Raw genomic sequence first — 47,089 nt, 5'->3', positions numbered from 1 at the left:
GGGGGGTTGGGTGTTATGTAGGCCGCGGGGGGGGGGGGGGGGGGGCAGGGGGCCGGCGGGGAGTTTCCCGGGCCACCCCAGTCGCGCTTGTCGGGGGGGGGGGCCCCCGCCCCGCCCGCCCCCCCTCGCTCCGTATGCTGGCCTTTCGCGGCCGCGCGAGTGTCAGCTGCTCGAATCACAAGTCGCCTTGCTCTACAGCCGCTTGCTTCACATCTGCTCGATCTACAGCCGCTCGAAGTCGCCCGCGAGCGCCGAGGCGATCCGCAGGTGGGATGCCGCCTCGTCGTGCCGGGCCTGCCGCTCGAGCGTGCGGCCCAGCATCAGCCGGGCGTAGTGCTCCACGGGGTCCCGTTCGACGAGCACACGCAACTCGGCCTCCGCGCGGCGCAGTTGGGCCGAGTGGTAGTACGCGCGGGCCAGCAGCAGCCGGGGGCCGGTCTGCTCCGGCACCTCCTCGACCAGTGGGCCGAGGACGCGCGCGGCGGCGGCGTAGTCCTTGGCGTCGAAGAACATCCGCGCGCGCTCCCAGCGCTCGGCGGGTGTTCCGTGGTCGTAGTACGTCGTGTCCACTGATGACCTCCTTCGACGGCCCACAACCCCCACTGGCTGTTGAATATTCCACTACTTCATGTCGGTCGGCTCTTTCATGGCGGCCAGCTCCGCGTTGGCCCGCTCGGTGACGAGGTTCAGTACGCGACCGGCGGCCGCCAGATCCTCGGCGGGGATGCCGGCGTAGATCCGGGCGGTTATGGGCGCGGTCTCGGCGGCGGACCTGGTGAACGCGTCCCGTCCGGCGTCCGTGATCCTCAGCCGGGACGGCTGCTCCGCGTCCGCCTCCACCAGCTTCGCGGAGACCAACTCCTCGACGACGCCCCGTATCTCGGCCTCCTCGACCTTGAGGGAGTCGACGGCCTGGTCGACGAGCCGGTCACGGTCGAGGGGTTCGTCGACGACGGCGACGAGCCGGAGGGTCACCGACTGCTGGAACGTCAGGCCATAGCCGGTCAGCACCCTCTCCAGGATCGCGCGACCGGCGTAGTGGGCGAGGCCGATGACCCGGCCGTTGAGGGTGGGCGTGGTGGGCGCGGTGGGTGCGGTGGTGGTCATGACTGCTCCTTCTCGTGTGCGGTGGATGGGTCCGTGGACGTCCTCGCGAGGGGGTCGAGCGGTACGTCGAGCAGGGCGGTCAGGTCGCGGGTGAACTCCTGGGTGCGGGTGCCGTCGAGACCGCCGAGCGGTTCCAACAGCTGTCGCAGCAGCCCTTGGACGACCTCGATCGCGCGCTGGGCGACCTCGCGTCCCTGTTCGGTGAGCGCCAGCTGTACGGCGCGGGGGTCGCGGGGGTCACGGGTGCGTTCGAGGAGCCCGGCGGTCTCCAGGGCGCGGGCCAGCTTGGAGACGTAGAGGGCCTCCAGGCCGGTGTGGTCGGCGAGCTGCCGCTGACTGGGCCGCAGGCCGGCCCGGTGCATGCCGTACAGCGACCCCATCAGCGCGTACTGCGCGTGGGTCAGCCCCAGGGGGGCCACCGCGCGGTCGACGGCGACCCGCCACTTCATGGACAGGCGCCAGACGAGAAAACCGGGCGTCGCGCCTTCGTAAGCCGAACTCATGCACATAATGTACATGGCTACTATATCCATGGCTACTGTTTTCGCGGGGCGGAGGGGCGGAGGAGCGGAGGGGGCAGGTGGGGGAGGGACTGACGGCGGGAGGCGGACGGGTCTAGGTTGTGGGGCATGAGCAATCTTGATCGCGAGGCGGTGCCCACGGTGTGCGGCGGCCGGGGCTTCGTGGTGGCCGAACCGGTGCGTGAACTCCTCAGCCCCCGCCGGGTGAAGCTCGGCGAGTCCACCGAGGTGCGGCGTCTACTGCCCAACCTGGGCCGCCGCATGGTGGGGGCGTGGGCCTTCGTCGATCACTACGGCCCTGACGACATCGCGGACGAGCCCGGCATGCAGGTGCCGCCGCACCCGCACATGGGTCTGCAGACGGTGAGTTGGCTGCACGAGGGCGAGGTGCTGCACCGCGACTCCACGGGCAGCCTCCAGACGATCCGCCCGCGCGAACTGGGCCTGATGACCTCGGGCCGGGCCATCAGCCACTCGGAGGAGAGCCCGAAGACGCACGCCCGTTTCCTGCACGGAGCCCAGCTGTGGGTGGCTCTGCCGGACAGCCACCGGCACACCGAACCGCGCTTCGAGCACCACGCCGAACTGCCCGTCGTCACGGCCGCCGGCCTGAGCGCGACGCTGATCCTCGGCTCCCTGGACGGCGCGACGTCGCCCGGCACGACCTTCACACCGATCGTCGGCGCCGACCTGACCCTGGCCCGCGGCGCCGACGTACGCCTCCCCCTCGACCGTGACTTCGAGTACGCCGTCCTCTCCATGTCCGGCGAGGCCCACGTCGACGGCGTCCCCGTCCTCCCCGGCTCGATGCTCTACCTCGGCTGCGGCCGTACGGAACTCCCCCTCCGCGCCGACTCGGACGCCTCCCTCATGCTCCTGGGCGGCGAACCCTTCGAGGAGGAGCTGATCATGTTCTGGAACTGGATCGGACGGTCGCAGGAGGAGATCGTGCAGGCGCGTCGGGACTGGATGGAAGGCTCCCGGTTCGGGGAGGTGAAGGGGTACGACGGGGCGCCACTGCCCGCACCGGAACTGCCGCCGGTGCCGTTGAAGCCGCGGGGAAGGGTGCGCTGACCTGCGGGAACGCGTCAGCGTCGGTGGCCACAGGCGGAAGGCGGCCGGGTAAGTCCCACTGTCTTCCACCTGCTTGCCGGGAGGCGTCCAAACAACCGGCTGAGTCAGGCCGGTGCGGTTGGCGATTCCACGGTGTGGCTGTCTGTGGGCAGCTGTGGCAGGACTCTTGCTGACCTAATGCTGACTTTGCTGACGCCCCGTCATGCTCGGGTGAGGGGCTCTTCTCCCAGCTTCGGGGCTTGCGGAGGCGTTTGCAGGTCCGGTGGCGTCCGGACCGATGCTGACCTGGCTGGCGGTCGAGTCAGGTGTTGCGGAGGGACGGCGTCGCTCACTCTGCCGCCTTGTTGAGGTTCCACAAGATTCCGTTGGCGCCGCTGTCTCTCGGCAGCGCCGCTTGCGTCCGATCCGAGGGTGCTGCGCCGGAGAGTGACTAGCAATTTCTTCGTCTGCTGGTGGTACATGGCTCGCGCCCGCTTTGACCGGCGAGATTGATGACAATCGATGTGAGCGGCGGGAGGCCGGCCCGGGAATGGTCCGGATCTTTGTTCGGGGCTGGCTGGCAGTGCCGAACCCTGCAACGACGTAGGCGGGGACGCCGGCGGTTGCGTTGCTGCTCGGGCCGAGCGTGGTCGGGTCCGCCGGACCCTGGTCCGCATCCGTCGCCGCGACGACGCCCGTCACTTCCGGTCAGTTTTCCGATCGTTCGTCATTGCGCGCTGTCACCTGTGATGATGTGGATCAGGGGAGCGACCGGTGAGGTCATGAGGTTCGGGGGATCGATGAGCAGCACGACGTCCGCGCTGATACGGCTGAAGTCCGCGCAGAAGAGCGCGAAGGGCGTATCGCTGTATTCGCGGTTCGTGAACCGGCCCGCAGGCCGGTACCTCGCCGCCGGGGCGTACCGGCTGGGACTGACGCCCAATCACGTCACCATGATCAGTGCGGTGTTCAGCTTCGCGGCGGTCGCTGCGGCGGCGGTCGCCGCGCCCACCTGGGCTGCGGGCCTCATGGTGTGGCTCGGACTGGCGGTCGGTTTCGCCTTCGACTCCGCGGACGGCCAGCTCGCCCGGCTGCGCGGCGGCGGCAGCGCGGCGGGTGAATGGCTCGACCATGTGGTCGACTGCGCCAAGATCACCGCACTGCACACCGCCGTGCTGATCTCCTTCTACCGGCACCCCGGTCATTTCGGGACCGTGGCCGACGGCTGGCTGCTGGTGCCGCTCGGCTTCCAACTCGCCGCCGTCGTCACGTTCTTCGGTGGGCTGCTCACCGAGCAGCTCAAGCCCAAGGCGGCCGGGGGCGAGCGTGCCGCGCCCTCCACGGCACGCGCCGTGGCCCTCCTCCCCGTCGACCACGGGGTGTTCTGCCTGGTCTTCCTGTTGCTCGGCGGCGGCAGCGCATTCCGGTGGGCCTACACCGTCCTTGCCGTCGCCGCCGCGCTCTTCCTCGTCGCCTTCCTCACCAAGTGGTTCCGGGAGCTGTCCGCAGTTCGTCGGTGAACCGCGTCCCGTCGAGGGCGTCGATGGCACGTCGCAGCTGGGTGCTCGAGGTGTGCACGGTGTACGGGAAGTAGACGACGTCCACACCCACCGTGGCGAAGTCCCGCTCCAGTCGCTCCCCCTTCGGCGTGTCGCGCCAGTCATCTCCCTTGAACAGCACGTCGAAGCGGACCTGCTTCCACGTTTCCAGCTTGTCCGGCACGGTCTCGACGAACGCGGCGTCCACGTACCGGATGCTGCGGACGATCTCCAGTCGCTCGACCAGCGGGATCATCGGCCGCCTGGCCTTGGCCCGTTCGGCCATCTCGTCCGAGACCACACCCGCCACCAGGTAGTCGCACTGGGCACGCGCGTGGCGCAGGATGTTCAGGTGCCCGATGTGGAAGAGATCGTAGGCGCCCGGTGCGTAGCCCACGCGATACGGCTTGCTCGATGGCAACAGATGCCCCCCTTGATCGATGGTGTCCCCCATGCACACCCCTTTGTGGGTGATGTGCGGACTTTGACGATAGCGTTCATGCTCGGTGCCCGGAGGGTGAACAATGTGGGTGCGTTCAGGTTCACTTCCGACCAGTGCGGGGGACCGGGGGGGTCCCGTTGGACGTGGACACACAGGGGAGGCCGCAGAGGCGGCCGGGGGGAAGGTTTTCGTCGCGTGACACATACCCACGATGAACGTCTCGATCGGGGCGGGAGCGGGACTGCCTTCACGACCGGCTCCGTCTCGACGCAGCGCACCACCGAGCCTGACGTCACCGCGCTCACCGGCCCTGAGGGCGAAGTCGCCGCGTCCGGACGCCGGTTGCTCCTGGTGTCCACCAACTACGCGCCCGAGCAAACCGGTATCGGCCCGTACGCCACCGGCATCGCCGAGCACTGGGCGAGCCGCGGCCATGACACCCACGTCCTCGCAGGGCTCCCGCACTACCCGTCCTGGCGCCTCGACCCCGCCTACCGCAGGGTGTGGCGCGCCACCGAGCAGCGTGCCGGGGTCACCGTGCACCGCCGACGGCACAGCGTCCCACCGCACCAGAGCGCCCTGCGCAGAGCCCTGTTCGAGAGTTCGATCCTCGCTCACGGTCTCGTCGCGCCACCCCGCACCGGCCGCGTCGACGCCGTGTTCGCCCAACTGCCCAGCCTCGCCGGGGGAGTGCTCGGCGCCCGTATCGCCGCCCGGCACCACGCCCCGTACGTGCCGGTCGTGCAGGACCTCATGGGCGCCGCCGCCGCGCAGTCCGGCATCCGGGGCGGCGGCCGTGCCGCCGAGCTGGCCGAGCGTGCGGAGTCGTGGGTGCTGCGGCGAGCCACGCTCGTCGGTGTCATCCACGAGACGTTCGTCGAGCGGGTGCAGGCCATGGGCGTGGATCCCGGACGCATCCGCGTGGTCCCCAACTGGTCGCACATACAGGCTCCTTCGGCACGCCGTGCGGACACTCGTGAGCGCCTCGGCTGGCGGCCGGAGCAGACCGTGGTCCTGCACTCCGGCAACATGGGCCTCAAGCAGGGGCTGGACGTGCTGGTGGAGGCGGCCCGCCGCGATCCGGCCACCCGGATCGTCCTGATGGGCGACGGCAACCAGCGCGAGCACCTGGCCCGGAGTGCCGAGGGACTGCCCAACCTGGAGATCCTGCCTCCCGTGGCCGACACCGACTTCCCCGACGTGCTGGCCGCGGCCGACGTGCTCGCCGTGACCCAGCGCGCCTCCGTCCTCGACATGAGCGTCCCCTCCAAGCTCACCTCATACTTCGCGGCCGGCCGCCCGGTCGTCGCCTCCGTCGCCACCGAGGGCGGGACGGCCCGCGAAGTGCTGCGCTCCGGTGCCGGAATGCTTGTCGAACCGGAGAATCCCGATCAGTTCTTGTCGGCGGTGCGTAGACTTGCGGAAGATCCAGTGAAGGCAGATGAGTTGGGTGCGGCGGGGCCGCGCCATGTGACTGCTCATCTGTCGCGGGAGGCGGGTCTCGCACGGATGGACGCGCTGGTCGAAGAGGCTTTGGGGGGACTTGGCAGGTGAACGACACACACGTCACGGTCCGGGGGGAGGACGAGCCGGAGCAGTTGCGCGAGCAGTTCCGCCAACTGCTGCGCTACCGGTGGCTGATCGGCGGGGGTGTTGTCGTCGGACTGCTGGGCGGCGCCTGGCTCGGCATCACCGGCGCCGACAGCTACGCCGCCACGACGGACATCGTGCTGCGCGCCCCCACCACCGACCCGTTCGCGCCGACCCTCTCCAGCGACAAGGCGCTCAACATGGGGTCCGAGCGGCAGACGGCGCTCAGCCGCAAGGTCGCCGAAGACGCCGCGAAGCGCCTCGGGATGGGCGCGGACGAGGTCGACCAGCTGCAGAGCGGGCTCCAGGTCACCAACCCGCCGCAGACCCTGGTGCTGCACTTCACGTACAACGCCTCCGACCCGAAGGACGCGGCGAGCCGCGCCAACGCCCTCACGCGGTCCTACATCGACCTGCGCAAGGAGCAGTGGCAGTCCATCCGGGGGTCGATGCTCAAGAGCCTGCAGGACCAACTCGACCCCGTCGCCAAGCAGAACGACGAACTTTCCAAGCAGCTCAAGGCACTGCCCGACGGCTCCGCCGCGGACTCCGCCTACGCGGTGCAGGCCAACCTGCTCAACCGCATCACCGATCTCCGCGGCAAGATCACCAGTCTGAAGGCGCTCGACATGACGCCCGGCAACGTGATCCGCAACGCCACCGTCCCCGCCTCGTCCGACGGGCCGGGCCTGCCGCTCTCGCTCGGCCTGGGCGGCCTCGTCGGCGTCGGCCTCGGCCTGCTCGGCGCCTGGGTGCGCCTGGTCTTCGACCCCGCGCCGCGCTCGGCCGGTGACGTGGCCCGTGCGGTGCGCGGTCCCGTCCTCGGCGTGCTGCCGCGTGGCTCGGCGGGGGCCCTGGTAGTCGGCCGCACCGACTCCCTGGCGGCGGAGGAATACCGCTCGATCGCCTTCCGGCTCGCCTACGACGAGAGGTTCGCCGACAGGCGCCGTCTGCTCGTCGTAGCCCCGCGTGGCTCCATGGCGTCGAGCGTGGCCGTCGCGGTCAACCTCGCCGCCTCCTTCGCCGAGACCGGCAAGAACGTGCTGCTCGTCGAGGCCGACCTGCGTAAACCGTCCCTGTCCGAACGGCTCGACGTGTCCGCCGTCTCCCGGCCCCGCTGGAGCCGCACCGGTGAACATGCCGAGGGCGAGTGGCCCGCTCACGGCCAACTCGTGGTCGACGCGGGCGAGTCCGGGGTCTTCAATCTCGTCCCCGGCGAGCGAGTGCGCAACGTCGCGCGTGCCCTGACCTCCGCCCGGACCACCCGGCTGATCGCCGAGGCCGACGATCCCGATGCCACCGTCGTGGTCGTCGCCCCGCCTGTCCTCGCCTACGCCGACGCCCTCGCCCTCGTGGACCGCGTCGACGGGGTGCTCATCGTGTGTGACCCGCGCACTGTGCACCGCGCCGACCTCGTCCGCATCCGCGAGCTGATCGTCGGTGCGGGCGGCACCGTGCTCGGTGCGGTGACGCACACCAAGTCGCGCCGGGGCACATCGGCCCTTGCCGCCCGTCGCGACAACCGGCGCCTCGAGCACGGGAGTTCGGCTGCACGCCCCGCTCCGTCCAGCGCCCACCCCGAGCCCGAGCGACACCTCGACGGCGACGGCAGTGACACGGTGGCACTGCGCACCGTCCACTCGGGGGACAGGTGACCGCCGAGGAGAAGCAGCCGCAGACGTCCGACCCGCCGCGCGCATCCCGGCGTTCGACGGCCGCGCTCGCCTCCGTGCTGGATCAGGCGGCGTCCAGCCTCACCAACATCGCCGTGCTGGTGATCGCAGCCCGCGTCTCCACCGTGCACGGGTTCGCCACCTTCTCGATGGTCTACCTGACCTTCACGGTACTGCTCGGCCTCAACATGGCGTACGTGGGCCAGGCCGTCGTCCTCACCCGGGACGACACCCCGCCCACCAGGGCCGCCTGCCGGTCCTCGGTCTCCTTCACCGCTCTGGCCGCCACCGCCGTCGGGGCCCTGCTCGCCGCCGTCGGTGCGGTCACTGCCGCCGCCACCGGTGGCTGGGCCGGGCCGGGCGGAGCCTTCCTCGCCCTGGGGCTCGTCCTGCCGCTGGTGCTGGTGCAGGACGGTCTGCGGTACGCGTTCTCCACCCTGCGGCGCCCCGGCCTGGCGCTGGCCGCCGACAGCCTGCGCCTGGTGTGCGTGGTGCCCGCGCTGCTGTTCCAGCCCTGGCACACCGCGCCGGGACTGCTCGTGGCCGTCTGGGGAGTGTCGGCCGTGCCGGCGCTGCTGCTCGGCCTGCGCCTGCTGTGGCCCCATGTCCGTGGCACCCGGGCCGACCTGCGGCCCTATGTGCGCCGGGGCCACCTCGGACAGCGCTTCGTGGTGGAGTTCGCCGTGGGCAACGCCTCCAGCCAGCTCGCCGTGCTGGGACTCGGGCTGTTCGCCGCCCCGCTGGCGGTCGGAGCGCTGCGCGGGGCCACCACGCTCTTCGGCCCGCTCAACGTCCTGTTCAACTCGGTCAACGCGTTCGGGCCGCCGTTGCTGGGCCGTCTGAGAGGCCGCCGGGCCACCGCCCGCGCCGCCGCCGTGCTCGGCCTCGTGCTCTGTGCCGTCGGCCTCGCCTGGGGACTGGTGCTCTACGCCCTGCCTGACGACGTGGGACGCCAACTCCTCGGCGCCACTTGGCAGTCGGCTTCCGCACTGCTGCCCGCCTCGGGTGCCCAGTACGCGGTGATGGGCCTCGGCACCTGCGCGCTCGTGACCCTGCGCGTGCTCAGCCCGCGCGGCACCCTGTCAGTGCAGGTCGTGTTCTCGCTGCTCTCGGTCGTCCTCATGCTCGGCGGATACCTGCTGAGCGGGTCGGCACTGGGCGCCGCCTGGGGACTGGCCGCGGGTTCCGCGCTGAAGGCGGTGGCGGCCTGGACCCGCGTCACCCGCCTGCGCGTTAAGGAGCGGTCCACGGCCGCGCCCGTCCCGGCGGTCCCCTCGGGCTGAGCGCCTGCGGGACCGGCCCGACGGCGCCCGTTCAGCGCAGCCCGGCCGCCCGGTCCTGCCGGAACGTGGTGATCAGCGCGATGCAGCACGCCGCGATCGCCACGCGCCCCGACGCCTGCAGCAGCGGCCCCCTCAGCAGGATGAAGGAGTACCCGGCGACCAGGGGCACGACCAGCGCGATCAGGCTGCCCGGCGGGGCCCGGCGCACCGCCCGGCGCGCATAGCGGCGGTCCACCCGCGCCGCCGCGTACCCCAGCACCCCGAACCCCGCCGTCATGCCGACCGGCCCGAAGTCGATCCACAGCTCGGCCCACACCGGCGACGAGAGATTGGTGTTGGTCGCCCCCATCCACTGGCCGACCACCACGCCGGTGTCCATCGGCTTGCCCGGCCACACCGACCGGGGCACTGCGAACAGCACCGAGCCCGCCAGCTGCCGGCCGTAGGTGTGGCCGCGCCCCGACCGAACGTAGGTGATGGTGTTGGCGAACATGCCGGTCTGGTCGTAGTCCTTGAGGGCCAGTGGCTCCAGGGGCGAAGTGGTCTGGACGGGACGGTAGTTCGCGTCGTCATAGCGGAAGCGGTCCGCGAACGGGAACACGACCAGTGCCACTATCACGCCCAGACTCAGCGCGATCCGGTACAGCGCGGCGCTCACCGGGAAGACGGTGAACAACAGGGAGAAGAGGACGGTGAGGAACCAGAAACGCGGGTTGGAGATCGGATTGTTGACCACCGCGTTGAGCGCGGTCAGAGCCAGCCACACGGCGATGATCACCACGGAGCGGCGGGCCCTCCGAGAGGTCACCAGCCACCGCGTGTACACCAGCCAGGCGATGAGCGCGGGTACGGTGCCGAAGCCGCGCACGATGGCCTGCCCCGCCTGCGAGTCCGCCTGGGAGAGTCCCGCCTCCTCGACGCTGCTGATGATCTCCTGGCGGCTGGTGAAGAAGACCGCGGGGCCGCCCAGCTTGACCACGAGGAGCGCCGAGCCGACGAAGGCGACCACGGTCAGCAGGTACAGGCGGCGGCGGTGCACCAGTGCCGGGCGCAGTGTGTCGTCCCGCTCCCGGCCCGGCCGCTGACGGGCCAGCAGACAACCGATGTCGAAGGCGACGCAGCCGATCAAAACGAGCGAGATCGCTTCGGTCAGATCGCTGCGTGCCCCCACCACCGGGGTCGGCGTGCGGCCGAGCACGGTCTGGGCGAGCGGCGCCACCCCCATCGCCATGTAGACGAACAGCCAGAACGATCCGGTGAGCAGCTTGCGGCGGCTGGTGAGGATCATCGCCGACAGCCGGACGCCCGCGTACATCGTCAGCGCCAACTGCATCCACAGCGCCGAGTCGCGCAGGCCCGTGCCCCGCTGGACCGACACCAGCAGCGGCAGGAACACCGAGAATCCGAGCACCAGCGGGACCGACAGCGCGCGGGAGAGCAGTGTGCGCGGCGAGAAGGGCGGAGGCGCGGCGAGGTTCTGGGACCTCGGCTCCGGCGCTGTCGTCGCGTCCGGCTTCGTCTGCTGCGTCATGGCGCCCCCGCCCCCGAAGAAAGATCCCCGCCGCAGTCTACTGAGCTCGGGCCTGCGGTGAACGCTCAGCTACTAGAGTGGAACGAAGGGGCGTCTGGGGAGGCGCCGTTGGGGGGATGGATCGATGCGTGATCTCCCGGCCTTCACACTGGCCGGATATGACAAGGGGCGGGGGATACTCGTCCAGGCCCTCTGGTTCGCGGTGATGAACACCGTCTTCATGGCATGGTTCACCCCGGCCCGGGTCAGGGTGGCCCTGCTGCGAGCCTTCGGCGCCGAGATCGGAACCGGCGTGCTCGTCCGCCATCGGGTGCGGGTGCTGTGGCCGTGGAAGCTGACAGTCGGCGACCACACCTGGATCGGCGAGGGGGCGTGGATCCTCAACCTGGAGCCGGTCACCCTCGGCGCCCACGTGTGCGTGTCGCAGGAAGCCATGTTGTGCACCGGCAGCCACGACCACCGCGCCGCCGACTTCCGCTACCGCAACGCGCCGATCACTGTGGACGACGGCGCATGGGTTGCCACCCGCGCCACCGTCCTTGCCGGAGTGAAGGTCGGCCGCTGCGCCGTCGTCGGCGCCGGGGCGGTCCTCCACAAGGACCTGCCCGAACTGACTCTGCACACCGCCGACAACCGGCGCCGACCCGTCGAGGAGCCGGCGTGAGAGTGCTGCACGCGGTCACCCTGCACAGCACCACCCACGCCTTCGGCGGCCCCGTCCGGGTCGCCCTCAACCTCTGCCAGGGCCTGCGGGAACGCGGACACGACGCCCGTCTCACCGCCCTGGCCGACGGCTTCGAGCGGCCGCTGCCCGAGGAGGTGGAGGGCGTGCCCGCCCATCTCCATCAGGCGTGCAGGGTCCTGCCGTTGGGGTTCAGCGGCCTGACCTCCCCGCCGCTCCTCGCCGGCGCCCGCCGCCTCGTGCGGGGGGCCGACGTGGTCCATGTGCATCTCGCGCGTGACCTGGTGACGCTGCCGGTGGCGCTGGCCGCGTTGCGCGGCGGGCGGCCCCTGGTCCTCCAGACGCACGGCATGGTCGACCCGAGCGAACGGCTGTCGGCCCGGCTCCTCGACGCGGTCGCGGTGCGCCGGGTGCTGCGCGGCGCCGCCGCCGTACTGCATCTCACCACCCGTGAACTCCGGGACCTGCACGCCGTGGTGGGCGGGGCGGGCCTCGACCGTGCCGTCCGCCTGGTCAACGGCGTTCCCGCGCAGCCCGAGGGGCCCGAACCGCAGGGGCCGCCGCGCATCCTGTACGCGGCCCGGCTGCAGGCCCGTAAGCGCCCCGTCGACCTGGTGGACGCCGCGCCCGCGATCCTGGCCCGGCACCCCGAGGCGACCTTCGTCGTGGCCGGCCCGGACGAGGGTGAACTCGCCGCCGTTCGACGGCGGATCGACGAGCTGGGACTCGGGGGAAAGGTGAGCTGCCCGGGGCCGCTCGACGGGACGCGCATGGCCGACGAACTGCGCCGGGCGCACGTCTACGTGCTGCCGTCGGTGGACGAACCGTTTCCGATGTCGGTCCTGGAGGCGATGGCCGTGGGCACCCCGGTCGTGGTGACCGACTCCAACGGCCTGGCCCGTGACGTGGACCGGGCCGGAGCCGGGCGGGTGGTGACCGGATCGGACGGCATCGCCCCAGCGGTGCTCGACCTCCTGGAGCCGTTCGTGCGCCGGTCCGCATCGGCGGCGGCCCGCAAGCTCACCGCCGAGACGTTCGCCATGGACGCGGTCCTGGGCACACTGCTCGACGTGTACGAGCGGGTCTACGCGGGAAGCCAGGCGTAGCAGCCCGACGAGACGAACGTACGGGTCCCGGCCGGAATCTTCGCGGTCACCTTCTTGTGGCTGCCCGGTCCGGGGCCCGACGCCAGTACCTTGTCGCCCGCGCCCAGGGCCTTCCAGGTGCAGCCCACGGCGATGGTCAGCGACCGGTAGGTGCCCGCCTTCGGATTCTTGCGCGTTCCGTCGGCGAAGCCGGTCGCGGCGGTGTCCAGCAAGGGCTTCTGCTTCGGGCACAGCTGCTCGATCGCGTCGTCGGCGTTCGGCACCTCCCCGGCGATGAGCGCGCCGACCGCGGCGTCCTTGTCGTGGGCGGCGGTGCGCTCGATGCGCTGGCACGCCTCCTGGCCGGCCTGGAGGACGGCCGCAGGATCCATGTTCTGCGGCACGCGGCCGTGCAGGTACTCCTTCTCCTTGGCGGTGAAGGAACCGGTCACCGGGGTGAGCTTCGCGTCGGGCAGGACCGGGCCCTTGGAGGGCGTCGACGAACCCTCGGGGGCGGGGCTCGCCTGGTCGTCGGGTACGGCGGCGGCCTGGTCTTCGGAGACGTGCTGCGTGGGCTTCGCCTTCGCCTCCGACCCGCCGCCCGAGCTGCAGCCGGTGAGCGCGAGGAGCGTGGTGAGAGCGCCGACGGCGGCACCGTTCCAGAGAGTGCGAAGAGTACGAGTGTGCATGGTGGCTCCTGCGGCCCCAGCGGGCCTGGGTATGGAGGCGGGGCCCACACACAGGTGCGGCCCCGAGCGGGGTGTGTGGGGCGCCGGGCCGAGGCCGGGCGCCCCGCACACGGGACGCGCTGAGAGTTACGGCGCCCCGAAGGTCAGCACCAGCTGCGGAGTGTTCTCCGCGGTCGACGCCTCACCGGACCACAGCCACAGCGCGTCCGTCCCGGTGCTCGTGAGCGCCAGGTCGTAGCTGCCTCCCAGGGCCGGGGAGAGCGCCGAGGCGTCGAGCGTCGCCGAATAGACCGTCGAGAGGTCGGTGGCCCCGCTCAGGGTGCCCACCACGGTCGTGGACACGGCGGGCCTGGAGGCGTAGGTGGTTCCCGCCTCCGTCCAGCTTTCGGTGACCGGCCGCACGGAGATGTCGTCCGTGCTGCCCGCGCTGCTCAACGTGGTCGTCTTCACCGCGAGCCGCGCGCTCTTGAGCACCGTCCCGGCCGGCGCCGACGGCAGATCGAAGCGCAGATACGTCTCGTACGCGGAGCTGCCGCGCACCGCCAGCGAGGTGGAGGTGCCGTAGTTGGTGCCCGTGGCACCGGCGTTGACGTACGTGTCGTCCGACGCCCGGACGGTCTGCACGCTGTCAGCCGGGGCCGAGGCCAGAGTGTGGTGGCTCTGCACCTGGGACGCACTGAGCACCGACGGGTAGATCGCGGTCTCGTCGATCTGCCCGGCGAAGTAGTTGCTGGTGGGCCGGTTCGGCCAGCCGTTGAGGTTGTCGCCGCCGACGTGCCAGTAGCCGCTGTAGCTCTGGCTGTTGGTCTCGGCGAGCGTGCCGACCTGGTTGCCGTCCACGTACAGCCGCATCCCGGAGGAACCCTGCGTGGCGACGACGTGGTGCCAGGCGCCGTCGTTGTAGCCGGCCGGCGAGGTGATGGTGCGGGCCGTGCCTGCCCACACGCCGAAGACCAGCCGGCCGTCGTTGCGCATGTAGACGTGCTTGTCGTAACTGCCGCTGGGCTGCGTGGTGTTGTTGCCGAACCCGACGACCTTGCCGCCCCGGGTGGTCGTCGTCTTGAACCATGTCTCGATCGAGTACTGGCTCGGCACCGTGGTGCGCTTGTCGCTGTGGACGATCTGGTCGCTGCCGTCGAAGCCGATGGCGGTGGACGGACCGGTCACGGCGGCCGGAGTCTGGCGCAGCGAGGGCCCGTTGAGGTGGATGCCGCTCTGGTCGCCGGGCGAGGTGTCGCCGACGAACGGAGCGACGGACTCGTCGTAGCGCCAGTACAGGCTCGCGCCGTCGTCGAGCACCTTGGCCGGATACTTCTGGGCGGAGGTCGGCACCGTCACCGTGGCCGTGGCGGACAGCGCGGAGGCGTTGCCCGCCCCGTCGGTGGCCGTCACCCGGTAGCTGTAGGTCGAGCCGGGTGTGACGTCGGTGTCGGTGAACGACAGCTGCGGACGTGACCACAGCAGCGAGTCGCCGTCCACGGTGTACACCGGCGTGGAGCCGCCGTTGCGGTACACCTTGTACGTCAGCGTGCTGTCGTCCAGGTCGATGCTGGAGCGCCAGCGCACCTGCGCCTCGGTCGGTTTCACCGACTCGGCGCCGACCTGCGGGACACCGGGAGCGCCGGTGTCGGGCGAGGCCGCGAAGCGGGTGAGGCCCTGGCCGGGTGCGCCGTTGACGGTGGTGAACTCGCCGCCGACCCACATGTACTTGTTGTCGGACGTCTCCGAGACGGTCATCGTGCGCGGGCCGATGCCTTCGCCGAGACCGTCGTTGGTGTCCGGGAACCAGCCCAGCTTGTTGGTGCCGGTGGTCGGCTGCGCGAGCAGGTGGTAGCGGCGTCCGTCGGGGAACTCGCCGACGCTGGAGCAGTCGTGCGCGTGCGAGGCGCTGTAGAGCACGTCCTGGTAGGACTTGACGGCCTGGGTGGCGCCCAGGCAGGTGTCGCGCCAGCGCTGGTTGAGCGTGGACAGGTCGAGCGCGATGCGGCCGTCGAAGACGCCGCCGCCGGTGCCCTCGTTGCCGGTGTAGAAGCCGGTGGCGTCGGTGTCGAGCCCCTTGACCACCGAGTTGTTCGGTATGAATCCCGGGTAGGTGCGGACGTTGTCGCCCGTGGTGGCGTCGACGACGGCCAGGGCGTGCGAGTTGGAGCCGTTGACGGTGAAGAAGTCACCGCCGAGGATCACGTTCTGGCCGTCCGGGGTGACCGCGACGGCCCGGCCGGGCTCGTCGACGTCGGCCTGGAACGGCTTGACCGCGCCGCTGGTGGCGTCCACCGCCGCGTACCGCGCGTGCGAGCTGCCGCCGACCGAGGTGAAGTCGCCGCCCAGATAAACGGTGTCGTCGGTGACCGCCAGCGCCCGCACGGTGGCCGAGACGCTGGGGTGGAAGTTCGCCTTGGGCGTGCACGTGGCGATGTCGATGGCGGCGAGGCTGCTGACCTGCGTGCCGTTGACCGCGCCGAAGTAACCGCCCGCGTACAGCGTCTTCTTGTCCGGAGAGACGGCGAGCGCTCGTACGGTCGCGGTGCCGCTTCCGACGGTGAAGGAGAGGCTGCAGGACGTGGGAGCGCCGGTCGCCGCGTTCAGCGCGGCGAAGTTCACCGCGTTCTGCGCGGTGCCGCTTCCTCCCGCGGGCGGGCGCACCTGCGAGAAGGTGCCGCCCGCGAAGACCGTGCCGCCTGCCTCCGCCAGGGCCCACACGATGCCGTTGGTCTGCCAGGTCGGCAGGTCGTCGGCGGTGAAGGCGACCGGCGCGGTGAGCGCGGCGGCCGGTTGCGGCAGGGCCACCAGGCCCAGGCCCGCAGCGGTGGACAGGGCCAGGGCCGCGCTGAGGACTCTGGATCTGTGTCTGGATCTTTGCATGTAACCCCCCAGGCTTCTGGGCCCGGTCGCGGGCCCGCTGCCTTGACGAGCCCGCCGGGGTTCCCCGGATCCGAACGGGCCGTGTGAACTGTTTGCTCGCGAACCATACGAGTGCATGACACGTCTTGGAACGCATTTGACTCATCTGGTAGGAAATTTCAACGTGTTAACGGTGATCCCATGACACCCGGCGTCCGCGCCCGGCACACGCGTCCGCCTTTCCGCACGTGACGGGGAGTCAGCGGTCGATGCGTACGACGGCGCCCGCGAGTTCCTTCTCCACCTGCAGCACATCGGCGTCGACCATGATCCGCGCGAGCTCCTCCACCAGGACGGAGGGCCGCCAGCCCAGCCTCGCGTGCGCCTTGGACGCGTCACCGATCAGTGCGTCGACCTCGCTGGGACGCTCGTACTTGGGGTCGTAGCGCACGTGCTCGGTCCAGTCGAGGCCGGCGTGGGCGAACGCGGTCTCCAGGAACTGCCGCACGGTGGCCGGGACTCCGGTGGCCACCACGTAGTCCGTCGGCTCGTCGTGCTGGAGCATCCGCCACATCGCCTCGACGTACTCGGGCGCGTACCCCCAGTCGCGGACCGCGTCGAGGTTGCCGAGGTAGAGACGGTCCTGGAGGCCGGCCTTGATCCGGGCGACGGCACGGGTGATCTTGCGGGTCACGAAGGTCTCGCCTCGGCGTGGGGACTCGTGGTTGAACAAGATGCCGTTGACTGCGAACATCCCGTACGCCTCGCGGTAGTTGACGGTGGTCCAGTACGCGAAGACCTTCGCGGCGCCGTACGGGCTGCGCGGGTGGAAGGGGGTGTCCTCGTTCTGCGGGGGCGGCGTGGAACCGAACATCTCCGAGGACGACGCCTGGTAGATACGGGTCTCCACCCCGCTCGCCCGGATGGCCTCCAGCAGCCGCAGCGTGCTCAGGCCGGTCACGTCGCCGGTGTAGAGCGGCGCGTCGAAGGAGACCCGGACGTGGGACTGGGCGCCCAGGTTGTACACCTCGTCCGGCTGTATGTCGCGCAGCAGGTTCACCAGCGCCACACCGTCGGAGAGGTCGGCGTGATGCAGTACGAGGCGGCGCTCGGCCTCCTGGGGGCCCTGGTAGATGTGGTCGATCCGCTCGGTGTTGAAGCTGGACGACCGCCGCACCAGGCCGTGCACCAGGTATCCCTTGGAGAGCAGAAGCTCCGCCAGGTACGAGCCGTCCTGCCCGGTCACGCCGGTGATCAGCGCGGTTTTGGTCATGCGGTGTTCCCCTCCCTGCCGGACCCCTCCCGAGGGCGGATCCGGTCCGTGCGCCCGCCGTATACGGGTCGAATGTCATGAACTACAGGAAATTTCGGCAGAGTTACTGATCCGGGCGCACTGATCACGCGGCTCCTGGCATGATCCGGCTCATGACCGCATCGCTGCTGCCCGAACGTGCCCGTGTCTTCGTCGCCGGCCACCGCGGCCTGGTGGGCTCCGCCGTGGCCCGCCGGCTCGCCGCCGACGGACACGAGGTGCTCACCCGTACCCGCGCCGAACTGGACCTGCGTGACGCCGCGCGCACTGCGGCCGAACTCGCCACCCTGCGTCCCGACGCGGTGGTTCTCGCTGCCGCGAAGGTCGGCGGGATCATGGCCAACAGCACTCAGCCGGTGCAGTTCCTGGAGGAGAACCTTCAGATCCAGCTGAGCGTCATAGCCGGAGCCCATGCCGCCGGTGTGGGCCGCCTGCTCTTCCTGGGATCGTCGTGCATCTACCCCAAGCACGCCCCCCAGCCGATCAGCGAGGACGCGCTGCTGACCGGACCTCTGGAGCCCACCAACGAGGCGTACGCCCTCGCGAAGATCGCGGGCATCGTCCAGGTGCAGTCCTACCGGCGCCAGTACGGTGCGTCGTACATCAGCGCCATGCCGACCAATCTCTACGGGCCCGGCGACAACTTCGACCTGGAGACGTCGCACGTTCTGCCCGCCCTGATCCGCCGCTTCCACGAGGCCGCGGCCGAGGGACGCGAGGAGGTCGTTCTGTGGGGCAGCGGCACTCCGCGCCGGGAGTTCCTGCACGTGGACGACCTCGCCGCCGCCTGCGCCGTACTCCTGCGCTCCTATGACGGCGACGAGCCGGTCAACGTCGGCTGCGGCAGCGACCTCACCATCCGTGAACTGGCCGCGACGGTCGCCGAGGTCACCGGTTTCACCGGCCGGATCGCCTGGGACACGACCCGGCCCGACGGCACCCCGCGCAAGCTGCTCGACATCTCCCGGCTCGCGAAGCTCGGCTGGAAGCCGGCGATCCCGCTGCGCGACGGCATCGCCGCCACCTACGCCCACTGGCGCGGAGGCCTCGACGGCTGACCGGCCCCGTACGTGCAGGGGCCTCGGCGGCGTGCAGCGCGCGCCGGGGCTCTGTGCGGTCACGGGCGGCGCTCTCAGTATGCCCCGCGGCCGTCGACGACGGCGCGGAACGTGCGGGCCATGACGTCCACATCACTGGTGAACGACCAGTTGTCGACATAGCTGAGATCGAGTTGGACGCTCTCGTCCCAGGACAGGTCGGAGCGTCCGCTGATCTGCCACAGCCCGGTCATCCCCGGCCGTACGGACAGCCGTCGCCACTCGACGGGCGTGTAGTGCGCCACCTCGTCGGCGAGCGGCGGCCGCGGACCTACCAGGGACATGTCCCCCTTGAGGACGTTGACCAGCTGCGGAAGTTCGTCGAGTGAGGTGCGGCGCAGCCAATGGCCGACCCGGGTGACCCGGGGATCGCGGCGCATCTTGAACATCAGGCCGTCGTTCTCGTTCTCCTGGGCCAGCGCCGCCTTCTGGCGGTCGGCGCCCACCCGCATGGTGCGGAACTTCCACATCACGAAGGGACGCCCGGCCCGGCCGATGCGCTCGTGGAGATAGAGCACCGGCCCCGGTGAGGACAGTTTCACGGCGGCCGCGACCACCAGCAGCAGCGGTGCCAGCCCGAGCAGGCCCAGCAGCGCTGTGCTGCGGTCCAGGACCTCCTTGAGCAGCGGCTGCATACCCTCCCGCACCGGCGGGGCAACGCGCAGCAGCGACATCCCGCCGGCGGATCCGGTCTCCAGGCGCTTGACGGACACCTCCACCAGGCCGGGCGCGAGGAACAGCTCGATGCCGGCGTCGTGCAGGCCCCAGGAGAGGCGGCGCAGCCGCTCCCCGGAGAGCGCGGCACCCGGGACGACCAGCACCAGATCGGCGCCGAGCCGGTGCACCGCGTTGATGACCAGGTTGGCGTCCTCCGCCGGGGACTCCGGCGTGACGGCGGCGAGCCGCTCCCCGCTCCGGATCCCCGAGGCGAACGGGCCCTGTCCCACGGGGACGGCGCCCACCGCCACGTACGGGTGGTCGGTGCGGGAGGCGAGGTGCGCGGTGACGTCGTCCGCCGCGGTGGGCTCGCTCACCACCAGGACCTTGATCACCGCCTGCGCGTTGCGGCGCACCGCCGCGAGATGACGGTGCACCGCCTTGCGGCACACCAGCGTCAGCAACAGGGCTGGCAGCAGCGCCGCCAGGCACAGCAGCGCGCGCAGCCGCACCTCCGCCGCGGTGTGCACCGCCGCGAGCACTCCCAGCAGGATGAACCAGTCGTGGAGCACCGGCAGCGTGCCCCGGCTCTCACCGATGACCCGGGCCGCGTAGCGCGAGCGGAACAGCTGGACCCCCGCCCAGGCGAGCCCCGCGGCGATGCCGCTCGGCACCGCCCACGGCTGGTCCGTGACGTAGAGCATCAACGTCACCGGCACCCCGGCGCCGACCAGGTCGGTGATCAGCGACGCGGGTAGATACCACCGGGACTTGCGTCCCATCCACAGTGAGGAGCGCGCCTGTGAGCGCGCCTTGCGTGATCTCTCGGATTCAGCGGCCTGAACATCCCACATGTACCCCCCCAGGCACGTTCTGCGGTACGACTTGCCGGATGTCACGAACTCTCATTCGTCGAACATGCGGCGCGATGGTGAACAGTACGGCAAACTTGTGCACTCATGGGGGCGTTAACGTGAACTTCACCGAGAAGTGCCAAGTCGTACGAAATCCCGCGCCGGGCCCGCTGATTGATGCCACGGTGTCATGGTCTGACGGAAAGTCGTACGAACATCGAACGTGCTGGCTACAGTGTGCGCCCGGTGCGGAAGGGGCCGCGCCGCGGTGACATGGGGGTGCGTGGTGGGGGACAAGAACACGGCCGAGGCCGAAACGACGGGCCGGGAGGAGGGGGCGGACAGAGACGGTTCCGTGGTACCCGACCCGGTTGGCGGTGTCCACGATGCCTCAACCGAAGTTTCACAAAAGGGGATTGACGACTCCGGAACCACGCGGACACAGTCCCGGCGTATCAACAGCCGCGCGCGTCGGGTGCTCCTCGGGGCGCTCGTACTGCTCGCCGTGGGCCTGCTCATGGTGGGCGGGGTCGCCTGGTGGGCTGTCGACCACTACACCGGGAAGGTCGACCGCATCTCCGGCGTCTTCCCGACGAAGGTCCCCGCGGCGGCGCAGCCGGCACCCTCCGACGGCGGGCAGACCTTCCTCCTCGTTGGCGTCGACAGCCGCTCCGACCTGCCGACCACGGGCCGCGACGCCAAGGCCCCCGAGTGGAAGTACGGGGCCCAGCGCAGCGACACGATGATGCTGGTCCACCTCCCGGCCGACCATTCCGGCGTGTACGTCGTCTCGTTGCCCCGTGACGCGTGGGTGAACATCCCCGGACACGGCAAGGCCAAGCTCAACGCCGCCTTCTCCTGGGGCGGACCGCCGCTGCTCATCGACACCGTGCAGCGGCTGACCAAGGTGCGCGTCGACCACCTCGCCGTCATCGACTGGGACGGCTTCAAGAAGCTCACCGACTCCTTGGGCGGGGTGAACCTCGTTGTGGACGGCACCAGCCGCCACATGAACGGCACACAGGCCCTGACCTACGTGCGTGAGCGGCGTCACCTCGCCCGCGGTGATCTCGACCGGACGCACCGTCAGCAGTACTTCCTCCGGACGATACTGGCGAAGGTCATGCGTCCTTCGACCTTCACCAACCCCGTCAAGGCCGCCAAGGTGCTGGACGACCTCACCGCCGCGGTCAGCGTCGACGACCGGCTCGGCGACGGCGACCTGCGTGACCTGCTGTGGGACAACAAGAAGGTGCGCCCCGGGAACATGGTGTTCATGAACGCTCCCACCAAGGGAACCGACACGATCTCCGGCCAGTCCGTGGTGCTTCTCGACTCCGCCGCCGGCGCCCAGTTGTGGCGGTCCATGCGCGAGGACAACCTCGACAGCTACCTGCAGTCGCACGACGTCGACCGGCTCGGCGCCACAACTCCCTGACGGCCGGCGCGGATCGCCGGAATCACCCGACCGGTGACGATTGGCCGGACAACGGGCCGCACGGGCGCTAGAGTTCGCAACGGCGGCCCACAGGCGTCCGCGGAGGACACCCATGACGGATCACCCCGCTCGCGCACCGCACCAGCACCGGAGGCCGTCGGGCCGACGGCGGCGCGCCGCACTCGGCGCGCTGTTCGGCCTGCTGCTGATCGGACTGATCGCCGGCACCGGGCTCGCCTTCGACCGGGAGAACACCCCGTTCCCGTCCAGCGCCGAGCGGGCGAACACCACGGCGCTCCCCTTCGACCTGCCGTCCGCCGACGTGCTGCGCGACAGCCCGCACATGGTCTTCGCGCATTACTTCCCGCCGTACCCGCTCTCCCTCGACAACCAGCCCGCCGAGCACGACTACTACGCCCGCAACTACCTCACCCCACAGGGCGAACAGGGCAAGCACGCGGCCTACGGCGGACTGCTGCGCGACCGGCCGCTGCCCGTGTCGCCGTCCAGCGGTGACTGGCAACTGGCCAACCTGGAAAGGGAGGTGAGGACTGCCAGCGACGCCGGGCTCGACGGATTCACCGTCGACATCCTCTCCCTGACCGGCACCAACCGTCAGCGCGTCGACATGCTGCTGCGCGCGGCGCAGCGCGTCGACCCGGGCTTCCGGATCGTGCTCATGCCGGACATGACGTCCCTGCACACCGATCCTCGCACCCTCGCCGATCAGTTGGCCCGGCTCGCCGCGTCCCCGTCCGCATACCGGCTGGCCGACGGACGCCTCGTGGTCTCCCCGTTCAAGGCCGAGGCCCAGGACCCGGCCTGGTGGGGGCAGGTGATCGCACGGCTGCACGACCACGGCATAAGCACCGCGCTCGTCCCGGTCTTCCTGGACTTCCGCGCCAACGCCGAGAGGTTCGCGCCGATCAGCCACGCCTTCTCGTCCTGGGGCAACCGCAGCTACGCCAGCCAGGACAACGTGCCCGGCGACATCCAACTCGCCCACTCCCTGGGGAAGAAGTGGATGCAGGCCGTGTCCGTGCAGGACGCCCGACCCAACCAGGGTCTCTACGACGAGGCGGGCAACACCGCCACCCTGCGGTCGACCTGGAACCACGCGATCTCCGACGGTGCGGACTGGGTGCAGCTCACCACCTGGAACGACTACTCGGAAGGCAGCCAGTTCGCCCCCTCGCTGCACAACGGCCACACGTACCTGGACATCTCCTCGTACTACCTCAGCCGTTTCAAGACCGGGGCCTGGCCGCGGATCGTCCGTGACACCGTGTACGTCACCTCCCGCGTCCAGTTCACGGATGCCGGCGGTGCCCTGCTTCAGCCCCGGCTGATGCGCCCGCGTCCGGGGACCGCGTCCCCGCGCGACCAGGTGGAAGTGCTCACCTTCCTGACCGCGCCCGCCACGGTCTCCGCGCGCGTGGGCACCGTGCCTCACACCTACCCTGCTCCCGTCGGCGCGCATGCCCAGGATCTGCCACTGAGCCCAGGCCGCACCGAGGCCGTGGTCCGCCGTGCGGAGGATGTCGTCGCCACCGTCACGACCCGCTATCCGGCGGGACGTACGGTCACCGTGCAGGACCTTCAGTACTACGCGGTCTCCAGCGGCCGGTGAACTCCTCGAAGGCTTCCGAAAGGGCCTACCGTCCGACCCCGCTCGATGGCATGCATGCCGCTCATGCGGGCATGGAGGCGTGTTGCCGGCGCGATCGGGCTGGTGACGGCAGCAGTCGTCGCGGCCGTAGCGTGTCAGCCGGTCGAAGGTGACCTGGCTCCGTCCGCGGCCGGGGTCACCCACCGACCAGGAGAGGTGGGAGGTGTTGAGCGCATGTGCGCGAATGTGCCGGCCAACACGCCGAATTCGCGGCAGCGGTGTGGTCGGATCCCCCGCGCGGGCCGCACACGATGCGACTGGGGTTCAAACCCTGCCGGTATGGCCCGGCAAGCGCTCTCCGGGGCCACAGCCGGTCTGTGCGCGGCTCGTGCCGCAGGCCACGAGATCCGGTAGGCACGCTTCGGGATCACCAAGCCCAAGCCGTACACCCGGGCCGGATGGTCGGATCCACCGGCATCGGTCTCGTTTCGACGCCTGCCTCAGTCGGCTGGCGCGGTCAGTTCGAGGTCGCGCCGGACTCGCAGGACGCGTTCGATCGACTCGGGTTTCTGGTTCTGCAGACCGCGTTCCGTGCCGACCGACGCCGGGCCCGCCGACCACCTGGGCTGCTCGGGGAGCTTGAGATCCGCCAGCGGTGCGCAATTGTTTTCGTCGTCACGCTCGATCGGCACCGGCAGGTGAATCCACTGGGACGGCCGCCGGTGTCGAAGCGGAGTCCCTCGCCGCTGGCCATGTTAAGGGATCGGCTCCCCGGGCAGAGCGTTGGTGAGCGGCGTGATGCCGTTCATGGCGTCCAGGGCGGCTTCGGCCACGAAGTCCCTCCGGTATGGGAAGGGGCCGCGAGGTGGGCAATAAGGGTGCGGCGGACAGCAGTTGAACCGGCCTTGTCGCGGCGTAGGGCCGAGGCCGGTCCTTCGGTTTCGAGGCGGCCGTCGTCGATCACCTCGCGGAGTTTCATGGCCCCGCCGCCTACGAACCCGCTGGGAAGCCCGACATGACATGCACGACGCCTTCCTCCAACTCGCCCACTGCATGTCCCTCGCCTGCAAGAGCCCAGCATCCGAAAAGGACCCCTTACCCTTAGCGGGACCTTGGCCCGAAAATGCCCCGGAACACCTGGTCAGAGCTGGGATACGGGCGGGAGCTATCGGGAGTAAGGCCGTTTTTCGACTCACGGCTTAGGCGTGCGCCGACAAGGGCGCCTGACCGGCATCTTCCCTGGGCAGGCGCCCTTTTTCTACGCCTGGAAGAAGCCGAGCTTCTTTGGCGAGTACGACACCAGCAGGTTCTTCGTCTGCTGGTGGTACGCGAGTGTCACGCTTGTTGACCTGGATGCGTTGGGCGGTATACCTGCATGGTCTCGTCAACCGGGGAATGCGGCGGGTGCATGAGGACGGCGGCAGGTGCGGGCCTGCATACAGGACAGTGAGGGCGGTCTGGGTGGAGCCAGTTCGCGAGAGAGAGGGCCATATGGCGCCGGATCGCCGGCTTCCGCGGACAGCGGCCGCGCTGGAAGGGGACGGGACGTCTATCGCCAAGGCCCGCCATCTCGCGGCGGAGTTCCTCGCTCGTGTGCAGGTCGAACACGGGTTGACCGTCTCTGCGCGCGCGGTGGACATCACGCAGCTCGTTGTCAGCGAGCTGGTCACCAACGCCCGCAAGTACGCCCCCGGCCCAGTGCTGCTGGATCTGCGTGTCACGGGGGACGTCGTGGAGGTGGTGGTCTGGGACAGTGATCCGGTGCTTCCCTTCGCGCGAGCCGCGGACCCGGGCCGGGTGGGCCAGCACGGTCTGGAGATTGTGCTGGCCGTTGCCCAGGGCTTCGAAGCGCAGCGGGAACCGGTCGGCAAACGCGTCACCGCGCGCATCGCACTCCGGGACGACCTCGACGACAACATGGACGGCCGCGGTCCTGCCTGAGTCCCGACCGGTCGGACCGACGGCGATGCGCTCGCCAGGGCGCTCGACTGGCCCGGCGGGCGCATCACAGGGCATCGGGCGTGCGCGGTCGCCTGAAGGCTTACCGAGCTGAGCCGAGCCGAGCCGAGCCGAGGAGCAGGCACGGGAAGCCGCCACCGATGATTCAGCACCACGGCGGACGCCTCCGCGGAGCGCTCCACCAGAGGCCCGGCGGGATCGCCGAAAGGCAGTTCCCCCGCGATGGTCAGGCCGGAACGCGACAGGGCCACTGCATATCGTCAACAGGTTGAAGAGGGCCGGTCGACTTGTGCCTGCAGACCCCTTGTGTCGGCGGGTCTGTGTCTGCGGGAGATGGCTCGTCAGCCGGTCGTGCTGAGGCAATACGGGCACGCGTCCCAGTCGTCACCGAGCGGGAATTTTGAGGACACCGTCGTCGTAGTCGACGGTGATCGAGCCGTAGTCGCTGAGCACGTCCGAGCCCAGCAGGCCCTGAATACCGCCTCCTCCCTGGGGAGGGCCGAGGTCGATGACCGTTACCTCACCCGGGTCGATGCTCACGTCGCCGACCTTCCACTGGTTCACCTGGGCAACGGGGACCTGCCCAGTACCCAGGATCCCGCTCACCGAACGACGCTCGCCGGTACGTTCCAGACCGACCTGGTCGGCGACGTCCTCGTCGACGACGCTGGCGGAGGCACCTGTGTCCAGGGCGAACATGAAGGGCCCCTCGCCTTCGATGCTCACCGGGACGAACGCCAGCGTCTGGCCGCCCTGCTCCACGACCCTGAGCGGTACCTCGCGCACCGCTCCAGGAGAGGTCTGCGCCCCGTCCCGGTCGTCGCGATCTTCGTACAGGACGCAGCCGGCGAGCAGCAGCGCGATGAGAGGCGCCGAAGCCAGTCGGCTTGCCGCTCGAGCCCGCGTGGCGGGCGCTCCGGCGTCCCGCATGTCCATGCGGTCGGGGTGCCCACCCAATCACCGCGTAAACGCTGGTCAACAACGCCCACCGACCGCCGTACACGTCACCGTCCAGGACACCGGCCCCCATGCACGAAGGAGTAACGGGGGTTTACGCGCCGCTCACCGTCCGGACGCGCTGGGCGGAATGTGGGAAGCGGGCGGTCGTCAGGATGGGGGGAGGGTTTTTCTCAGCTGCGAGGGAGCCGCATGACCGAGACCGACTCCGACAGCTCTTGTCCGCCGCTGGGGCGGGTGTTCACCCCCTCCAGGCGGCTTCGGTCTGATGTCTTCTGATCGTCCGGGTCGAGGACCTTGATCAGTCGCCGAACAGGTAGGGCCGGGCCCGTCACGGACGGTTGCCTCGCCGGTCCGACGCGGGATGGCCGGCAGCCAGCGGATGCCGCACTCTGCGACTCGCCCGGCGGCGATATTCGCCGCCGTCTTTAGCGCGCCCGGACCCGGGTACTCGCTGAATCCCGCTGCTGCGGTGCTTCCTGGGAGCGAAAAGGAAAGCGAGTGCAGCCATGTCTGATGCCGTCCCGGTACAGGACCGGCCCGTCATCGTCGGTGTCGACGACGGCCCGGACCAGGAGGAGATCGTACGCTTCGCGGCACGGCAGGCGGCCCTGCGGACAGGTCGACTCCACGTTGTCCATGCCATCCGTTTCCCGCTACCGGGTGGCTCTGCGACGGACAGCCGGGAGAAGGAGGCGGCGGTCCAGGTCGAGGCACGGCTCGTGGAGCGATATGAAGACCTCGCGCGTTCCGAGTTCCCCGGCCTGACCGTGGCGGGCGAGCTTCCCGTGGGGCACGCCGCAGCCGTACTGATCGAGCGTTCCGCGGATGCCGACGTGCTCGTGATCGGCCACCGGGGCAGCGGCGGGTTCCCGCGGCTGCCGCTCGGCTCGGTCAGCTGGCAGGTCGCCACGCATGCGGACTGCCCAGTGATCGTGATCCGCCCGGGAGACACCAGTGGCCCGCCGGACAACCGTGTAGTGGTCGGAGTGGACCCGGCCGATGGTTTGCTGAAGCCCCTGGATTTCGCGTACCGGGAAGCTGACCTGCTGGGCGCGCACTTGGAGGTGGTTCACAGCGCCGAGCCTATGGCGATGGGGCCTACCGGCCCGATGGGAATGGTGCCCTGGGATCTCGAGGTGTTGGAGCAAGGGCCGCAGGACTTCCTAGACAAGGAGATGGCCGAGCGGCGTGAGCAGTACCCGTCGGTGCGGGTGGATCTGCGGATAGAACGCGTGAGGCCGGCGACGATTCTTGCGGAGGCCGCCCGCAACGCTGCCCTGCTGGTGGTGGGATCCCGTGGCCGATCTGGGCTGAAGAGGCTGCTTCTCGGATCGGTCAGCGCCGAGGTACTGCACACAGCCGAGTGCCCCGTGGCCGTCGTCCCCGGGCGAGACGGCGACTGAACACTCCGCAAGCCACTCGTCACATTCGGCCGGAAGGCGAAGCTGCATGGGTAAGGGCAACAGTGGGGTGAGGCATTTGCAAGAACGCGATGGCTACCTTCCGATAGAGGATCACGGGTTGCTCGGAGACGGCCGTGGGTCAGCCCTGGTGGGGCGGGACGGCGCTGTCGGTTTCATGTGCGTGCCCCGCTTCGACTCCCCGCCCCTTTTCTGTGGACTGCTGGACACCGACCGCGGCGGGCGATTCCTGGTTGCCCCGCAGGACCTGCGCGCCAGCCGCCAGTGGTACGTCGACGACACCCCTCTGCTCGTCACGCAAATGGCTACCCCGACAGGGACGGTCGAGGTCACCGACGCGTTCCTGCTTCGGCCGGATTCCCTGCTGGAAGAAGACACACCGGCCGGGGCCGGAGCCTTGGCGCGACACGTGCGAGTGGTTGCAGGCAGCGTCGACCTGCGCGTACTCCTTCGACCGCGCGGTGATGCCCGCACCGAGCGGCGTACCGACTGCTGGCACCTCATGTGCCCCCGGCAGGGGCTCTCTGTCCACCTTGGATCATCGCGCCCCCTGCCCGCCCTCGACTGCACGGTGCCCATGCACGCGGGGGAGGCGCTGGCACTGACCCTGAGCTGGGACGAACCTCTTCGGTCCTCGGACGAGGCTGTCAGCGGAGCGCTGGAGGACACCGCCCGTGCCTGGCGGCGCTGGTCGGCCCAGGTGATACGCGACGTCCCCCAGGCCGACCTCGTGCGACGCTCAGCGATCACGCTGAAATTGCTGGACCACATCGAGAACGGCGCCATGGTCGCGGCCCCCACCTCGTCCCTGCCCGAGCTCGTCGGGGGCTCAAGGAACTGGGACTACCGCTACACCTGGATAAGAGACGCCGCCTACGCCGTCTTCGCCCTGCGGCGTATAGGACTGCCCATGGAAGCCGGCGGCTTCCTGCACTGGGCACTCGCCACCGCCCAATGGAGCGACCGGCCACGGGTTCTCTACGACGTCGACGGCCACCCGCCTCAGCCGGAGACCGCCGACAAGGAATTGGAGGGCTACCGCAAGTCGGCTCCAGTGCGCTGGGGAAACGCCGCCGCCGACCAGATCCAGCATGACGTGTACGGGGAGATACTTGACTGCGCCTTCCAGTGGGCGGCAACAGGCGGTCGGCTCGACGACAGCCTGTGGAAGCGCCTTACGCTGCTGGTGGAACAAGCCCGTCGAGCCTGGAACACCCCCGATCGAGGCATCTGGGAGGTACGCACCCCAGGCCGCCCGTTCACCTATTCCGCCGCGATGTGCCAAGTCGCCCTGGACCGGGCCGCCCGGCTCGCCCACCGGCTGAACCTGCCCGGTGACCCGGTTACCTGGGCCAAGGAAGCACAGCGGCTGACCGACCACATCCTGCGAGAAGCCTGGGACGAGGACACCGGCGCACTCACCGAGCACCTGGGCACCGGCGGCGGTCTGGACGCCTCACTGCTGGCCCTGCCGCTGCGACGCGTCGTACCCGCGGATCACCCCCGCATGGTCGCCACCACCGACGCGATAGCAAGTCGGCTCGACGCCGGCGGGGGCCTCCTTTACCGCTACCTGCCCCAGCAGTCACCGGACGGACTGGATCAGCCCGAGGGCGCCTTCGTCCTGTGCAGCTTCTGGCTCGTGGACGACCTGGCAGGACAGGGCCGCATCGACGAAGCCGCGGACCTCTTCGAACGGCTCTGCTCATACACCAGCCCTCTGGGCCTCCTCCCCGAACAGATGGATCCCGGGACAGGAGCGTTCCTGGGCAACTTCCCCCAGGCTCTAAGCCACGTCGGGCTCATATCCAGCGCCGTCGTGCTCGGCAGGGTTCAGCGTGGGATCCAGCCGGAACTGTCCACCCAAGCATGGTTCTCCTGACACGCCCCCCGCCTCACGAGAGGGACGAGACTGGCGATGCGCGCATTGACCGTAAGGCCCGGCGAGAAGGATTCCGTAGAGGTACGGGACGTGCCCGACCCCGTCCCGGCCGTCGGTGAGCTGCTGGTGCGGGGCCTGGCGGTGGGGGTGTGCGGAACGGACAAGGAGATCGTCCGAGGCGAGTACGGCTGGGTCCCTGCGGGCCGTGAGTGGCTGGTACTGGGGCATGAGTCCCTCGGGAGGGTGCGGCAGGCGCCGCCCGGCAGCGGGTTCTCGGCCGGTGACCTGGTCGCCGGGGTGGTGCGCCGTCCGGACCCCGAGCCGTGTGGGGCCTGCGCACATGGAGAGTTCGACATGTGCCGCAACGGCCGCTATGCCGAGCGCGGTATCAAAGAGATCGACGGCTACGGCGCGCAGGCGTGGTGCGTGGAAGCCGACTACGCGGTGAAGCTGGCGCCGCATCTGAAGCACGTCGGTGTGCTCATGGAGCCGACCACCGTGGTGGCCAAGGCATGGGAACAGGTCGAGCGTGTCGGTGCCCGTTCGTGGTTCGAGCCGCGTCGCGCCCTGGTGATGGGGGCGGGGCCCATCGGTCTGCTGGCCGCCTTGCTGGGCACACAGCGCGGACTGGAAGTGCATGTGCTCGACCGCGTTACCGAAGGGCCCAAGCCGGCGCTGGTACGGGACTTGGGCGCCACTTACCACGCGAAGGACGTCGAGCAGGTCGTCTCCGCCGTGTGCCCGGATGTCGTCATCGAAGCCACGGGCGCGAACGAGCCGGTCCTCGCCTCACTGACGGGAACCGCGCCCTACGGGGTGGTGTGCCTGACCGGTGTGTCGCCCGCCGGCCGCAGTATGACCGTCGACGCGGGCGCCATCAACAGGGAGATCGTGCTGCAGAACGACGCGGTGGTGGGCTCGGTCAACGCCAACCTGCGTCACTACCGCCAGGCCGCCGACGCGCTGGCGAAGGCCGACCTGCCATGGCTTGAGCGCATGATCACCCGGCGGGTGCCGCTGAAGCACGCAACGCAGGCGTTCACGCCGCAACCCGATGACGTCAAGGTGGTCATCGAGCTGTAGACACAAGACCGGAAGGAAGGCCCTGGATGTCGCGCAACACCGCTCCATTGGTCATCGTCATGGGCGTGTCGGGCTCTGGAAAGACCACCGTGGGCCAACTCCTGGCGCAGAGCCTCGGTGTTCCTTACGCCGAGGGGGACGACTTCCACCCCGCACCCAACGTGGCGAAGATGCGGGCCGGCCACCCGCTCGATGACGAAGACCGCCGCCCCTGGCTGGACGAGATCGCACAATGGCTGGCCAGCCATGCGGACAGCGGAGGTGTGATGACATGCTCGGCGCTCAAGCGCCGCTACCGTGACCGGCTGGCTTCCGCCGCGCCGCACGTCTGCTTCCTTCACCTCGACGGCTCACCTGAGCTGATCGCCGCGAGGATCACCGCGCGACGGGGGCACTTCATGCCGCCCGACCTGCTCAAATCGCAATTCGCCGACCTGGAACCACTGGGCGACGACGAAGCGGGCGCGGCCATCCCGATCGACGGCACGCCGCAAGAGACCGCTGCCCTCGCCCATTCCGCCGTTACCCTCCTGAGCCGTTGACATCACAGCCCGCTGCTGACTGCCTGCCGGTCACGTGGACATCATCGCCGTTGCCTTACCCGTTCTCCGCTTCGTACCACTGGCGGTGCTTCCAGTTCCGCGGTGTACGCCACCATCACCGACAACCGGCCGCACGGACGGGGCATGACCAACGACGATGTAGGCCAGGTCCAATGTCCAACAATCCGCGCTCGTCAACCGGCCACCGTACGAGTGCCCCGGGCCCGGCCCCGTCCGGAGCCGCCCCCGAGGACGACCAGGACCCGTCCGCAGGGGAACAGGAAAACCCGTACGACCTGAGGCACTCGGCGCTGCCCACCTGGCTGCGCGCGGGCGCCGATCCCGTGGCGGTTGTCCAGCGTGCCGGAAACAGCGTCGAGATCCCGCTGAACCGGTACGCCAAGTGCCTGTAGACCGGAACGGTGGCCTGTCCGCCGTACAGTGCGGTCAGGTCCTCGGGATCCGAGATGAAGATAGTGAACGGTCTGGGCGCGGCGAGGCGGTGGCACTGAGCATGGCGTCGATGGCGTAACTCGTGGCCGCAGGCCGGCGTCGGTGAGGGGCATGGCCGCGTGGTGGCCGATGGGCTCGGTGACCGGTTCGACGACTCGTCGGCACAGGGTCCACTCCAGCGCCGGGCGATTGATCCGCAGTGGACCGTGTCCACCAGGGTGGCCGCAGACGTGATCACCCGGAGATCCTCAGCGCGGGACAGGGCGAGCCAGCCCACGACGCCGAAGAGGCGACCCGGCTCGCTGGTTGGCCCGGCTTGGCGACGTGCGGCCCAACACGGCGACGAGCGGTCGGCACCAGCCGGGTGTGCTGTTCGGCGGGGCGGTTGCCGCAGTCGGGCGGGTATCCGGATGAGGTCGGTGACGACGCCGTCCTCCAGTGTGCTTCGGGTATGGCGCGGCCCCGCCAGCGGAGTGCTGAGATCCTGCGCGATTCAGGCGACGAGGTCGCAGCGGGACATATCCAGCCAGTGTTTTCCGCTTTGTGGAGGCGCCCCGGTCGCGCGAATCCTTACGAGAGCCTGACGAGGCACCCAGAGTCCTCTCATCGTGCTTGTCCCATCCGTAACTCTGGTGACGAAGTCGCACTACGGCGGCGGCACTTGAGGATTCCGAGGAGCCCATCAGTGGTCACGCGCAACACGCGGCCGGTGGCCACGAGCCCTGCCGAGGCATTCCCCAGTCGGGCTCGCCCGGAGGCGCCCCGCGACGACCGCCGCGGGGTGTGCGCTTGTGGCTTCGTCTGCGGCGCCCCCGTGGTGCCCGGCTGTCGTTCAGAGAGTGCGACTTGGGCCTGGCCCGCGAACGGCATCGGCATCGAAGGCGCAGCTGCGGTGAGCGGAAGCGGAACCGAAGCGGCGCTCGACCCAGAGATCTCAGAGGAGTCCCATGCGAGGTAACACGCGCAAGCGATCGAAGACGACCCGCCGGGCCATCGCCGCCGTGGCGGCGACTGCCTTGGGGGCGGGAGGACTGGTAGCGGCGAATGTGTACGCCTCGGCCGGTGAGAGCGGGAGTGGCAACACCACCAAGAGTTCGGCCCAGGACCAAACGAACCAAACCATGGCGGCGGGGGCCGCCACCATCGACTGCCCCGATGTCGGTTCCCGGCTGCGGCAGGTGCCTGAGCAGGCCAAGGCTGAGGTCGGCAGGCAGCTCGCGCTGCTGGACCAGCAAGTCGCGGATGCTTACCAGCGGTTGCAGAACTCGGCCCAGGCCATACGGCAGGACGGCAGCTTCGCCAACAATGCGATCATGGGACCGCTCAAGGACAAGCGGACCGCGACCATCGACCGCATCGCGATCGCCATCGGCCGTACGGCCGACCGGCCGCAGGGCCTGGAGTCACTCGCAGCCTGCACAGTCCGCGCCACCGGAAACCAGGCCGGCAACGGCGAGGACGGCGAAAACCAGAACGGCCAGGACCAGGACCCGGGGAACGGGCAAGGGGAACCCGCAGGCGGTGGACAGGCAGGCAACGGTCCGGTCGCCGCCGACTTCGTGGACATCACCACCGTCGAGCCCAACGTCAAAAGCCTCCAGCAGCAACAGAACGCCTCGCTCGGTAAGTTCACCACTGATTGCGGGGTGAACGCGAACAAGCTGTACAACAGCGACAACATCATCGTCGCGCCTGGTGTGGACAACGGGGCGCACCACACGCACGACTATGTCGGCAATCAGGCCAACGATGCCTTCGCCGACAACGAGGACTTCGCGGCGGGCGAGACCACCTGCCAGAACCAGGGTGACAAGTCGTCGTACTACTGGCCGGTTCTCCGCCTGCAGGACGGCACGAAGGAGTTCGACGCCGACCAGCCGGGCGGCGGTGCCGAGGGCAATGTCGGCAAGATCCTCACGGCCTCGCAGGTGACCCTGGAGTACGTGGGCAATCCGGGCAGCAAGGTCGTGGCGATGCCGAAGTTCCTGCGGATCATCACCGGAGACGCCAAGGCGTTCACCAACGGAACGGCCAATGCCAACGCCGCATGGAGCTGCACGGGCTTCGAGGACCGGCAGCTGACGGACAAGTACCCGGTCTGTCCCGAGGGCAGCAGTCTGGTCCGGACGTCCAAGTTCCAGAGCTGCTGGGACGGCCAGAACATCGACAGCGCCAACCACCGTGATCACGTCGCGTTCGCCGACCCGAACACCGGGGCCTGCCCGAACGGATTCCAGGCCGTTCCGCAGCTGGTGCAACGCCTGGTGTACGACGTGGACACGCCCAGCCTGAACGACAACGGCCGGTCGAGCGCCTTCTACGCGGTGGACGGCTTCCCGGAGCAGATGCACAAGCCGATCACCGACCATGGAGACTTCGTCAACGTCTTCGACGAGCAGCTGATGAACACCATGGTCGAGTGCATCAACACCGGCCAGGAATGCCAGTGACGGTGACGCGCTGAGCCACCGCCCGGGCCTGTCTGCGGCCATCACCTACCGCAGGCAGGCCCGCGCTTGCGTCAGTTGCTCCGCGTGACGGCTCCCGGGCTCGGACGGGCGCCACCGTCTCGGTGACCACCGGGCCACCGACCGGGAGCCTTACGAACCCCTTACGTAGTGCGGAACGTGCCCGGACCGGGTATCTGCGCGTACCTACGATCGCCGCATGGCGACCTTCCGAAACACCTGTCTCGTCACGGCCGCGCCCTTACTGCTGGCCGTGGCCGGCCTTGCCCATCCGCACGGCCTCACCCGGGCGACGGCCGCCGACTGGGAACGGTTGCACATCCTTCTCCTGCCGGTCTTCCCGCTGCTCACGATCGGGCTCCTGGTGCCTCTGTGGCAACGGCCCCGCCGCGACACAGCCGGCTGCGCCACGGTGGTGGCCTGGGTGGCTGCCTTCGCCTACGCCGCCTTCTACACCGGGCTCGACGCCGTCGCCGGCATCGCCGCCGGCACCGCGGTCGAACATGCCCACGAGGAAGCCGGCCTGGCACCATTGAAAAGCCCTCTCTACGACACGGGGGAAGCGCTCGGGCAGACCGGTGCCTACGCCCTCATCGTCGCCGTCCTGGCCACGGCCGTCGCACTGTTCCCCCGGCACGGCATCCGGGTCATCCCCGGCACGGCCGTCCTCCTCGCCTCCGGCTGGTCCTTCGTCGACAGCCACATCTTCTGGCCGCTCGGCGTGTACACCATGCTGGGTTTCGCCTCGGGCTTCGCCCTCCTTGGCTGGGGCGCCGGCAGGAGCGGGGTCCGGCCTTCGACAACCTCGAAGTGAGGCGGATCGCGGGAGGCAGCGAGGCGTTCGGCGCTGCCGAAGGCGCTCAGTTCACCGCCGGTGGTTGCTATGAACTCGGCGGCGAGCTTGGGCCGATGGGCAGGCTGTCGCGGCCGGTGCCCGCGTCTGTCCCCGGGCCCGTTCTCCGATCGCCTGCCGGGCTTTGTGTCAGGGATACGTCCGTGTTCTGTAAGGGGCTCGGGCGTTCCGAAGGGGCCTGGCGGCGGGTGGGATGAGGGGCATGGAACAGCGCTTCTTTCCGCCGGTCTTCCGAGGCAGGCTGCACGACGCCCGGACGGCGACCTCGATCGGGCGGTGGCTCGGCTCCGCTTTCGCGGTGTGCTTTGTCACCGGTCTGATCAGTCATGTGATGCAGCATCCGCCGGGGTGGCTGGCCGATGACCTGCCGAGCCGTCCGGTGTGGGGCTACCGGTTCACGCAGGGGCTGCATGTCGCGTCCGGCATCGCGGCGGTTCCGCTGCTGCTGGCCAAGTTGTGGACGGTGTATCCGCGGCTGTTCGCCTGGCCGCCGGTGCGTTCGGTGCGGCACGCGCTGGAGCGGCTGTCGGTGGCCGTCCTGGTCGCGGCGGCCGTCTTCGAGGTGGTCACCGGCCTGCTGAACACCGCCCAGTGGTATCCGTGGCCGTTCTCCTTCGTGCCGGTGCACTACGCCGTGGCCTGGCTGCTGGCCGGGGCGCTGGTGCTGCATGTCGCGGTCAAGGCGCCCGAGATCCGGGCGCACTGGAGTCGGCGGTCGCGGGGGACGATGGCCCTGCCGGAGGAGGACGGGGCCGACCGGCGTTCGCTGCTGACCGCGGTGGCCGCGGCGGTGGGGGCGGTCACCGTGACCACGGCGGGCCAGTCCTTCACCCCGCTGAAGGATCTCGCTCTGCTCGCGCCCCGCCATCCGGACCACGGTCCGCAGGGCCTGCCGGTCAACCGGACCGCCGCCGCGGCCGGTGTCGGACTGATTCCAGCCGAGCGTTACCGCCTGACGGTCGCCGGATCGCGGTCGTACACGCTGACGCTGGATGAGCTACGTGCCTTGCCGCAGTACGAGGTGGAGTTGCCGATCGCCTGTGTGGAGGGGTGGAGCAAGTCGGCGCACTGGAGGGGCGTGCGGGTCGTGGACCTGCTGGAGCGGGCGGGTGCCCCGCCGCATGCGCGGGTGCGGGTGGTGTCGTTGCAGTCCCGGGGCGGCTACCGGGTCTCGGAGATGGGCCACGAACACGCCCGTGACCCGCTGACCCTGCTCGCGCTGCGCCTGAACGGTCAGGAGCTTTCCCCCGACCACGGCTATCCGGTGCGCCTGATCGCCCCGAACCGGCCCGGGGTGCTGCAGACGAAGTGGGTCGGCCGGCTGGAGGTGCTGTCATGAGGGTGAGCGTGGTGCGGGTGCTGACCGGCGCGGCCGGTGTGGCGCTGATGGGCGTCGGCGGCTCCTTGTTGCTGGACGTGCGCGACCTGGCGGGGGTGCTGGTCTGGCTGGGTGGGGCCGTGGTGCTGCACGACGTGGTGATCGCGCCGCTGGTGCTGCTCGTCGGGCTGGTGCTGGTACGTGGTGGTGTGCGCGGGCCGGTGCGCGGGGCGCTGCTGGTCGCGAGCGCCCTGACGGCGGTGGCGCTGCCGGTGCTGCTGCGCCCGGGGAAGCCGGCTAACTCCTCGGTGCTGCCGCTGGATTACCCGCGCAACTGGCTGCTGGCGCTGGTGGCCGTGGCGACGGTGACGGCCTTCCTGCTGGCCGTGCGGGGGGCCCGCCGTATCCGGCGGCGGCCGCCTTCGTAGCTCCGACGCCTCGAAGGCTGACCGTGCTCGAGTGGGGCCGGGTGCTTGTGCCTGGTGCTGCTGCGGTGCCACCGTGTGCGAGTGCTGTCCGGTGACATGAGTGAGGCCCGGGGGCGTGCTGGTCGTTCGCCGTCAGCCACATCGCCTGACCGCGGGAGTTGACCACCCTCGGCTGCGCGGTGGGTCCGGTTTGCCGGCGGTGGCGTCCCGGACCGGTAACGTCCGCGGGCGCGGGTGCGGGCCACGGCGGGAAGCCTTACGAACTCCTGACGGATCCCGGCCGCGGGGGGCATGGGCGCGTGCACGGCCGTAGCGTCGGCCGCATGTTGATCCTGGTCACTGGAGGTGCGGGCTTCATCGGCTCGCACATCGTCACTGCCCTTGCCGGCTCCGGGCACGAGGTGCGGGTGCTCGACGCGCTGCTGTCCGCCGCGCACCGCACGGCACCGCCGATCCCGGACGGGGTCGACTGGTGGCACGCAGACGTCCGCGACCGGGAAGCGGTCGCCGCCGCTCTGCGGGGCGTGGACGCCGTCTGTCACCAGGCCGCGATGGTCGGGCTGGGCAAGGACGTCGCCGACGCTCCCGACTACGTGGGCTGCAACGACCTGGGCACGGCGGTGCTCCTGGCGGGGATGGCGCAGGCCGGGGTGGGTCGGCTGGTGCTGGCGAGTTCGATGGTGGTGTACGGAGAGGGACGGTACGAGTGCTCCCGGCACGGTGTCGTACGGCCGGGGCCGCGCCGGGTGGCCGACCTGGAGGAGGGCCGCTTCGAACCACCGTGCCCACAGTGCGGTGACCCGCTCGCCCCGGGGCTGGTTGCCGAGGAGGCGCCGACGGACCCGCGCAACGTGTATGCGGCCACCAAGCTCGCTCAGGAGCATCTCTCGGCCGCGTGGGCGCGGGCGACGGGCCGCCGGGTGACGGCGCTGCGCTACCACAACGTGTACGGGCCCGGTATGCCGCGCGACACCCCGTACGCCGGCGTCGCTTCCCTGTTCCGGTCCGCGCTGGAGCGTGGCGAGGCACCGCGTGTCTTCGAGGACGGCGGTCAGCTGAGGGACTTCGTCCACGTCCGGGACGTCGCCGCGGCCAACGCCACCGCTCTGGACGGGCTGGACGACCTGCCCGAGGGCACGTTGCGGGCGTACAACGTGGGCAGCGGGCAGCCGCACACCGTGGGGGAGATGGCCGCCGCCCTGGCCGCGGCGTACGGTGGTCCGAAGCCGGTCGTCACGGGGGAGTACCGGCTCGGCGACGTCCGCCACATCACCGCCTCCTCGCAGCGGCTGCGCGACGAGCTGGGGTGGAAGGCGCAGGTTTCCTTCGGGGAAGGGATGGCGGAGTTCGCGACGGCACCGCTGCGGGCGGGCTGACGTTTCCCGTGCGGCCACCGCCCCGGACGCCGCCTGCTGATCCGTTGGGCCGGCCCTTCACCGTGCGGGCCGCTCAAACGGCCGCGGGAAGGTGGACCTCGAAGCGGCAACCGCCCGGTACGTTGCACACCGCCGCGCGCCCCTTGTGGGCCTCTACGATCCCGCGGACGATCGCCAGGCCCAGTCCCGCCCCGGCGGGCGGGGTGCGGGCGTCGGTGCCGCGCCAGCCGGTGTCGAACACTCGGGGCAGGTCCTCGGGCAGGATGCCGCCACAGCCGTCGGTCACGGACACGACGACGCTGTCGGCCTCCCGGCGGGCGGAGACGGCGACCGTGCCGTCGGCGGGGGTCCGGCGGATGGCGTTGACCAACAGGTTGGCCAGGACGCGGGACATCTCGCGGCCGTCTACCTCGATCGGCACCGGCTCGACCCCGTCGCCCACCAGCCAGACGCCGTGCTCCCTGGCGAGGGCGTCGGCACCCGCGATGGCGTCACCGACCAGGTCGTACACCGAGATGCGGGCGGTGTTCAGGGCGAGGACACCGGCCTGGATACGGGAGAGTTCGAACAGGTCGCCGACCATGTCGCTCATCCGCTCGACCTCCGTGCGGATGCGCGCGTGGTAGACGCGCGGGTCGGCGACCATGCCGTCCTCCAGCGCCTCGGTCATCGCCTGCAGTCCCGCGAGAGGGGTCCGCAGGTCATGGGAGATCCAGGCGACCAGTTCGCGGCGGGAGGCTTCCAGGGCCCGCTCCCGCTCCCGGGACGCGGCCAGCTTCGCACTCGTGGCGGCCAACTCGCGGCTGAGAGCGGCAAGTTCGGCCGTGGGTGCAGCGGTGGGCGGAGTGAAGCTGCCGTCGTCGCCGAGGGCGCGGGTGGCCATGGTCAGGGCCCGGCTGCCCTTGACGACGCTGCGGCCAAGGACGAGGGCGACGGCCAGCGAGACGACGGCCGCCATGGAGCACACCATCGTCACGACCCAGAGGTCGTGGTCGGACAGGAACATCGCTCGGGCCACCAGCATCGTTCCGGCGAGCATCGCCGCGACCGTGACGGCGGCCACCACGGCCAGCGACAGCGTGACCGAGCGGTGGCGCAGCAGCCGCAGGGCCGCGGCACCGAGCAGTCCGGCGGCGGCTGCGCCGATCGCCGCGTACAACGCGATCAGGAGGGTGTCACTCAGCATCGTCGGCTCCGTTCGTATCGGGGACGTCGAAGCGGTAGCCCACTCCCCACACCGTGGTGATCAGCCGGGGGTGCGCCGGATCGTCCTCGATCTTTCCGCGCAGCCGCCGCACGTGGACGGTCACCGTCGACAGGTCTCCGAACTCCCAGCCCCACACCTTGTGCATCAGTTCCTCCCGGCTCGTGGCCCGCCCGGGATTGCGCAGGAAGAACTCCAGCAGGTCGAACTCCCGGATGGTCAGAGCGAGTTCATAGCCGTGGCGGGTGGCGCGCCGGGCGGTGGGCTCCAGGGCGAGCGGCCCCGCCCGCAGCCATGCCCCGGCGGGTGCGGTCCGCGCGGCCGCCACCGCCCCGGCGCGGCGCAGTACCGACTCCACCCGCAAAACCAGTTCGCGAGGGCTGAACGGCTTGGTGACGTAGTCGTCCGCCCCGACCTCCAGACCGAGGACGCGATCCTCCTCGTCGCCCCGCGCGGTCAGCATGATCACCGGCAGCGGGCCGTCCTCGCGGATGCGCCGGCAGACCTCCAGCCCGTCCATGCCGGGCAGCATCAGGTCCAGCACCACCAGGTCCGGCGGTTGCGCGGTGGCTTTGGTCACGGCGGTGGGGCCGTCGGCGGCCACCTCGACGGCGAATCCCGCCCGGTCCAGGTAGCCGGCGACGACCTCGGAGACGGTGGGGTCGTCGTCCACAACGAGTACGCGTTTCACATCGCCGAGTCTCGCACCGGTGTCCGGCCGCCGACGGGAGCGGCTGTGGACGTCAGCGATCCGTAAGATCGCCAAATCCCTTATGCCCCTTTCGTGTTCGTAGGGTGAGTGGGGTGATCGAGACATCCCCCTCCACCCCTGCCCGGGTCGACGTGGTGCTGCCCTGCCTGGACGAGGCCGAGGCCCTGCCGTGGGTCCTGGACCGGATCCCTGCCGGCTGGCGCGCGATCGTCGTCGACAACGGCTCGACCGACGGCTCCGCCGACCTCGCCCGCGAGCTCGGCGCGTACGTCGTCCACGAGCCGCGCCGCGGCTTCGGTGCCGCCTGCCACGCGGGCCTGACCGCCGCCACCGCCGACGTCGTCTGCTTCTGCGACTGCGACGCCTCCCTCGACCCCGCGCTGCTGCCCCAGGTCGCCGGCCCCGTCCTCGACGACCGCGCCGACCTGGTCCTAGGCCGGCGGCGGCCCACCACGCGGGGCGCCTGGCCGGTGCACGCACGCCTGGCCAACCTGGAACTGGCCCGCCTGATCCGCCGCCGCACCGGACTGCGCCTGCACGACCTCGGCCCGATGCGCGCCGCCCGCCGCGAAGCGCTGCTCGCCCTGGACCTGACCGACCGGCGCTCCGGCTACCCGCTGCAGATGGTGGTCCGTGCCGCCGACGCCGGCTGGCGGGTGACGGAGACGGACATGCCGTACCACCCGCGCACCGGCCGCTCGAAAGTGACGGGCACCTGGCGCGGCACCTGGCAGGCGGTACACGACATGCGCGCCGTCCTCGGTGAGCGGTCCGTCACCGCACCGGCGGTCACGGCCACCACCGTCCCGGGAGGCGGACGATGAACGCCGGGCGCACGGGACGGGAAGCGGCCACCCTGCTGGTCATCGCGAAGGAGCCGGTGCCGGGCCGGGTCAAGACCCGGCTCACCCCGCCCTACGCGCCCGAGGAAGCCGCCATGCTGGCCGAGGCCGCCCTCACCGACACCCTTCACACCCTGCTGCGGACCCCCGCCGGGCGCCGCCTCCTCGTCCTCGACGGGACTCCCGGCCCCTGGCTTCCGCCCGGCTTCGACGTCGTACGGCAGGCGCAGGGCGGTCTGGACGAGCGGATCGCGGCCGCCTTCGCCCACTGCGAGGGCGGACCGGCCCTCCTGGTCGGCATGGACACCCCGCAGCTCACTCCCGAGCTGTTGTCCCGCGTCGGCCGGGACGGCCACGACGCCTGGTTCGGCCCGGCCGCCGACGGAGGCTTCTGGGCGCTGGGCTTCGCCGATCCCGCGCGGGCGGGGTCGGTCGTCCGCGGGGTGCCGATGTCCACGGACCGCACCGGTGCGATCCAACGGTCGCGCCTGGCCGAGGCGGGACTGATGGTGGCCGACCTGCCGGTGCTGCGCGACGTGGACACCGCCGCCGACGCCGCCCTGGTCGCCGCCTGCTGTCCGCCCGGCTCCCGCTTCGCCACCGCCCTGGCCTCGCTCGCGGAGGCCGCCCGATGAGCGGGACGGCATCCGGCCTGGACACCGCCGTAACCGAGTGGGACGAGCCGGCCACAACGGGACCCCAGCCGCAGACCCTGACGGCGCCCACGGCCCGGATCCCCACGCCGACACACCACGCAGACCCGTTCGCACCCGGAGCGCCTGGCGAGCCGTGGACCGAGGACCCCTATGCCCACGCCCTTCGCGCCGGCCGCGGCCCCCTGTTCCTGCGCCGCCTGCCACCCCCTGACAACCCGGACGGCCTCAGCGAGGAACTGCTCCCACTGGACGTCGAGCGTTGGTGCGCACCTCCCGACGCCGCCGACACCAGCGTGCTGAGCCGCTGCACCGGTCCCGTCCTGGACGTCGGCTGCGGGCCGGGACGCCTGGTGGCCGCCCTGGCCGCCCGCGGTGTACCGGCACTGGGTGCGGACGTCAGCCCGGCCGCCGTCGCCCGCACCCGGCGCCACGGGGGAACCGCCGTACGACGGTCCGTCTTCGACCGCCTGCCGGACGAAGGCCGCTGGGGCACCGCCTTGCTGATCGACGGCAACGTCGGCATCGGCGGCGACCCGCTCGCCCTGCTCACCCGGCTGCGAGAACTGGTCGCCCCCGGCGGACGCCTGCTGGCCGAGGCCGCACCGCACGACGTGGACGAACGCCTCACCGTCCGCGTCGAGGACGGCCTGGGGCGGCACGGCCGGCCGTTCCCCTGGGCCCGTATCGGCACCAGCGCGCTGCTGTACGCCGCAGACGCCACCGGCTGGATCACGACCGGCCGGTGGACGGCCTGTGGCCGCCCCTTCCTCGAACTCCACCGCCCGAAGCCCAGGCACGGCGCCGCGCCACCCACGGCCACCGGAAGGCACCCACGCCCATGACCGAAACTGCCACCCCGCGCCCGCCGCGCCCCCGGCCGACCGAATCCCCGCAAAGGCGATCTCCAGGACCGCCGAGCCGCGGCAGCCGTCGTCCACGCATCCGCGTCGCCGTCACCGCGGCCCTGCTCGCCGCACTCACGGCAACAGTCGTCCACACGCTCCGTGCGGGGGACAACGTGAGCGACCCCGGCCGGCTGCTGGCCGGTTACGCCGTCGCCTGGACCCTGTTCGCCGCGGCTGCCTGGACGGTCCGCAAGGCTCCGACCCGCGCCGCGACCGGTCTTGTACTGGCCGGGTCGGCCGCCATCGCGCTGGCCGCGCTCGCCACCCCACCTCGCACCAGCACCGACATGTTCCGCTACGCCTGGGACGGCCGTGTCCAGGCCGCCGGCATCTCCCCTTACGCCCACCCGCCCGCAGCCCCTGAACTCGCCAACCTGCGCGACGACTGGCTCTTCCCCCGCGAAGGCGCCTGCGAGGACTGGGGGGTGACCCACACGGCCAGCGGCCTGTGCGTCCGCATCAACCGCCCCACCGTCCCGACCATCTACCCGCCCGTCGCCGAGGGCTGGTACTTCGCCGTGCACACCGTCTCCCCACCGGACAGCCGCCACAAGCCGCTCCAAGTCGGTGGCGCGGTTCTGGCGTTCGGCACCACCGTCGCCCTTCTGACCGTGCTGCGCCGTCGCGGCGATCCCCGGCGAGCCCCGGCCCGCGCTGCCTTGTGGGCCTGGTGTCCGGCCGTCCCCTTAGAAGCGGTCAACAACGCCCACATCGACACCCTCGGCGTTCTGCTCACCGTCCTCGCCCTCGGTACGGCCACCGCCGGCGCCCGCCGCGGTGCGCTGCTGGGCGCAGCCGTCGCAGTGAAACTCCTGCCCATCCTGGCTCTGCCCGGCGCCCTCTCCGGCCGGCGCAGTCCGAAAGGCATCGCGCGCCTGCTCTCGGCCGTCCTCGCCGCGATCGCGCTCGCCTACCTGCCCTACGTAGCCGCCTCCGGCGCCGGCGTCCTCGGCTACCTGCCCGGATACCTCCACGAGGAGGGCTACGAACCAGGCCACGTACGACGCTTCGCCCTGCTGCGGTTGCTGTTGCCGGATGCCGCCGCCGGAATGGTGGTGGTTGCGCTCCTCGCACTGATCGCCCTGTACGTGTGGCTTCGCGGCGACCCCACGCGCCCCTGGCGCGGCGCCCTGCTGCTGACCGGCACGACTCTGCTGCTGGTCTCGCCCAGCTACCCCTGGTACTCGCTGCTCGTCGTCGCTCTCGTCGCCCTGGACGGCCGCTGGGAATGGCTGACCGTCACCCTCGCCGGCACAGTCCTATATCTCGCGGGACGCCTGCTGCCCGGCTTTCCCCTTCAGGCTTGGGCCTACGGCGCCGCCGCTCTGGCCGTTCTCCTCGGCGCCTGCCTGCGCTCCGACCGGACACGCCGGATGGTGCGGGCCCGGCGCGAGCGGTTGCCGATCGCAGCCTGAGGTGGCGCAGCCCACTCCCCCTGCCCGCCGTGATGTCGAGAAGTCGAAATCCGACCGCCCTGTCAGACGGGCGCGTGCCCGTGTTATTTGGGCGGCAGGCTCGATGCGAACGTGCGTCCCTTGTCGATCCACTTGTCGAGGACGTCATCCTCCGTGAGAGCCGTCCCGTCGACGAGGATCCAGCCGCGCATCGGGCGGCCGGTCATGTCGAAGACGCGTGTGCCGGGCCGGGCCAGGGCCGCGTCGGTGTTGTCGGGGCCGACCCGCACCATGAGATCGTCGCCGCTCACGCCCACGGCCATGTTGCCGCGGTGCAGGAAGGCGATCCCGCCGAACATCCGCCTCTCGGTGACTTCTTGGTCAGCGCCCAGTCGTTGCCTGATCCGTTCTGCCAGTCCCTGGTCGTACGCCACGGCGGCCCCTCCTACTGTCTGCTGAGCCCGTGCTCGAGGTCGCGCAGGTCCTTGCCGATGGAGGAGCGGACCTGGCGGGCCAGGACAGGAGCGGCCAGCCGGTAGAAGCCACCCCCGCCGCCTTGAACGCGGATGCGTGCCAGGGTGCCACGCGGGTCCGGCTCGAAGGTGTACGTGACGTGCATGGGCATCGGACCGGCCACCGAGATCATGTCCAGCAGGCGGGGCGGCTCGTACGCGGCCACGCGCAGGACGTAGTCGATGCGCCGGCCGAGGAAGTACGCCGTCCGGGTGATCTCGGCACCCACGCCGAAGCCGCCCTCGCCCGCCTCCCGCGTCAGCTCCGCGACGCGGATGCCTTGGGTCCACTCGACGTCATGGCGCCAGTCCATGGCGTACTCGGCCACCCGCTCGGGCGGGAGCGGGATCACGCGCTCCGCGGACACATCGATCGTCATGGTTCAGCCTTGTCCTCGGCCGGCCGGCCGGGATCCGGGGCGCTCTGTCGAAGTGATCACCAGCATGCCCGGCCTGGGCGTGATCCTCGGTGCCGAGTTCTGGCCGCGACCGGAGGCGACATGAGTCTCTTCGGCACTCCAGACCGCCTCGTCGGCTTCGGCGGCGCGCGGCTACTGCGCGGAGGCTTGGTGGGCCCGGCCGAGCCGGTCTGCCAGCCGCCCCAGCTCCTCGACCAGCTCCGTAGGCTCGTGCACGACGAAGTCGTGGCCGAACAGCGCCAGGTTCATCGCGAGCAGCGGGAGGGAGTCGCCGCCGATGGTCAGTAGGCAGCTGTCGGGGTCTGTCGCTTCGATGATCCCGGTACCCGGTGAGACCCACTCGGCGACGGTGGCGGCCGGTGCCCGTACCAGGATGCGGGCGCGGTGGCGGTAGGGCGCGGCGGTCACCGAGTCGGCGACGTAGGCCGCTGCGTCGGGCGGATCGTGGGGGACGAACCGAGTCCCGGTCGAGTGGGCATCGTCGATGCGGTCCACGCGGAAGGTGCGCCAGTCGTCGCGGTCCTGGTCGCGGGCGACGAGATACCAGCGGCGGCCGGTGTGCACCAACCGGTGCGGCTCCACCCGGCGGGAGCTGGCCTCACCGTTGTGGGCGCGGTAGCCGAACGTGAGTAGGTGTGCGGCCTGGCACGCCTCGGCGAGCACCGTCAGCACTTCCGGGTCCGCGGTGGGTGCCTGGCTGGTCAGGGCGACGGTGGCTTCCCGCAGGGCGGCGGTGCGCCGGCGCAGCCGGACGGGCAGCAGCCTCTCCAGCTTGGTCAGGGCGCGCAGCGAGGTCTCCGCGATGCCGGTCACGGTGTGGCTGGTGGCGGTGCGCAAGCTCAGTACGATCGCGACCGCCTCGTCGTCGTCGAGCAGCAGTGGCGGCAGCGTCGAGCCCGCACCGAGCCGGTAGCCGCCGGCGACGCCCACGGTGGCCTGGACCGGATAGCCGAGTTCGCGGAGTCGGGCGATGTCCCGGCGCAGGATCCGCACCGTCACCTCCAGCCGCTCGGCGAGTTCCGGACCGGTCCATTCGGGGCGGCTTTGAAGGATGGACAGCAACCGCAGCAGGCGCGCCGACGTGTCAAGCATGGAATTCACTCTGCCAGCAAACGAGGACAGGACCTGACCTTAATTGCGGATAGCGTTTCAGACATGAACGCACGGACGGTCTGGATCATCCTGTTCCGCGGCGTCGGCGGCGCGACGCGGCTTCCCGTTGCGCCGCTGCGCCAGAAGCTTGCCGAGGCAGGCTTCGCCAAGGTCGCCACCTGCATCAACAGCGGCAACGCGATCGTGGAGAGTGACCTCTCGCGGCAGGCAGTGGTGGAGCGCATCGCGCAGATCTGCGCGCGCGAATTCGGCTTCGAGAAGGACATCCACGCCGTCTCGCTCGCCGAATGGGAGGCGCTGATCGAGGCCAATCCGTTTCCGGATGCCGTCGCCGTGCCGAAGTTTCTCCACGCGGCGGTCCTGGCCGGACAACCGGAGCCGGAGCAGGTCGCCTCGCTGCGCGCCTTCGCGGCGCCCGGCGAGGAGTTCGCCGTCATCGACAGGGTCGCCTATATCCACACGCCCGGGGGCTTCGACGGCCGGAACCTGGCGGCGAAGTTCGACAAGGGTATCGGCGTGCCCAACACGGCGCGCAACTGGAACACCGTGCTGAAGCTGGCCGAGCTGGCCCGCGCGGCCGCCACCTGACGCCGCGTCCCATGATGCCGATTCACCCAGCCGGGCGGCAGATTCCCACCGCTGTCTGATCCCACCCGTCCTCGATATCCAGCGGTAGCTCGCGCAGACCTCACACCGAGCTCCCGGCCGTCAGCGCCGACGAGCCGTTCCCTTTCGTTCCCACCTTTTTTCCGTCATGAAGTCCCGAAGTGGGTACCCCATGTCTCAAACAACCTCCAAGGCTCTCTGCGCGCCGGACGCCAACCGCTGGAAAGCGCTCGTCTTCATCGCGCTCGCCCAGCTGATGGTCGTCCTCGACTCCACCATCGTGAACATCGCCCTGCCCTCCGCCCAGCAGGACCTGGGCATCTCCGACGGCAACCGCCAGTGGGTCGTCACCGCCTACGCCCTCGCCTTCGGCGGCCTGCTCCTGTTTGGCGGCCGGATCGCCGACCTGTGGGGCCGCAAGCGCGCCTTCGTCACCGGCCTGGGCGGCTTCGCCGTCGCCTCCGCGCTGGGCGGCGCAGCCACCAACGAGGCCATGATGTTCGGCGCCCGCGCCCTCCAGGGTGTCTTCGGCGCGCTGCTCGCGCCCGCCGCGCTCTCCCTGCTCACCGTGACGTTCACGCACGCCAAGGAGCGCGCCAAGGCGTTCGGCATCTACACGGCGATCTCCGGTGGCGGCGCCGCCGTCGGCTTCATCCTCGGCGGCGTGCTCACCGAGTACCTCGACTGGCGATGGACGTTCTTCGTCAACATCCCGTTCGCGATCGTCGCGGCGGCCGGCGCCTACTTCGTCATCCGTGAGCCGGAGGGCGGGCGCGACCGCTCGCCGCTGGACATCCCCGGTGCCGTCCTGTCCACCCTGGGCCTGGTCTGTCTCGTCTACTCCTTCACCCGCGCCGAGACCGACGGCTGCCGTCGCGGCCGCGGCCTACCGAGCTTGAACTCGGGTTGTCGTAGCTGCTGACAGGGCTTGATCCTCGCGGTACGCCGTTTGTTATGAGGTATGCGCAGGGTGGCGGGCTG

Annotated in this window: 42 protein-coding genes and 3 pseudogenes; 28 read left to right on the top strand and 17 right to left on the bottom strand. The window is 70.5% G+C overall.

Annotated features, from left to right (window positions below):
* Positions 1–222: 222 nt before the first annotated feature.
* From ACWD26_RS40430 to ACWD26_RS40420, 3 genes are read right to left on the bottom strand one after another with little or no spacing between them, the layout of a single operon-like run.
* Positions 223–570 (bottom strand): tetratricopeptide repeat protein, encoded by a 348-nt coding sequence (locus tag ACWD26_RS40430; protein ID WP_451278139.1) that lies wholly within the window; start codon positions 568–570, stop codon positions 223–225.
* Between the two features lie 51 nt (positions 571–621).
* Entirely contained in the window at positions 622–1,107 is a 486-nt protein-coding gene (locus tag ACWD26_RS40425; RefSeq protein WP_451278137.1) for a MarR family transcriptional regulator, read from the bottom strand.
* Positions 1,104–1,610 carry a MarR family winged helix-turn-helix transcriptional regulator gene (locus tag ACWD26_RS40420; protein WP_451278135.1) on the bottom strand — a complete coding sequence of 169 codons (507 nt, stop codon included), beginning with the start codon at positions 1,608–1,610 and terminating at the stop codon, positions 1,104–1,106. The genes ACWD26_RS40425 and ACWD26_RS40420 overlap by 4 nt, the downstream gene beginning before the upstream one ends.
* A gap of 126 nt (positions 1,611–1,736) precedes the next feature.
* Between ACWD26_RS40420 and ACWD26_RS40415 the strand changes: the two genes are divergently transcribed.
* Together ACWD26_RS40415 and ACWD26_RS40410 are read left to right on the top strand one after the other, a co-directional pair.
* Positions 1,737–2,702 carry a pirin family protein gene (locus ACWD26_RS40415; protein ID WP_451278133.1) on the top strand — a complete coding sequence of 322 codons (966 nt, stop codon included), beginning with the start codon at positions 1,737–1,739 and terminating at the stop codon, positions 2,700–2,702.
* A gap of 779 nt (positions 2,703–3,481) precedes the next feature.
* Positions 3,482–4,201, top strand: coding sequence for a CDP-alcohol phosphatidyltransferase family protein (locus tag ACWD26_RS40410; RefSeq protein WP_451278131.1), 720 nt, complete (start codon positions 3,482–3,484; stop codon positions 4,199–4,201).
* Here the strand turns inward: ACWD26_RS40410 and ACWD26_RS40405 are convergent.
* Positions 4,161–4,673 (bottom strand): adenylyltransferase/cytidyltransferase family protein, encoded by a 513-nt coding sequence (locus tag ACWD26_RS40405; RefSeq protein WP_451278129.1) that lies wholly within the window; start codon positions 4,671–4,673, stop codon positions 4,161–4,163. The two genes, ACWD26_RS40410 and ACWD26_RS40405, sit on opposite strands and share 41 nt — an antisense overlap.
* A 336-nt stretch (positions 4,674–5,009) precedes the next feature.
* On the opposite strand from ACWD26_RS40405, the gene ACWD26_RS40400 reads away from it, so the two are divergent.
* The 3 genes from ACWD26_RS40400 to ACWD26_RS40390 are packed head-to-tail and all read left to right on the top strand — an operon-like array spanning position 5,010 to position 9,207.
* Positions 5,010–6,215 (top strand): glycosyltransferase family 4 protein, encoded by a 1,206-nt coding sequence (locus ACWD26_RS40400; RefSeq protein ID WP_451278140.1) that lies wholly within the window; start codon positions 5,010–5,012, stop codon positions 6,213–6,215.
* A complete protein-coding gene (locus ACWD26_RS40395) occupies positions 6,212–7,906 on the top strand; it encodes a lipopolysaccharide biosynthesis protein (RefSeq protein WP_451278127.1) in 1,695 nt (564 codons plus the stop codon). Before ACWD26_RS40400 ends, ACWD26_RS40395 begins: the two co-directional genes overlap by 4 nt.
* Positions 7,903–9,207 (top strand): hypothetical protein, encoded by a 1,305-nt coding sequence (locus ACWD26_RS40390; RefSeq protein WP_451278125.1) that lies wholly within the window; start codon positions 7,903–7,905, stop codon positions 9,205–9,207. Before ACWD26_RS40395 ends, ACWD26_RS40390 begins: the two co-directional genes overlap by 4 nt.
* A gap of 31 nt (positions 9,208–9,238) precedes the next feature.
* Here ACWD26_RS40390 and ACWD26_RS40385 read toward each other — a convergent pair whose 3' ends face one another.
* A complete protein-coding gene (locus tag ACWD26_RS40385; protein WP_451278123.1) occupies positions 9,239–10,738 on the bottom strand; it encodes a hypothetical protein in 1,500 nt (499 codons plus the stop codon).
* A gap of 124 nt (positions 10,739–10,862) precedes the next feature.
* Here ACWD26_RS40385 and ACWD26_RS40380 point away from each other — a divergent pair, with 124 nt between their 5' ends.
* Both ACWD26_RS40380 and ACWD26_RS40375 read left to right on the top strand, forming a co-directional pair.
* Positions 10,863–11,402, top strand: coding sequence for a WcaF family extracellular polysaccharide biosynthesis acetyltransferase (locus tag ACWD26_RS40380; RefSeq protein ID WP_451278121.1), 540 nt, complete (start codon positions 10,863–10,865; stop codon positions 11,400–11,402).
* Complete coding sequence (locus ACWD26_RS40375) at positions 11,399–12,526, top strand: glycosyltransferase (protein WP_451278119.1); 1,128 nt, start codon at positions 11,399–11,401, stop codon at positions 12,524–12,526. The genes ACWD26_RS40380 and ACWD26_RS40375 overlap by 4 nt, the downstream gene beginning before the upstream one ends.
* Here ACWD26_RS40375 and ACWD26_RS40370 read toward each other — a convergent pair.
* The 3 genes from ACWD26_RS40370 to gmd form a co-directional block, all read right to left on the bottom strand.
* On the bottom strand, positions 12,505–13,194 hold the full coding sequence (locus ACWD26_RS40370; protein WP_451278117.1) for a hypothetical protein: 690 nt from the start codon (positions 13,192–13,194) through the stop codon (positions 12,505–12,507). The two genes, ACWD26_RS40375 and ACWD26_RS40370, sit on opposite strands and share 22 nt — an antisense overlap.
* A gap of 126 nt (positions 13,195–13,320) precedes the next feature.
* On the bottom strand, positions 13,321–16,056 hold the full coding sequence (locus ACWD26_RS40365; RefSeq protein WP_451278115.1) for a LamG-like jellyroll fold domain-containing protein: 2,736 nt from the start codon (positions 16,054–16,056) through the stop codon (positions 13,321–13,323).
* Positions 16,057–16,294: 238 nt separating this feature from the next.
* Positions 16,295–17,308 carry a GDP-mannose 4,6-dehydratase gene (gene gmd / locus ACWD26_RS40360; RefSeq protein ID WP_451278113.1) on the bottom strand — a complete coding sequence of 338 codons (1,014 nt, stop codon included), beginning with the start codon at positions 17,306–17,308 and terminating at the stop codon, positions 16,295–16,297.
* 152 nt (positions 17,309–17,460) lie between these two features.
* Between gmd and ACWD26_RS40355 the strand changes: the two genes are divergently transcribed.
* Positions 17,461–18,405 (top strand): GDP-L-fucose synthase family protein, encoded by a 945-nt coding sequence (locus ACWD26_RS40355; RefSeq protein WP_451278111.1) that lies wholly within the window; start codon positions 17,461–17,463, stop codon positions 18,403–18,405.
* A 74-nt stretch (positions 18,406–18,479) separates the two neighbouring features.
* On the opposite strand, the gene ACWD26_RS40350 is transcribed toward ACWD26_RS40355, so the two are convergent.
* Positions 18,480–19,883, bottom strand: coding sequence for an exopolysaccharide biosynthesis polyprenyl glycosylphosphotransferase (locus tag ACWD26_RS40350; RefSeq protein WP_451278109.1), 1,404 nt, complete (start codon positions 19,881–19,883; stop codon positions 18,480–18,482).
* A gap of 547 nt (positions 19,884–20,430) precedes the next feature.
* On the opposite strand from ACWD26_RS40350, the gene ACWD26_RS40345 reads away from it, so the two are divergent.
* Both ACWD26_RS40345 and ACWD26_RS40340 read left to right on the top strand, forming a co-directional pair.
* On the top strand, positions 20,431–21,393 hold the full coding sequence (locus ACWD26_RS40345; protein ID WP_451278107.1) for an LCP family protein: 963 nt from the start codon (positions 20,431–20,433) through the stop codon (positions 21,391–21,393).
* A 112-nt stretch (positions 21,394–21,505) separates the two neighbouring features.
* Positions 21,506–23,023, top strand: a complete 1,518-nt coding sequence (locus ACWD26_RS40340; RefSeq protein WP_451278105.1) for a glycoside hydrolase family 71 protein — start codon at positions 21,506–21,508, stop codon at positions 23,021–23,023.
* A gap of 479 nt (positions 23,024–23,502) precedes the next feature.
* Here ACWD26_RS40340 and ACWD26_RS40335 read toward each other — a convergent pair whose 3' ends face one another.
* Positions 23,503–23,694, bottom strand: a complete 192-nt coding sequence (locus ACWD26_RS40335; RefSeq protein ID WP_451278103.1) for a hypothetical protein — start codon at positions 23,692–23,694, stop codon at positions 23,503–23,505.
* 289 nt (positions 23,695–23,983) lie between these two features.
* Between ACWD26_RS40335 and ACWD26_RS40330 the strand changes: the two are divergent.
* Both ACWD26_RS40330 and ACWD26_RS40325 read left to right on the top strand, forming a co-directional pair.
* A pseudogene (locus tag ACWD26_RS40330) lies at positions 23,984–24,082 on the top strand (IS5/IS1182 family transposase); the annotation flags it as partial.
* Between the two features lie 411 nt (positions 24,083–24,493).
* Positions 24,494–24,943 carry an ATP-binding protein gene (locus ACWD26_RS40325; RefSeq protein ID WP_451278101.1) on the top strand — a complete coding sequence of 150 codons (450 nt, stop codon included), beginning with the start codon at positions 24,494–24,496 and terminating at the stop codon, positions 24,941–24,943.
* 402 nt (positions 24,944–25,345) lie between these two features.
* Here the strand turns inward: ACWD26_RS40325 and ACWD26_RS40320 are convergent, their stop codons facing one another.
* Entirely contained in the window at positions 25,346–25,897 is a 552-nt protein-coding gene (locus ACWD26_RS40320; RefSeq protein WP_451278100.1) for a retropepsin-like aspartic protease, read from the bottom strand.
* A gap of 530 nt (positions 25,898–26,427) precedes the next feature.
* Here ACWD26_RS40320 and ACWD26_RS40315 point away from each other — a divergent pair.
* The 5 genes from ACWD26_RS40315 (at position 26,428) to ACWD26_RS40295 (ending at position 31,262) form a co-directional block, all read left to right on the top strand.
* Positions 26,428–27,324, top strand: coding sequence for a universal stress protein (locus ACWD26_RS40315; RefSeq protein WP_451278098.1), 897 nt, complete (start codon positions 26,428–26,430; stop codon positions 27,322–27,324).
* Positions 27,325–27,370: 46 nt separating this feature from the next.
* Positions 27,371–29,224 (top strand): glycoside hydrolase family 15 protein, encoded by a 1,854-nt coding sequence (locus ACWD26_RS40310; protein ID WP_451278096.1) that lies wholly within the window; start codon positions 27,371–27,373, stop codon positions 29,222–29,224.
* A 36-nt stretch (positions 29,225–29,260) separates the two neighbouring features.
* Positions 29,261–30,307 carry a glucose 1-dehydrogenase gene (locus tag ACWD26_RS40305; protein ID WP_451278094.1) on the top strand — a complete coding sequence of 349 codons (1,047 nt, stop codon included), beginning with the start codon at positions 29,261–29,263 and terminating at the stop codon, positions 30,305–30,307.
* 26 nt (positions 30,308–30,333) lie between these two features.
* Positions 30,334–30,849, top strand: a complete 516-nt coding sequence (locus tag ACWD26_RS40300; RefSeq protein WP_451278092.1) for a gluconokinase — start codon at positions 30,334–30,336, stop codon at positions 30,847–30,849.
* 173 nt (positions 30,850–31,022) lie between these two features.
* Positions 31,023–31,262 (top strand): hypothetical protein, encoded by a 240-nt coding sequence (locus tag ACWD26_RS40295; protein ID WP_451278142.1) that lies wholly within the window; start codon positions 31,023–31,025, stop codon positions 31,260–31,262.
* Between the two features lie 5 nt (positions 31,263–31,267).
* Here ACWD26_RS40295 and ACWD26_RS40290 read toward each other — a convergent pair.
* Positions 31,268–31,579, bottom strand: a pseudogene (locus tag ACWD26_RS40290) (DNA-binding protein); the annotation flags it as partial.
* A 670-nt stretch (positions 31,580–32,249) separates the two neighbouring features.
* Here ACWD26_RS40290 and ACWD26_RS40285 point away from each other — a divergent pair.
* The 5 genes from ACWD26_RS40285 (at position 32,250) to ACWD26_RS40265 (ending at position 37,745) form a co-directional block, all read left to right on the top strand.
* Positions 32,250–33,752 carry a DUF1996 domain-containing protein gene (locus ACWD26_RS40285; RefSeq protein ID WP_451278090.1) on the top strand — a complete coding sequence of 501 codons (1,503 nt, stop codon included), beginning with the start codon at positions 32,250–32,252 and terminating at the stop codon, positions 33,750–33,752.
* 217 nt (positions 33,753–33,969) lie between these two features.
* Positions 33,970–34,584: a hypothetical protein gene (locus ACWD26_RS40280; RefSeq protein WP_451278088.1), complete on the top strand. Its 615-nt coding sequence runs from the start codon at positions 33,970–33,972 to the stop codon at positions 34,582–34,584.
* 241 nt (positions 34,585–34,825) lie between these two features.
* A complete protein-coding gene (locus ACWD26_RS40275) occupies positions 34,826–35,962 on the top strand; it encodes a molybdopterin-dependent oxidoreductase (protein ID WP_451278087.1) in 1,137 nt (378 codons plus the stop codon).
* Positions 35,959–36,369: a hypothetical protein gene (locus tag ACWD26_RS40270; protein ID WP_451278085.1), complete on the top strand. Its 411-nt coding sequence runs from the start codon at positions 35,959–35,961 to the stop codon at positions 36,367–36,369. The genes ACWD26_RS40275 and ACWD26_RS40270 overlap by 4 nt, the downstream gene beginning before the upstream one ends.
* Before the next feature lie 323 nt (positions 36,370–36,692).
* Positions 36,693–37,745, top strand: coding sequence for an NAD-dependent epimerase/dehydratase family protein (locus ACWD26_RS40265; protein WP_451278083.1), 1,053 nt, complete (start codon positions 36,693–36,695; stop codon positions 37,743–37,745).
* Between the two features lie 73 nt (positions 37,746–37,818).
* Here the strand turns inward: ACWD26_RS40265 and ACWD26_RS40260 are convergent, their stop codons facing one another.
* Both ACWD26_RS40260 and ACWD26_RS40255 read right to left on the bottom strand, forming a co-directional pair.
* A complete protein-coding gene (locus ACWD26_RS40260; RefSeq protein ID WP_451278081.1) occupies positions 37,819–38,931 on the bottom strand; it encodes a sensor histidine kinase in 1,113 nt (370 codons plus the stop codon).
* Entirely contained in the window at positions 38,921–39,640 is a 720-nt protein-coding gene (locus tag ACWD26_RS40255; RefSeq protein WP_451278079.1) for a response regulator transcription factor, read from the bottom strand. Before ACWD26_RS40255 ends, ACWD26_RS40260 begins: the two co-directional genes overlap by 11 nt.
* A gap of 113 nt (positions 39,641–39,753) precedes the next feature.
* On the opposite strand from ACWD26_RS40255, the gene ACWD26_RS40250 reads away from it, so the two are divergent.
* From ACWD26_RS40250 to ACWD26_RS40235, 4 genes are read left to right on the top strand one after another with little or no spacing between them, the layout of a single operon-like run.
* Complete coding sequence (locus tag ACWD26_RS40250) at positions 39,754–40,485, top strand: glycosyltransferase family 2 protein (protein WP_451278077.1); 732 nt, start codon at positions 39,754–39,756, stop codon at positions 40,483–40,485.
* Positions 40,482–41,138 (top strand): TIGR04282 family arsenosugar biosynthesis glycosyltransferase, encoded by a 657-nt coding sequence (locus tag ACWD26_RS40245; RefSeq protein WP_451278075.1) that lies wholly within the window; start codon positions 40,482–40,484, stop codon positions 41,136–41,138. Before ACWD26_RS40250 ends, ACWD26_RS40245 begins: the two co-directional genes overlap by 4 nt.
* Positions 41,135–42,001 carry a class I SAM-dependent methyltransferase gene (locus tag ACWD26_RS40240; RefSeq protein WP_451278073.1) on the top strand — a complete coding sequence of 289 codons (867 nt, stop codon included), beginning with the start codon at positions 41,135–41,137 and terminating at the stop codon, positions 41,999–42,001. The genes ACWD26_RS40245 and ACWD26_RS40240 overlap by 4 nt, the downstream gene beginning before the upstream one ends.
* The gene (locus tag ACWD26_RS40235) at positions 41,998–43,479 is read left to right on the top strand and encodes a glycosyltransferase family 87 protein (RefSeq protein WP_451278071.1); all 1,482 of its coding nucleotides are present in this window, start codon (positions 41,998–42,000) and stop codon (positions 43,477–43,479) included. Before ACWD26_RS40240 ends, ACWD26_RS40235 begins: the two co-directional genes overlap by 4 nt.
* A gap of 83 nt (positions 43,480–43,562) precedes the next feature.
* On the opposite strand, the gene ACWD26_RS40230 is transcribed toward ACWD26_RS40235, so the two are convergent.
* From ACWD26_RS40230 to ACWD26_RS40220, 3 genes are all read right to left on the bottom strand, one after another.
* The gene (locus tag ACWD26_RS40230) at positions 43,563–43,892 is read right to left on the bottom strand and encodes a TfoX/Sxy family protein (RefSeq protein ID WP_451278069.1); all 330 of its coding nucleotides are present in this window, start codon (positions 43,890–43,892) and stop codon (positions 43,563–43,565) included.
* 11 nt (positions 43,893–43,903) lie between these two features.
* Entirely contained in the window at positions 43,904–44,350 is a 447-nt protein-coding gene (locus ACWD26_RS40225) for an SRPBCC family protein (RefSeq protein WP_451278067.1), read from the bottom strand.
* Positions 44,351–44,521: 171 nt separating this feature from the next.
* Positions 44,522–45,481: a helix-turn-helix transcriptional regulator gene (locus tag ACWD26_RS40220; protein ID WP_451278065.1), complete on the bottom strand. Its 960-nt coding sequence runs from the start codon at positions 45,479–45,481 to the stop codon at positions 44,522–44,524.
* Between the two features lie 63 nt (positions 45,482–45,544).
* On the opposite strand from ACWD26_RS40220, the gene ACWD26_RS40215 reads away from it, so the two are divergent.
* Together ACWD26_RS40215 and ACWD26_RS40210 are read left to right on the top strand one after the other, a co-directional pair.
* On the top strand, positions 45,545–46,090 hold the full coding sequence (locus tag ACWD26_RS40215) for a DUF1697 domain-containing protein (protein ID WP_451278063.1): 546 nt from the start codon (positions 45,545–45,547) through the stop codon (positions 46,088–46,090).
* 190 nt (positions 46,091–46,280) lie between these two features.
* Positions 46,281–46,976, top strand: a pseudogene (locus tag ACWD26_RS40210) (MFS transporter); the annotation flags it as partial.
* Positions 46,977–47,089: the final 113 nt, after the last annotated feature.

The sequence above is a fragment of the Streptomyces sp. NPDC002787 genome (assembly GCF_053592095.1).
This window is presented reverse-complemented; position numbering and strand designations above follow the sequence as displayed.

Bases quoted from the DNA above. Each gene is read 5' to 3' on its own strand.
- ACWD26_RS40245 (WP_451278075.1), top strand. From the start codon at position 40,482: ATGAACGCCGGGCGCACGGGACGGGAAGCGGCCACCCTGCTGGTCATC.
- ACWD26_RS40325 (WP_451278101.1), top strand. From the start codon at position 24,494: ATGGCGCCGGATCGCCGGCTTCCGCGGACAGCGGCCGCGCTGGAAGGG.
- ACWD26_RS40220 (WP_451278065.1), bottom strand. From the start codon at position 45,481: ATGCTTGACACGTCGGCGCGCCTGCTGCGGTTGCTGTCCATCCTTCAA.
- ACWD26_RS40285 (WP_451278090.1), top strand. From the start codon at position 32,250: ATGCGAGGTAACACGCGCAAGCGATCGAAGACGACCCGCCGGGCCATC.
- ACWD26_RS40240 (WP_451278073.1), top strand. From the start codon at position 41,135: ATGAGCGGGACGGCATCCGGCCTGGACACCGCCGTAACCGAGTGGGAC.
- gmd (WP_451278113.1), bottom strand. From the start codon at position 17,308: ATGACCAAAACCGCGCTGATCACCGGCGTGACCGGGCAGGACGGCTCG.
- ACWD26_RS40225 (WP_451278067.1), bottom strand. From the start codon at position 44,350: ATGACGATCGATGTGTCCGCGGAGCGCGTGATCCCGCTCCCGCCCGAG.
- ACWD26_RS40260 (WP_451278081.1), bottom strand. From the start codon at position 38,931: ATGCTGAGTGACACCCTCCTGATCGCGTTGTACGCGGCGATCGGCGCA.
- ACWD26_RS40320 (WP_451278100.1), bottom strand. From the start codon at position 25,897: ATGGACATGCGGGACGCCGGAGCGCCCGCCACGCGGGCTCGAGCGGCA.
- ACWD26_RS40340 (WP_451278105.1), top strand. From the start codon at position 21,506: ATGACGGATCACCCCGCTCGCGCACCGCACCAGCACCGGAGGCCGTCG.
- ACWD26_RS40275 (WP_451278087.1), top strand. From the start codon at position 34,826: ATGGAACAGCGCTTCTTTCCGCCGGTCTTCCGAGGCAGGCTGCACGAC.
- ACWD26_RS40295 (WP_451278142.1), top strand. From the start codon at position 31,023: ATGTCCAACAATCCGCGCTCGTCAACCGGCCACCGTACGAGTGCCCCG.
- ACWD26_RS40420 (WP_451278135.1), bottom strand. From the start codon at position 1,610: ATGAGTTCGGCTTACGAAGGCGCGACGCCCGGTTTTCTCGTCTGGCGC.
- ACWD26_RS40265 (WP_451278083.1), top strand. From the start codon at position 36,693: ATGTTGATCCTGGTCACTGGAGGTGCGGGCTTCATCGGCTCGCACATC.
- ACWD26_RS40310 (WP_451278096.1), top strand. From the start codon at position 27,371: ATGGGTAAGGGCAACAGTGGGGTGAGGCATTTGCAAGAACGCGATGGC.
- ACWD26_RS40425 (WP_451278137.1), bottom strand. From the start codon at position 1,107: ATGACCACCACCGCACCCACCGCGCCCACCACGCCCACCCTCAACGGC.
- ACWD26_RS40410 (WP_451278131.1), top strand. From the start codon at position 3,482: ATGAGCAGCACGACGTCCGCGCTGATACGGCTGAAGTCCGCGCAGAAG.
- ACWD26_RS40300 (WP_451278092.1), top strand. From the start codon at position 30,334: ATGTCGCGCAACACCGCTCCATTGGTCATCGTCATGGGCGTGTCGGGC.
- ACWD26_RS40315 (WP_451278098.1), top strand. From the start codon at position 26,428: ATGTCTGATGCCGTCCCGGTACAGGACCGGCCCGTCATCGTCGGTGTC.
- ACWD26_RS40385 (WP_451278123.1), bottom strand. From the start codon at position 10,738: ATGACGCAGCAGACGAAGCCGGACGCGACGACAGCGCCGGAGCCGAGG.
- ACWD26_RS40355 (WP_451278111.1), top strand. From the start codon at position 17,461: ATGACCGCATCGCTGCTGCCCGAACGTGCCCGTGTCTTCGTCGCCGGC.
- ACWD26_RS40350 (WP_451278109.1), bottom strand. From the start codon at position 19,883: ATGGGACGCAAGTCCCGGTGGTATCTACCCGCGTCGCTGATCACCGAC.
- ACWD26_RS40380 (WP_451278121.1), top strand. From the start codon at position 10,863: ATGCGTGATCTCCCGGCCTTCACACTGGCCGGATATGACAAGGGGCGG.
- ACWD26_RS40215 (WP_451278063.1), top strand. From the start codon at position 45,545: ATGAACGCACGGACGGTCTGGATCATCCTGTTCCGCGGCGTCGGCGGC.
- ACWD26_RS40280 (WP_451278088.1), top strand. From the start codon at position 33,970: ATGGCGACCTTCCGAAACACCTGTCTCGTCACGGCCGCGCCCTTACTG.
- ACWD26_RS40305 (WP_451278094.1), top strand. From the start codon at position 29,261: ATGCGCGCATTGACCGTAAGGCCCGGCGAGAAGGATTCCGTAGAGGTA.
- ACWD26_RS40235 (WP_451278071.1), top strand. From the start codon at position 41,998: ATGACCGAAACTGCCACCCCGCGCCCGCCGCGCCCCCGGCCGACCGAA.
- ACWD26_RS40415 (WP_451278133.1), top strand. From the start codon at position 1,737: ATGAGCAATCTTGATCGCGAGGCGGTGCCCACGGTGTGCGGCGGCCGG.
- ACWD26_RS40405 (WP_451278129.1), bottom strand. From the start codon at position 4,673: ATGGGGGACACCATCGATCAAGGGGGGCATCTGTTGCCATCGAGCAAG.
- ACWD26_RS40270 (WP_451278085.1), top strand. From the start codon at position 35,959: ATGAGGGTGAGCGTGGTGCGGGTGCTGACCGGCGCGGCCGGTGTGGCG.
- ACWD26_RS40365 (WP_451278115.1), bottom strand. From the start codon at position 16,056: ATGCAAAGATCCAGACACAGATCCAGAGTCCTCAGCGCGGCCCTGGCC.
- ACWD26_RS40370 (WP_451278117.1), bottom strand. From the start codon at position 13,194: ATGCACACTCGTACTCTTCGCACTCTCTGGAACGGTGCCGCCGTCGGC.